Source organism: Streptomyces sp. NPDC001222 (genome assembly GCF_042896945.1).
Lineage (GTDB): Bacteria > Actinomycetota > Actinomycetes > Streptomycetales > Streptomycetaceae > Streptomyces > Streptomyces gibsoniae.
This window is the reverse complement of record NZ_JBIAXT010000002.1, coordinates 568,671-614,092: the sequence shown is the minus strand read 5'-3', so window position 1 is coordinate 614,092 and position 45,422 is coordinate 568,671. Positions and strand designations below refer to the sequence as shown.

34 protein-coding genes, 1 tRNA gene, 2 rRNA genes and 1 pseudogene (1 of these 38 only partly in view) are annotated in these 45,422 nt (G+C 71.1%); 22 read left to right on the top strand and 16 right to left on the bottom strand.

From position 1 onward, the window contains the following. From ACFY2Z_RS05750 to ACFY2Z_RS05735, 4 genes are all read left to right on the top strand, one after another. Positions 1–74, top strand: a 23S ribosomal RNA gene (locus tag ACFY2Z_RS05750); the annotation flags it as partial. Between the two features lie 89 nt (positions 75–163). Continuing rightward, positions 164–280, top strand: a 5S ribosomal RNA gene (rrf, locus tag ACFY2Z_RS05745). A gap of 112 nt (positions 281–392) precedes the next feature. After that, complete coding sequence (locus ACFY2Z_RS05740) at positions 393–1,055, top strand: DegT/DnrJ/EryC1/StrS family aminotransferase (RefSeq protein ID WP_390742917.1); 663 nt, start codon at positions 393–395, stop codon at positions 1,053–1,055. An 86-nt stretch (positions 1,056–1,141) separates the two neighbouring features. Continuing rightward, a tRNA-Thr gene (locus ACFY2Z_RS05735) sits at positions 1,142–1,214 on the top strand. A 104-nt stretch (positions 1,215–1,318) separates the two neighbouring features. On the opposite strand, the gene ACFY2Z_RS05730 is transcribed toward ACFY2Z_RS05735, so the two are convergent. Further along, complete coding sequence (locus ACFY2Z_RS05730; protein ID WP_390742899.1) at positions 1,319–4,066, bottom strand: SpoIIE family protein phosphatase; 2,748 nt, start codon at positions 4,064–4,066, stop codon at positions 1,319–1,321. 374 nt (positions 4,067–4,440) lie between these two features. On the opposite strand from ACFY2Z_RS05730, the gene ACFY2Z_RS05725 reads away from it, so the two are divergent. The 9 genes from ACFY2Z_RS05725 to ACFY2Z_RS05685 all read left to right on the top strand — a co-directional run bounded on the left by ACFY2Z_RS05725 (position 4,441) and on the right by ACFY2Z_RS05685 (position 19,247). Further along, positions 4,441–9,909, top strand: coding sequence for a HAMP domain-containing protein (locus ACFY2Z_RS05725; protein ID WP_390742898.1), 5,469 nt, complete (start codon positions 4,441–4,443; stop codon positions 9,907–9,909). A 296-nt stretch (positions 9,910–10,205) separates the two neighbouring features. Further along, the gene (locus tag ACFY2Z_RS05720) at positions 10,206–10,892 is read left to right on the top strand and encodes a two-component system response regulator (protein ID WP_390742897.1); all 687 of its coding nucleotides are present in this window, start codon (positions 10,206–10,208) and stop codon (positions 10,890–10,892) included. A 238-nt stretch (positions 10,893–11,130) separates the two neighbouring features. Continuing rightward, complete coding sequence (locus tag ACFY2Z_RS05715) at positions 11,131–13,842, top strand: DNA translocase FtsK (RefSeq protein WP_390742896.1); 2,712 nt, start codon at positions 11,131–11,133, stop codon at positions 13,840–13,842. A 291-nt stretch (positions 13,843–14,133) separates the two neighbouring features. Then, the gene (locus ACFY2Z_RS05710) at positions 14,134–15,000 is read left to right on the top strand and encodes a helix-turn-helix domain-containing protein (protein WP_390742895.1); all 867 of its coding nucleotides are present in this window, start codon (positions 14,134–14,136) and stop codon (positions 14,998–15,000) included. Between the two features lie 124 nt (positions 15,001–15,124). Further along, positions 15,125–16,597: a 30S ribosomal protein S12 methylthiotransferase RimO gene (rimO, locus tag ACFY2Z_RS05705; protein ID WP_390742894.1), complete on the top strand. Its 1,473-nt coding sequence runs from the start codon at positions 15,125–15,127 to the stop codon at positions 16,595–16,597. Beyond that, positions 16,594–17,412, top strand: a complete 819-nt coding sequence (gene pgsA / locus ACFY2Z_RS05700) for a CDP-diacylglycerol--glycerol-3-phosphate 3-phosphatidyltransferase (RefSeq protein ID WP_390742893.1) — start codon at positions 16,594–16,596, stop codon at positions 17,410–17,412. The genes rimO and pgsA overlap by 4 nt, the downstream gene beginning before the upstream one ends. Then, complete coding sequence (locus ACFY2Z_RS05695; protein ID WP_390742892.1) at positions 17,409–17,954, top strand: CinA family protein; 546 nt, start codon at positions 17,409–17,411, stop codon at positions 17,952–17,954. The genes pgsA and ACFY2Z_RS05695 overlap by 4 nt, the downstream gene beginning before the upstream one ends. A 109-nt stretch (positions 17,955–18,063) precedes the next feature. Then, complete coding sequence (locus tag ACFY2Z_RS05690) at positions 18,064–18,441, top strand: helix-turn-helix transcriptional regulator (RefSeq protein WP_311691687.1); 378 nt, start codon at positions 18,064–18,066, stop codon at positions 18,439–18,441. A 335-nt stretch (positions 18,442–18,776) separates the two neighbouring features. Next, a complete protein-coding gene (locus ACFY2Z_RS05685) occupies positions 18,777–19,247 on the top strand; it encodes a Dps family protein (RefSeq protein WP_390742891.1) in 471 nt (156 codons plus the stop codon). 619 nt (positions 19,248–19,866) lie between these two features. On the opposite strand, the gene ACFY2Z_RS05680 is transcribed toward ACFY2Z_RS05685, so the two are convergent. From ACFY2Z_RS05680 to ACFY2Z_RS05670, 3 genes are all read right to left on the bottom strand, one after another. After that, entirely contained in the window at positions 19,867–20,628 is a 762-nt protein-coding gene (locus tag ACFY2Z_RS05680; RefSeq protein WP_390742890.1) for an SDR family NAD(P)-dependent oxidoreductase, read from the bottom strand. A gap of 37 nt (positions 20,629–20,665) precedes the next feature. Further along, complete coding sequence (locus ACFY2Z_RS05675; protein WP_390742889.1) at positions 20,666–21,505, bottom strand: Fpg/Nei family DNA glycosylase; 840 nt, start codon at positions 21,503–21,505, stop codon at positions 20,666–20,668. Positions 21,506–21,657: 152 nt separating this feature from the next. After that, a complete protein-coding gene (locus ACFY2Z_RS05670; RefSeq protein WP_390742888.1) occupies positions 21,658–26,670 on the bottom strand; it encodes an ATP-dependent helicase in 5,013 nt (1,670 codons plus the stop codon). A 97-nt stretch (positions 26,671–26,767) separates the two neighbouring features. On the opposite strand from ACFY2Z_RS05670, the gene ACFY2Z_RS05665 reads away from it, so the two are divergent. The 3 genes from ACFY2Z_RS05665 to ACFY2Z_RS05655 are packed head-to-tail and all read left to right on the top strand — an operon-like array spanning position 26,768 to position 28,745. Beyond that, positions 26,768–27,640 carry an AraC family transcriptional regulator gene (locus ACFY2Z_RS05665; RefSeq protein ID WP_390742887.1) on the top strand — a complete coding sequence of 291 codons (873 nt, stop codon included), beginning with the start codon at positions 26,768–26,770 and terminating at the stop codon, positions 27,638–27,640. A gap of 20 nt (positions 27,641–27,660) precedes the next feature. Then, complete coding sequence (locus ACFY2Z_RS05660; RefSeq protein ID WP_390742886.1) at positions 27,661–28,440, top strand: AzlC family ABC transporter permease; 780 nt, start codon at positions 27,661–27,663, stop codon at positions 28,438–28,440. Further along, positions 28,437–28,745: an AzlD domain-containing protein gene (locus ACFY2Z_RS05655; RefSeq protein ID WP_390742885.1), complete on the top strand. Its 309-nt coding sequence runs from the start codon at positions 28,437–28,439 to the stop codon at positions 28,743–28,745. Before ACFY2Z_RS05660 ends, ACFY2Z_RS05655 begins: the two co-directional genes overlap by 4 nt. Before the next feature lie 38 nt (positions 28,746–28,783). Here ACFY2Z_RS05655 and ACFY2Z_RS05650 read toward each other — a convergent pair whose 3' ends face one another. After that, positions 28,784–29,728, bottom strand: a complete 945-nt coding sequence (locus ACFY2Z_RS05650) for a hypothetical protein (RefSeq protein WP_390742884.1) — start codon at positions 29,726–29,728, stop codon at positions 28,784–28,786. An 80-nt stretch (positions 29,729–29,808) separates the two neighbouring features. On the opposite strand from ACFY2Z_RS05650, the gene ACFY2Z_RS05645 reads away from it, so the two are divergent. Beyond that, entirely contained in the window at positions 29,809–30,003 is a 195-nt protein-coding gene (locus ACFY2Z_RS05645; protein ID WP_390742883.1) for a DUF3046 domain-containing protein, read from the top strand. Positions 30,004–30,063: 60 nt separating this feature from the next. After that, positions 30,064–31,281 carry an AI-2E family transporter gene (locus tag ACFY2Z_RS05640; protein ID WP_390742882.1) on the top strand — a complete coding sequence of 406 codons (1,218 nt, stop codon included), beginning with the start codon at positions 30,064–30,066 and terminating at the stop codon, positions 31,279–31,281. Between the two features lie 13 nt (positions 31,282–31,294). Here the strand turns inward: ACFY2Z_RS05640 and ACFY2Z_RS05635 are convergent, their stop codons facing one another. Together ACFY2Z_RS05635 and ACFY2Z_RS05630 are read right to left on the bottom strand one after the other, a co-directional pair. Beyond that, entirely contained in the window at positions 31,295–32,137 is an 843-nt protein-coding gene (locus tag ACFY2Z_RS05635) for a hypothetical protein (protein ID WP_390742881.1), read from the bottom strand. Positions 32,138–32,252: 115 nt separating this feature from the next. Further along, positions 32,253–33,166, bottom strand: a pseudogene (locus tag ACFY2Z_RS05630) (phosphotransferase); the annotation flags it as partial. Between the two features lie 281 nt (positions 33,167–33,447). On the opposite strand from ACFY2Z_RS05630, the gene recA reads away from it, so the two are divergent. Continuing rightward, the gene (recA, locus tag ACFY2Z_RS05625; RefSeq protein WP_390742880.1) at positions 33,448–34,581 is read left to right on the top strand and encodes a recombinase RecA; all 1,134 of its coding nucleotides are present in this window, start codon (positions 33,448–33,450) and stop codon (positions 34,579–34,581) included. Positions 34,582–34,584: 3 nt separating this feature from the next. Beyond that, a complete protein-coding gene (gene recX / locus ACFY2Z_RS05620) occupies positions 34,585–35,364 on the top strand; it encodes a recombination regulator RecX (protein WP_390742879.1) in 780 nt (259 codons plus the stop codon). A 141-nt stretch (positions 35,365–35,505) separates the two neighbouring features. Here recX and ACFY2Z_RS05615 read toward each other — a convergent pair whose 3' ends face one another. From ACFY2Z_RS05615 to ACFY2Z_RS05580, 8 genes are all read right to left on the bottom strand, one after another. Continuing rightward, complete coding sequence (locus ACFY2Z_RS05615) at positions 35,506–35,907, bottom strand: rhodanese-like domain-containing protein (protein ID WP_390742878.1); 402 nt, start codon at positions 35,905–35,907, stop codon at positions 35,506–35,508. Further along, entirely contained in the window at positions 35,904–36,473 is a 570-nt protein-coding gene (locus ACFY2Z_RS05610) for a cysteine dioxygenase (protein WP_390742877.1), read from the bottom strand. The genes ACFY2Z_RS05615 and ACFY2Z_RS05610 overlap by 4 nt, the downstream gene beginning before the upstream one ends. Before the next feature lie 74 nt (positions 36,474–36,547). Then, positions 36,548–36,595 carry a hypothetical protein gene (locus ACFY2Z_RS05605; protein WP_309506048.1) on the bottom strand — a complete coding sequence of 16 codons (48 nt, stop codon included), beginning with the start codon at positions 36,593–36,595 and terminating at the stop codon, positions 36,548–36,550. A gap of 214 nt (positions 36,596–36,809) precedes the next feature. Then, positions 36,810–38,489 (bottom strand): FAD-dependent monooxygenase, encoded by a 1,680-nt coding sequence (locus ACFY2Z_RS05600; protein ID WP_390742876.1) that lies wholly within the window; start codon positions 38,487–38,489, stop codon positions 36,810–36,812. 226 nt (positions 38,490–38,715) lie between these two features. Then, complete coding sequence (locus ACFY2Z_RS05595) at positions 38,716–39,600, bottom strand: amino acid ABC transporter permease (protein ID WP_390742875.1); 885 nt, start codon at positions 39,598–39,600, stop codon at positions 38,716–38,718. Next, the gene (locus tag ACFY2Z_RS05590) at positions 39,597–40,262 is read right to left on the bottom strand and encodes an amino acid ABC transporter permease (RefSeq protein ID WP_390742874.1); all 666 of its coding nucleotides are present in this window, start codon (positions 40,260–40,262) and stop codon (positions 39,597–39,599) included. The genes ACFY2Z_RS05595 and ACFY2Z_RS05590 overlap by 4 nt, the downstream gene beginning before the upstream one ends. 78 nt (positions 40,263–40,340) lie before the next feature. Further along, entirely contained in the window at positions 40,341–41,180 is an 840-nt protein-coding gene (locus ACFY2Z_RS05585) for a glutamate ABC transporter substrate-binding protein (protein WP_390742873.1), read from the bottom strand. 80 nt (positions 41,181–41,260) lie between these two features. Continuing rightward, entirely contained in the window at positions 41,261–42,037 is a 777-nt protein-coding gene (locus ACFY2Z_RS05580; RefSeq protein ID WP_390742872.1) for an amino acid ABC transporter ATP-binding protein, read from the bottom strand. 385 nt (positions 42,038–42,422) lie between these two features. On the opposite strand from ACFY2Z_RS05580, the gene ACFY2Z_RS05575 reads away from it, so the two are divergent. Continuing rightward, a complete protein-coding gene (locus tag ACFY2Z_RS05575; RefSeq protein WP_390742871.1) occupies positions 42,423–43,109 on the top strand; it encodes a response regulator transcription factor in 687 nt (228 codons plus the stop codon). A gap of 10 nt (positions 43,110–43,119) precedes the next feature. Continuing rightward, positions 43,120–44,544, top strand: coding sequence for an ATP-binding protein (locus ACFY2Z_RS05570; protein WP_390742870.1), 1,425 nt, complete (start codon positions 43,120–43,122; stop codon positions 44,542–44,544). Between the two features lie 39 nt (positions 44,545–44,583). Here ACFY2Z_RS05570 and ACFY2Z_RS05565 read toward each other — a convergent pair whose 3' ends face one another. Then, on the bottom strand, positions 44,584–45,422 hold the 3' portion of the coding sequence (locus tag ACFY2Z_RS05565; RefSeq protein WP_390742869.1) for a TAXI family TRAP transporter solute-binding subunit. It continues 160 nt past the right edge of the window; only the last 839 of its 999 coding nucleotides appear in the window; the start codon falls outside the window, past its right edge; its stop codon occupies positions 44,584–44,586.

Sequence of the window (45,422 nt, the reverse complement as noted above, 5' to 3'; positions counted from 1 at the left end):
GGTTGATAGGCCGGATCTGGAAGCACGGTAACGTGTGGAGGTGACCGGTACTAATAGGCCGAGGGCTTGTCCTCAGTTGCTCGCGTCCACTGTGTCGGTTCTGAAACCACGAACAATCCCGCCGTTTTGTGTGCGGTGTGCCGGGTTGTCAGTTTCATAGTGTTTCGGTGGTCATAGCGTGAGGGAAACGCCCGGTTACATTCCGAACCCGGAAGCTAAGCCTCACAGCGCCGATGGTACTGCAGGGGGGACCCTGTGGGAGAGTAGGACGCCGCCGAACAATTCTTCAGAGCGGGTCCCCGAACTTCGGTTCGGGGACCCGCTCTTTTGCGTTGCCCGTCACTTTGCGTTCACGTTGCCGGACGAGCATCCGAGCCATGAGTACTGCAGGAATGCTCAGGGCCGCGGGCATCGGCCACGGTGACGAGGTCATCGTGCCGGCCTTCGGGAACATCGAGGTTGCCGAGGCCGTGACCCAGGCGGGCGCGACCCCGGTGTTCGCTGACATAGACCCGCTGACGTACTGCCTCGACCCCTTCGCCGTCGAGGCCGCGGTGAGCCCGCAGACCTCCGCGGTCGTCGTCGTGCACCGCTTCGGCCGGCCCGCCGACGTGGCGCGGCTGCACGAGGTCGGGCAGCGGCACGGACTCCTGGTGCTGGAGCAGGGCGAGTCCGAGACGCCGTACGTCGAGGTGGCCCAGCGTCGTGAGCGGGCGGCGTACCTGGACCGGCGGCTGCGTGGCGTGCGGACGCCCGACGGCAGCGGCGGGCACACCTACCAGCAGTACGTGGTGCGGGTGCCGGGCAACGGCCGGCCGGACCGCGATGCCTTCGCACGAGCCGTACAGGCCAGGGGAGTCGAGTGCCGGGTCCCCGTGAAGACCCCCGTCCACCGTATGCCGGGATTCCGGCGGGACGTGTGTCTGCCCGAGACCGAGCGTGCCGCCGATGAGACGCTCTCGCTGCCCGTGGACGCCTCGCTGACGAAGCGTGAGATGAATCGGATCGTCTCGGCGTGCAACGCGCTGGGCGGGCTGCTGCAACCCGCTTTCTGAACCCGGCCTCTCCGGTTTGGGAACACACGCCAGTTCGGGGTATGATCTATTCCGTTGCCGCGAGGGAAACCTCGAAAAGGCGACAGGCCCCTATAGCTCAGTCGGCAGAGCGTCTCCATGGTAAGGAGAAGGTCAACGGTTCGATTCCGTTTGGGGGCTCGGAGAAAAGGCCTCGCCCATCAGGGCGGGGCCTCTTTCATGTCCCGGCTTCTCCCCGCCCGGCTCTCCCGACTGGGGCCGGGAGCCCGGGCGTTGCTCGGCACTCAGTCCTTCGGAAGGCCAGGGACCCGCATCGCCAGAATCGCCATGTCGTCCGACGGGGCGTCCGAGGCGAAGCGTTCGACGGCGCGCATGATGCGGGCCGCGACCGCGCCCGCGGTGAGGCCCGTACAGGCCGTGAGGACCTCCGCGAGGCCGTCGTCGCCCAACATGCGGGTGCCCTCGCGGCGTTCCGTGACGCCGTCCGTGACGCACAGCAGGACGTCTCCGGGGTCGAGCGTCACCGTCTGCTCGTACAGCTCCAGGTCCTCCATGACACCGAGGAGAGGCTGCGGTTCGGCGGCCGGCTCCACCGAGCCGTCCTGGCGCAGCCGCAGCGGGAGCGGGTGGCCGGCGCAGACCACCTTCAGGACGGCGCTGCCGTCCTCCTGGGGCCACAGCTCGCCGTAGAGCAGGGTCAGGAAGCGGCTGCGGGCGCCCTCGTCGAGGATCGCGGAGTTCAGGCGCTCCAGCACGGCCGGGCCGCCGAAGCCCTCCCGGGCCAGCAGGCGCAGCGCGTGGCGGGCCAGGCCGGTGACCGCGGCCGCCTCCGGGCCCGTACCGCACACGTCACCGATGGCGAAGCCGTAGGCGCCGTCGCGGATCGGGAAAAGGTCGTAGAAGTCGCCGCCCACCTCGTTGCCCTCGCCGGCCGCGCGGTAGATCACCTCGACCTCGACCCCGTCGATGTGCGGGAGCTCCGGCGGGAGCAGGCTGCGCTGGAGGGACTGGCTGATGGCCGTGCGCTCGGAGTACAGCCGGGCGTTGTCGAGGGCCAGGGCGGCCCGGCGGCTGAGGTCCTCGGCCAGTTCCAGGATCTCCTGGCGGAAGTGTTCGTCCGTCGGCTTGCCCAGCGTCAGCATGCCGATGACCCGGTTGCGGGCCACGAGAGGGAGGACGACCGTCTCGCCGCCGACCGTCGAGGCTGTCGCCAGCGTCGTGCCGATGCCCGAGCTGAGCGCGGGCGGCTCGCCGAGGCCGAGGCTGCGCATGGAGGTGCGCAGCGCCGCCTGGTGGGCCGCCTCGGCCGGGGCCGTCCAGACCCGGGCGCCCGGCGTGGGGATGGGTTCCGGCGGGGCGATCTTCGACAGGAGTGCCTTGAGGCCGTCGATGCGCTCCTCGTCCTCGTGCAGGACGTAGGACAGGTACGGCTCCGAGGCCTGGTCGGCGATCGTGTACACCGCGCACCAGGTGGCCAGCGTCGGGATCGTCATCTGGGCCATGAGGGCCAGTGTCTGGTCCCGGTCCAGGGTGCCCGCGAGGAGGTCGGAGGCCTCGACGAGGAAGCTCAGCGAGCCGCGGCGCAGCCGCTCCAGCTCACCGAGGCGGGCCGACTCCACGGCCAGGGCGATGCGGTCGGCCGCGAACTGGAGACGCAGCGCCTCCTCGTTGGAGTACCGGGAGGGCGACTCGGCCGCGACGCCGAGGGAGCCGGTCAGCCGGCCCTCCACCTTCAGCGGGACCGTGACCACGGAGCGCATGCCCGTGCCGCCCAGCAGGGGTACCGTGCCCGGCACGGCGGCCAGGTCGTCGTGGACGGCGGGCATACGCGCCGAGCCGTAGCGGCCGGGGCCCGCGTCGACCGGGACGCGGGCGAAGCGCTGGCGGGCTGAGGGCAGGCCGGTCGAGGCGCGCACCTCCAGCTCCGTCTCGTCGTCGGTGGCCAGCAGGAGGAAGGCGGCGTCGCCGTCGAGCATGTCGCGGGCGCGCTCCACCGTGCGCTGCAGGAGGCCGTCGAGATCGTCGGGGGCCGGGGAGCCGATGAAGACCTCGAAGGGGTCCGGGACCTGGCCGTCCTGGGCGGTCCCGGTGTCGGCGGCGGTCCCGCGCAGGGGGGTCTGCAGCACGGCCCGCTCGTGGTCGCGCACCAGCAGACAGACCGTGGAGGGTTCGCCTGCCGCGTCGCGTACGCGCAGGTGAGAGGCGTATACGGGGATCACTCGGCCATCGGCGCCGCGGACGCCGTAGCTCCCCTCCCAGCGGGAGAGCCGGAGGGCCTCGGCGATCCCGGTGCCGGTGCCGGGGGTGTGCGGCCAGGCGGCGAGGTCGGTGAGCGGCTTGCCGGTGACCTGCTCGGCCGCGTATCCGAAGAGGTCCTCCGAGTCCTCGTTCCAGGCGGTGATGGTGCCGGTGCGGTCGATCTGGACGACCGCGACCCGCACCCGGCCGTCGGCGAGCGGCAGGAGGTTCGCGGGGAGCGAGGGCCCCGCCGCGCGCGTGCCGACCGGGCGTTCGGGGAGTTCGAGTTGGAACCAGACGTGTTTGTGCGTGGGGCTGTACTCGACGCCCCAGCGGCCCGCGAGGGCGGCGCAGAGCTGGAGGCCGCGGCCGCCCTCCCGGTCGGGGCTGCCCATGTTCACGGCGCTCGACTGGAGCGGGATCTCACGTTCCGGATACCGGTCGGCGACCTCGATGCGTACGCCGTCGTCGCTGCGCAGGCACAGGACCTCCGCGGCGGTGCCCGCGTGCACGACGGCGTTCGTGACCAGCTCGCTGGTGAGGACCACGGCGTCGTCGACGACGTCCGCGAAGCCCCAGCCCTGGAGGGTGTCGCGGACGAAGGACCGGGCGGTCGCCACCGATCGTCCGACGGGCTCGAAGCTTGCGGCCGCGCGCGCGGTGATCACAGATCTCCCTGTCCTGTTCTCGACGTGCGGGGTGTCCGGGCCGGCCCCCTCCTGCCGGGGCAGCGGCTGGCTCCCCCTCTGCCGGGGATCCTGGGGGTGTCCCCCGGGACGCAGTCCGGTGGTCATGGTGCGGTGCCCCTCCGATGCCTGCCCGCTCGTGCTCGTGCCACCGCCCAGACCGGTTGCGCCGGCACGGCTGGACAGCCGCATGCAAGGTTACTTACCTTCGCCGTCCATGCGGATGCCGGTTGCCGGTGTTTACGTCCGGAGGTGTGCGGAGCGTGTGCGAAGCTGCCGAACTGTTATGGCCTGGTTCGGGCATGGTGAAACACTGGGCAAGCTTCCTATGGAGGTTCGGGCAGGCCGAGTGTCTCCTGCCAGGCCGGGCAGGAGCACCGCGCGTACCCGGTGGAACGGGCACGCTTACGCACGAGTAATCGGTACGTCGAGCAGTACCCCTGAGTACAGCAGTGAAGGTCGACCCCTGCGGGAGGGACACAGTGGAGTCTGGCGCAGCGACGCGGGGCACTAAGGCGCGCGCGAAAGGCGGACAGTCCCTGAGCAACCAGCGCTCGGCGCGCAAGGGAACCACCGCGGTGGACACGGCGGCCCTGAACCGGTTGCTGGCGGCTCTCGCGTCGATGAGGGACGGCAATTTCCGGAAGCGGCTGACGGTCTCCGGCGACGGGGTGATGGCCGAGATCGCCGCCGTCTTCAACGAGGTGGCGGACCGGAATCTGCATCTGACCGGGGAGCTGGCCCGGGTGCGCCGTGTGGTCGGGCGTGAGGGCAAGCTCACGGAGCGGCTGGAGACGGGTGCCTGCGAGGGTTCCTGGGCGAGTGCGATCGACGCGTCCAACGCTCTCGTGGACGATCTCGTACGCCCCGTCTCCGAGGTGAGCCGGGTGCTGTCGGCGGTCGCCGAGGGTGATCTGTCGCCACGCATGGAACTGCGGACGCCGGAGCCGGAGGGCACCGGGCATCCGCTGCGCGGTGAGTTCCTGAAGGTCGGCCGTACGGTCAACAACCTGGTCGACCAGCTGTCGACGTTCACCGACGAGGTCACGCGGGTGGCCAGTGAGGTGGGCACCGAGGGCAAGCTGGGCGGTCAGGCCCGGGTGCGCGGTATGTCCGGTTCGTGGAAGGATCTCACGGATTCGGTCAACACGATGGCGTACCGGCTGACCGCGCAGGTGCGGGACATCGCCCTGGTGACGACGGCGGTCGCGAAGGGTGATCTGTCGCGGAAGGTCACGGTGCACGTGGCCGGCGAGATGCTGGAGCTGAAGAACACCGTCAACACGATGGTGGACCAGCTCGCGTCCTTCTCCTCCGAGGTCACCCGGGTCGCCCGGGAGGTCGGCACCGAGGGCGAGCTGGGCGGTCAGGCCCAGGTGCCGGGTGTGTCGGGTGTGTGGAAGGACCTCACCGATTCGGTGAACCTGATGGCCGGCAATCTGACGGCCCAGGTGCGCGGGATCGCGCAGGTGACGACCGCGGTCGCCAACGGTGACCTGTCGCAGAAGGTGACCGTGTCGGCGCGCGGCGAGATGGCGCAGCTCGCCGAGACGATCAACCAGATGACCGAGACGCTGCGCACCTTCGCGGACGAGGTCACCCGGGTGGCCAACGAGGTGGGTGCCGAGGGCCGGCTCGGCGGGCAGGCGAATGTGCCCGGCGCGGCGGGTACGTGGAAGGACCTCACCGATTCGGTGAACACGGTCTTCCGGAACCTGACCACTCAGGTGCGGGACATCGCCGCCGTGACGACGGCGGTGGCGAGCGGTGATCTGTCGCAGAAGGTCACCGTGGACGTGGCCGGCGAGATGCTGGAGCTGAAGAACACCGTCAACGGGATGGTGGACCAGCTCTCCGGGTTCGGTGCCGAGGTCACCCGGGTGGCGCGGGAGATCGGCGTCGAGGGTGAGCTGGGCGGTCAGGCGCAGGTGACGGGCGCGGCGGGCGCTTGGAAGGACCTCACGGACTCCGTCAACACGGCGTTCCGCAACCTCACCGGCCAGGTCCGCAACATCGCCCAGGTGACGACGGCGGTGGCCAACGGTGATCTGTCGCAGAAGGTCACCGTGGACGTCTCCGGTGAGATGCTCCAGCTGAAGAACACCGTGAACACGATGGTGGACCAGCTGTCCGCGTTCGCCGACCAGGTCACGCGCATGGCCCGGGACGTGGGCACGGAGGGCCGGCTGGGCGGTCAGGCCGTGGTGCCGGGAGTGTCGGGCACCTGGAAGGAACTCACCGACTCCGTCAACTTCATGGCGGGCAATCTCACCTCGCAGGTGAGGCAGATCGCCCAGGTGACGACGGCGGTGGCGCGGGGTGATCTGTCGCAGAAGATCGACGTGGACGCGCGCGGCGAGATCCTGGAGCTGAAGAACACCATCAACAACCTGGTGGACCAGCTCTCCGCGTTCGCCGAGCAGGTGACGCGCGTTGCCCGTGAGGTGGGCACGGACGGCCGGCTCGGCGGTCAGGCGCAGGTGCCGGGCGTGGCCGGCGTGTGGCGCGATCTGACCGACTCCGTCAACTTCATGGCCGGCAACCTCACCACCCAGGTACGCAACATCGCGCAGGTCGCGACGGCGGTGGCGCGGGGCGATCTGTCGCAGAAGATCGACGTGGACGCGCGCGGCGAGATCCTGGAGCTGAAGAACACGCTCAACACGATGGTGGACCAGCTCTCCAACTTCGCGGAGCAGGTGACGCGGGTTGCCCGCGAGGTGGGTACCGAGGGCATCCTCGGCGGGCAGGCCGAGGTCCAGGGCGTTTCCGGCACCTGGAAGGACCTCACACAGTCCGTGAACTTCATGGCGAACAACCTGACCATCCAGGTGCGCAACATCGCCGAGGTCACGACCGCGGTCGCCAAGGGCGACCTGTCCAAGAAGATCACCGTCGATGCCAAGGGTGAGATCCTCGAACTGGTCACCACCGTGAACACGATGGTCGACCAGCTGTCGTCCTTCGCGGAGCAGGTGACCCGGGTGGCCCGTGAGGTGGGCACCGAGGGCATCCTCGGCGGCCAGGCGCACGTACCAGGCGTCACCGGCATCTGGAAGGACCTCAACGACAACGTCAACCTGATGGCCAACAACCTGACCACGCAGGTGCGCAACATCTCCCAGGTCGCGGCGGCCGTCGCCAACGGCGACCTGACACGGACGGTGACGATCGAGGCGCGCGGCGAGGTCCAGCAGCTCGCCGACACCTTCAACACGATGGTGAAGACGCTGAGCTCGTTCGCCGACCAGGTCACCAAGGTGGCCCGCGAGGTGGGCACGGACGGCATCCTGGGCGGCCAGGCGCACGTACCGGGTGTGGCCGGCACGTGGAAGGACCTCACCGAGTCCGTGAACCGGATGGCGTCCAACCTGACCGGTCAGGTGCGCAACATCGCGATGGTGACCACGGCCATCGCCAAGGGTGACCTGACCAAGAAGATCGACATCGACGCCCGGGGCGAGATCCTGGAGCTGAAGACCACCATCAACACGATGGTCGACCAGCTCTCCTCCTTCGCCGAGGAGGTCACCCGGGTGGCCCGTGAGGTGGGTACGGAGGGGCAGCTCGGCGGCCAGGCGCGGGTCCGGGACGTCGACGGCACCTGGCGCGACCTGACCGAGTCGGTGAACGAGATGGCCGGGAACCTGACCCGGCAGGTGCGTGCCATCGCGCGCGTGGCGACCGCGGTGACCCGCGGCGATCTCAATCTGAAGATCGATGTGGATGCCTCGGGCGAGATCCAGGAGCTCCAGGACTACATCAACAAGATGATCGCCAACCTGCGCGACACCACGATCGCGAACAAGGAGCAGGACTGGCTCAAGGGCAACCTGGCCCGTATCTCCGCCCTGATGCAGGGCCGCCGCGATCTGGAGGACGTGGCCTCGCTGATCATGAGCGAGCTGACGCCGGTGGTCTCCGCGCAGCACGGCGCGTTCTTCCTCGCGGTGCAGCTGGTGGACGGTCAGGACCGGGGCGCCGACGCGGACGACCAGTACGAACTGCGGATGCATGGGTCGTACGGCTACTCCATGGGCTCCATGCCGACGTCGTTCCGGCCGGGTGAGGCGCTCATCGGGACGGCCGCGAAGGAGAAGCGCACGATCCTCGTGGAGAACGCGCCGAGCGGCTATCTGAAGATCTCCTCCGGGCTCGGCGACGCGCCGCCCGCGCAGGTGATCGTCCTGCCGGTGCTGTTCGAGGGGAAGGTGCTCGGCGTCATCGAGCTGGCGTCCTTCACCCCGTTCACGCAGATCCAGCGGGACTTCCTCAACCAGATCGCCGAGATGATCGCGACGAGCGTCAACACCATCTCCGTCAACACCAAGACCGAGTTGCTGCTCAAGCAGTCGCAAGGGCTGACCGAGGAACTGAGGCTGCGGTCGGAGGAGTTGGAGCAGCGGCAGAAGGCCCTCCAGGCGTCCAACGCGGAACTGGAGGAGAAGGCCGAGCTGCTGGCCCAGCAGAACCGGGACATCGAGGTCAAGAACACCGAGATCGAGGAGGCGCGGCAGGTCCTGGAGGAGCGCGCCGAGCAGCTCGCGGTCTCCATGCGCTACAAGAGCGAGTTCCTGGCCAACATGTCGCACGAGCTGCGTACGCCGCTCAACTCCCTGCTGATCCTGGCCAAGCTGCTCGCCGACAACGCCGAGGGCAACCTCTCGCCGAAGCAGGTGGAGTTCGCGGAGACCATCCACGGCGCAGGCTCCGACCTGCTCCAGCTGATCAACGACATCCTGGACCTGTCGAAGGTCGAGGCGGGCAAGATGGACGTCTCCCCGACGCGTATCGCGCTCGTGCAGCTCGTCGACTACGTGGAGGCCACGTTCCGGCCGCTGACCGCGGAGAAGGGCCTCGACTTCTCCGTACGGGTGTCGCCGGAGCTGCCCGCCACGCTGCACACCGACGAGCAGCGTCTGTTGCAGGTGCTGCGCAACCTGCTGTCGAACGCGGTGAAGTTCACCGACACCGGGGCCGTCGAGCTGGTCATCCGTCCGGCGGGTGGCGATGTGCCGATGGCGATCCGGGAGCAGTTGCTGGAGGCCGGCTCGCTGCGGGAACCGGACGCTGAACTGATCGCGTTCTCGGTGGCCGACACCGGCATCGGTATCGCGGCCAGCAAGATGCGGGTGATCTTCGAGGCGTTCAAGCAGGCGGACGGCACGACGAGCCGCAAGTACGGCGGTACGGGGCTCGGGTTGTCCATCTCGCGTGAGATCGCGCGGCTGCTCGGCGGTGAGATCCACGCGCAGAGCGAGCCCGGGCGCGGCTCGACGTTCACCCTGTATCTGCCGCTGCACCCGAGCGAACTGCCGCCCCAGGGCTACTCGCAGCTCGCGCCCGCCATGGAGGCCGACGAACTGCTGGCGTCCGAGGCGGAGCTGTCCGCGCCGGACATCGAGACCCCGGCCGAGGTGAAGTCGTACCAGGAGACCCAGAACGGTCCGGCGGCGCTCTTCCGGCGCCGCCGCAGGGCGGTCTCCGCGGGCGTGCAGCGCGGCGTCGGCGGGGGACAGGAGCAGTGGGCCGGGGAGTCGCACGAGGGGCCGCGATCGCGGCAGGGTGTGCGGTTCGACAGCGAGAAGGTGCTGATCGTCGACGACGACATCCGCAACGTCTTCGCGCTCACCAGCGTCCTGGAGCAGCACGGACTTTCGGTGCTGTACGCCGAGAACGGCCGGGAGGGCATCGAGGTGCTGGAACAGCACGACGATGTCGCGGTCGTCCTGATGGACATCATGATGCCGGAGATGGACGGGTACGCCACGACCACGGCGATCCGGCGGATGCCTCAGTTCGCGGGGCTGCCGATCATCGCGTTGACGGCGAAGGCGATGAAGGGCGACCGTGAGAAGGCCATCGAGTCGGGGGCCTCGGACTATGTGACCAAGCCGGTCGACCCCGATCACCTACTGTCCGTGATGGAACAGTGGATGCGTGTGCAGTGATGTGAATGCGGATGCGGTGAAGGGGCCCTGAATGTTCACGCGGAGTTGCCGACGGAGCGCGGCCGGCGCCGTGTAGAAGTGGGGTGTGCGGGGAACCTTCTGGTCTCCTGCTGCGTTTCTGCTACGTGCACAGTGACATCGCGGTGACAGGGTGTGGCGACAGGCGGGGTGCGGCTACGATGACCGGCACAAGGACGGGCGGCGCAAGGGAGTCGTCCCCTGGGGTGGCGTCGGGCGGCGTCACCCCGAGTCCTGAGGACAGGGGAGGCCCCAAGCCGGGGCGAGGAGGGCGGGCCATGGTGCAGAAGGCCAAGATCCTCCTGGTCGATGACCGGCCGGAGAATCTGCTGGCGCTGGAGGCCATCCTCTCCGCGCTCGATCAGACGCTGGTCAGGGCATCGTCCGGGGAGGAAGCGCTCAAGGCACTGCTGACGGACGATTTTGCGGTCATTCTGCTGGACGTCCAGATGCCGGGTATGGACGGGTTCGAGACCGCGGCGCACATCAAGCGGCGGGAACGGACGCGTGACATCCCGATCATCTTCCTGACCGCCATCAACCACGGCCCGCATCACACCTTCCGTGGGTACGCGGCGGGCGCGGTGGACTACATCTCCAAGCCGTTCGACCCGTGGGTGCTGCGGGCGAAGGTCTCGGTGTTCGTCGAGCTGTACATGAAGAACTGCCAGCTGCGCGAGCAGGCAGCCCTGTTGCGGCTGCAGCTGGAGGGCGGCGGCAGGTCGTCCGTGACCGGGGAGAGCAAGGAGCCGGCCGGGCTGCTCGCCGAGCTGTCCGCGCGGCTCGCGGCGGTGGAGGAGCAGGCCGAGGCGCTGTCCAAGCAGCTCGACGACGAGTCGGCGGACGCGGCGGCGGTGGCGACGGCGGCTCATCTGGAGCGCAAGCTCACCGGGCTGCGCCGTGCCCTGGACGCGCTGGAACCGGGCACGGGCAGCGGCACCCCGCCGGTTCCGTCCCAGAGCTGACGTCCTGTTCCGGCCGGGGCGGAGACGCGCCGGCCGGACGGACCGGTGGCCGCATCGCGTGCCGGGCGGCGCCGGTCCCGGGCTGCTTCCGCGGGCCGGCCGGTGCGGTGTGCCTCTCGGCCAAGCGGCGCAGTCCGGTTGAGCCCGCGTCAGTTCGACGCCTCTCCCGAAGCGACACGAACGGGTGAAGCAGTGGCCACGCGTGTCCCCTGCCGTCTCCACCGGTAATCTCACACTCATGGCCTCACGTCCCGCAGCCAAGAAGTCGCCCGCGAAGAAGGCGGCTACTCCGAGGCAGGCTCCGGCGAAGAAGGCACCCGCGAAGAAAGCCGCCGCCAGGAAGGCGCCCGCCAGGAAGGCCGCGGTGAAGAAGCCGGTTCCCGCTCCGGCGCCCAGCCCGACCGCGGGCGTGTACCGGCTCGTACGTGCCCTCTGGCTCGGCCTCGCGCACGCCGTCGGAGCGATGTTCCGGGGTCTGGGGCGGGGCGCGAAGGGGCTCGACCCGGCGCACCGCAAGGACGGCCTCGCGCTCCTGCTGCTCGGTCTGTCGCTGGTCGTCGCCGCAGGCACCTGGGCCAGTCTGCGCGGCCCCGTGGGCGGCCTCGTCGAGATGCTGGTCACCGGCGCCTTCGGGCGGCTCGATCTGCTCGTGCCGATACTGCTCGGCGTGATCGCCGTGCGGCTGATCCTGCATCCGGAGCGGCCGGAGGCCAACGGCCGTATCGTCATCGGCCTGTCCGCGCTCGTCATCGGCGTGCTCGGTCAGGTCCACATCGCCTGCGGCGGCCCCGCGCGCAGCGACGGCATGCAGGCGATAAGGGACGCCGGCGGGCTCATCGGCTGGGCCGCGGCCACTCCGCTCACGTACACCATGGGCGATGCCCTCGCGGTGGCGTTGCTCGTCCTGCTCACCTTCTTCGGGCTGCTCGTCGTCACCGCCACGCCCGTCACCGCCATTCCGCAGCGGCTGCGGCAGGTGGGCGTGAAGCTGGGCCTTCTGCACGCCCCGGACGACGACCGCGACGGCTTCGGCAGCGAGGACGACGAGCGGTACGACGAGCAGTGGCGCGAGGCGCTGCCCCGTTCCCGCCGGCGGGGATCCGCGGAGGGGCCCTACGACCCCGACGGGGCCGAGGAGGAGGCGATCGCCCGGCGGCGCGGCCGCGCCCGGCGCCCAGCCGTGCAGCAGCCCGCCATGGGCCGGGAGATGGACGCCGTGGACGTCGCGGCGGCCGCCGCTGCCGCCCTGGACGGCGCCGTCCTGCACGGGATGCCGCCGTCGCCGCTCGTCGCCGACCTCACCCAGGGGGTCGGCACCCAGGACCGCGAGCCGACGACGCCGACCCCCGTGCCGGCCGCACGGCCCCAGCAGGACCGGCTCCCGGCCGACAAGGGGGTGCCCGACCTCACCAAGGCGGCACCGCAGGAGGTCCGTGATCTGCCGCCGCGTGCCGAGCAGCTCCAGCTCTCCGGCGACATCACCTACTCCCTGCCCTCCCTGGACCTGCTGGAGCGCGGTGGCCCCGGCAAGGCGCGCAGCGCCGCCAACGACGCGGTCGTCGCCTCGCTCACGAACGTCTTCACCGAGTTCAAGGTCGACGCGGCCGTCACCGGCTTCACCCGCGGCCCGACGGTCACCCGCTACGAGGTGGAGCTGGGTCCCGCCGTGAAGGTCGAGCGGATCACCGCGCTCACGAAGAACATCGCGTACGCCGTCGCCAGCCCCGACGTCCGGATCATCAGCCCGATCCCCGGCAAGTCCGCGGTGGGCATCGAGATCCCCAACACCGACCGCGAGATGGTCAACCTCGGTGACGTACTGCGGCTCGCGGCGGCCGCCGAGGACGACCACCCCATGCTGGTCGCGCTCGGCAAGGACGTCGAGGGCGGCTATGTGATGGCCAACATCGCGAAGATGCCGCACATCCTCGTCGCCGGTGCCACCGGCTCCGGCAAGTCGTCCTGCATCAACTGCCTGATCACCTCGGTCATGATGAGGGCGACCCCGGAGGACGTGCGCATGGTCCTCGTCGACCCCAAGCGCGTCGAGCTGACCGCGTACGAGGGCATCCCGCACCTGATCACGCCGATCATCACCAACCCCAAGCGGGCCGCCGAGGCGCTCCAGTGGGTCGTACGGGAGATGGACCTGCGCTACGACGACCTCGCGGCGTACGGCTTCCGGCACATCGACGACTTCAACGAGGCGATCCGCAACGGCAAGATCAAAGCGCCCGAGGGCAGCGAGCGCGAACTGCATCCGTACCCGTATCTGCTGGTGATCGTCGACGAGCTGGCCGACCTGATGATGGTCGCGCCGCGCGACGTCGAGGACGCGATCGTGCGCATCACGCAGCTCGCGCGCGCGGCGGGCATCCATCTGGTGCTCGCCACCCAGCGGCCGTCCGTGGACGTCGTCACCGGTCTGATCAAGGCGAACGTGCCCTCCCGGCTGGCCTTCGCCACCTCCTCCCTGGCCGACTCGCGCGTCATCCTCGACCAGCCCGGCGCCGAGAAGCTGATCGGCAAGGGCGACGGGCTCTTCCTGCCGATGGGCGCGAACAAGCCGACCCGTATGCAGGGCGCGTTCGTGACCGAGGAGGAGGTCGCGGCGATCGTCCGGCACTGCAAGGACCAGATGGCGCCCGTCTTCCGGGAGGACGTCACGGTCGGCGGCAAGCAGAAGAAGGAGATCGACGAGGACATCGGCGACGATCTCGATCTGCTGTGCCAGGCGGCCGAGCTGGTCGTCTCCACGCAGTTCGGCTCCACCTCGATGCTCCAGCGCAAGCTGCGCGTCGGTTTCGCCAAGGCCGGGCGGCTGATGGACCTCATGGAGTCGCGGAACATCGTCGGTCCCAGCGAGGGATCCAAGGCCCGCGACGTCCTGGTGAAACCCGACGAACTGGACGGAGTGCTCGCCCTCATTCGCGGGGAGTCTCAACCGTAGGGATCGGACGTTCCCGGAAGCGCCGTACGAGCGGGCCGGCCGGGCGTGGCACCGGCACCCCCGGCGACGCGCCCGGCATCCGACCGTGACCCACTCGTAAGGGATCCGTGAGCAACCGTTCCACTGCCGCGCACGTCAACTTGAGCAAGACGACAGCAATATGTCCCACCATCAGGATGACCGGCCATTCAGATGGCGTACAAAGTCGTACCGCCCGGTTGCCCCACCCTTTCGTACCCCCCCTAGACTGAACTTCCAGCACAGGTGGCTACACGCTCGAAAGGCGCCCCCGTGTCCATCGGCAACTCCCCAGACGGAAACTCCCCTGAGGACGTACCTCCCTTCAACGACGCCCGTGACGACGAAGCGTCGGAACGCCCGTCGATCGGTCGAACCCTGCAGCAGGCGCGTATCGCCGCCGGGCTGACCGTCGACGACGTCAGCAGTGCCACCCGGGTCCGCACCACGATCGTCCACGCGATCGAACAGGACGACTTCGCGCCGTGCGGCGGCGACGTCTACGCCCGCGGTCACCTTCGCACGCTTGCGCGAGCTGTGGGTCTCGACCCCGCCCCCCTGCTGGAGCAGTACGCCGCCGAGCACGGCGGACGCCCCGCTCCGACCCCGGCGGCCCCGCTGTTCGAGGCGGAACGCATCCGCCCCGAGCGCCGGGGGCCCAACTGGACCGCGGCCATGGTCGCGGCGATCGTCGCGGTGATCGGCTTCGTCGGCTTCACCCTGGTCAAGGGAGGCGACAGCGGGCAGAGCGCCAAGACGCCGGTCGCCAAGGGCCCCCAGGCGAGCACCGGCAAGACCGCCTCGGCGGTGCCCAAGAGCAGCAAGCCCGCCGCCCCGAAGCCCGAGCCGTCCGACAGCGCGATCGCCGCCGCACCCCGTGACAAGGTGACCGTGCAGGTCAGCGCCGCCGACGGCCGCAGCTGGATCTCCGCCAAGGACCACAACGGCCGCACCCTCTTCGACGGGCTGCTCAAGCAGGGCGACTCGCAGACCTTCCAGGACAAGGAGAAGATCGACCTCGTCCTCGGCGACGCGGGGGCCATCCAGCTCTACGTCAACGGCAAGAAGATCCAGGACGATTTCCAGCCCGGCCAGGTCGAGCGCCTGACCTACACGAAGGGCGACCCCGTCACCGGATGACGGACGGCCGCGGCGCCCGAGTGGTGACCGAGCGGTACGCAAGGGGCACGGACACACGGGGTTGGCCAAGATCGGCCAACCCCGTCGACGTGGGCTGTCAGCGGGACGAAGTAGTCTTGAGCCCATGTCTGAACGCCGTACCGTCGCACTCGTCACTCTTGGCTGCGCCCGCAACGAGGTGGACTCGGAGGAGCTCGCAGGCCGTTTGGAGGCGGACGGCTGGGAACTCGTGGAGGACGCCGAGCAGGCGGACGTCGCCGTCGTGAACACGTGCGGCTTCGTCGAGGCCGCGAAGAAGGACTCCGTCGACGCCCTGCTGGAGGCCAACGACCTCAAGGGACACGGCAGAACGCAGGCCGTCGTGGCGGTGGGCTGCATGGCCGAGCGGTACGGCAAGGAGCTCGCCGAGGCCCTCCCCGAGGCCGACGGCGTGCTCGGTTTCGACGACTACGCGAACATCTCGGACCGCCTCCAGACCATTCTGAACGGCGGCATCCACGCCTCCCACACCCCGCGCGACCGGCGCAAGCTGCTGCCGATCACTCCGGCGGAGCGGCAGGAGTCCGCCGCGGCCGTCGCGCTGCCGGGTCACGGTCCGGCAGACCTCCCGGAGGGCGTCGCCCCGGCCTCGGGCCCCCGCGCGCCGCTGCGCCGCCGGCTGGACGGCTCCCCGGTCGCCTCGGTCAAGCTGGCCTCGGGCTGCGACCGGCGCTGCTCCTTCTGTGCCATCCCGTCCTTCCGCGGCTCGTTCATCTCGCGCCGCCCCAGCGATGTGCTGAACGAGACGCGCTGGCTGGCCGAGCAGGGCGTCAAGGAGATCATGCTGGTCTCCGAGAACAACACCTCCTACGGCAAGGACCTCGGTGACATCCGTCTCCTGGAGTCCCTGCTGCCCGAGCTCGCCGAGGTGGACGGCATCGAGCGGGTCCGCGTCAGCTACCTCCAGCCGGCCGAGATGCGCCCCGGCCTGATCGACGTGCTGACCTCGACCCCGAACGTCGTGCCCTACTTCGATCTGTCCTTCCAGCACTCCGCGCCAGGTGTGCTGCGCGCGATGCGGCGCTTCGGCGACACCGACCGCTTCCTGGAGCTGCTGGACACCATCAGAAGCAAGGCGCCGGAAGCCGGTGTGCGCTCCAACTTCATCGTGGGCTTCCCCGGCGAGACCGAGTCGGACCTGGCCGAACTGGAGCGCTTCCTGAACGGCGCCCGGCTGGACGCGATCGGTGTCTTCGGCTACTCCGACGAGGAGGGCACGGAGGCCGCGACGTACGAGAACAAGCTCGACGAGGACGTCGTCGCCGAGCGGCTGGCCCATATCTCCCGGCTCGCCGAGGAACTGGTGTCGCAGCGCGCCGAGGAGCGGGTCGGCCAGACCGTCCACGTGCTCGTGGAGTCGGTGGACGCGGAGGAGGGGGCCTACGGCCGCGCCGCGCACCAGGCGCCCGAGACGGACGGCCAGGTGCTGTTCACCGGGAGCGAAGGCCTGAGCGTGGGCCGTATGGTCGAGGCGAAGGTGGTCGGTACGGAAGGTGTCGACCTGGTGGCCGAGCCGCTCGCGGGCTCGCTCGGGTGTCCTGAGGAGGCGGGCAGATGACCGGAATCCCGGCATCCGCGGCGGGCGGCTCCTCCCGCTCGCGGGGCGCGGCGTCCGCGCCGGGCAGCCCCGGCCTCGCGGCCATGTCCGGCTCCAGGGCGGGCAAGGGATCCTCCGGCACCCCGGCCGCCCGGTCGGCCCAGAACTCGGACGCGCCCGGTTCCTCCGGCGCCCCGGACGAGGCACGGGCGCCGCGCGGCGGCAAGCTGACGGCCGCCGCGGTCAACCAGGCCAGCATCTGGAACGTCGCCAATCTGCTGACGATGCTGCGCCTGGTCCTGGTGCCGGGCTTCGTCGCGCTGATGCTGGCGGGCGGCGGATACGACCCGGCGTGGCGCGCCCTCGCCTGGGCGGCCTTCGCCATCGCCATGATCACCGATCTGTTCGACGGCCATCTGGCGCGCACGTACAACCTCGTCACCGACTTCGGGAAGATCGCCGACCCCATCGCCGACAAGGCGATCATGGGCGCGGCCCTCATCTGTCTGTCCTGGCTCGGCGACCTGCCGTGGTGGGTGACGGGTGTGATCCTCGGGCGTGAGCTGGGCATCACCCTGCTGCGCTTCCTGGTCATCCGCTACGGCGTGATACCGGCCAGCCGGGGCGGCAAGCTGAAGACGCTGACCCAGGGTGTCGCCGTCGGGATGTATGTCCTGGCGCTCACGGGGTGGCTGGCGACCCTGAGGTTCTGGGCGATGGCCGCGGCGCTCGTCCTGACCGTCGTCACCGGGCTCGACTACGTACGACAGGCCATGGTGCTGCGCAGGCGCGGCATCGCCGAGAGCCGTGCCGCGGCCGAGGAGGCCGAGCGTTGACATCCCCGGCCGCCGAAGTGCTGCGACTACTGAACGTGAGAGGCGAGACGCTCGCCGTCGCCGAGTCGCTGACCGGTGGCCTGGTGGCCGCGGAGATCACTGCCGTGGCCGGTGCCTCCCAGGCCTTCCGCGGCTCGGTGACCGCCTACGCCACCGATCTGAAGCGGGACGTCCTGGGCGTGGACGGCACCCTGCTGGCCGAGCGGGGAGCGGTGGATCCGCAGGTCGCGGCCCAGATGGCGGCCGGCGTACGCAAGGCGCTCGGTGCGGACTGGGGGCTCGCGACGACCGGTGTGGCCGGGCCCGATCCCCAGGACGGCCGCCCGGTGGGCACGGTGTTCGTGGCCGTGGACGGGCCGCTCGAAAGCGTTTCCGCCGAACTCGGTGGCGGGAAAGTGGCCGCGCTGCGGTTGAACGGCAGCCGTGCGGAAATCCGTATGGAGAGTGTACGGAGCGTACTCGCTCTGCTTCTCGAGGAGCTTGCGGGCGAACAGACCGGGAATGAGCGGGCACAGGATACGGAACAGAACGGGGGGACTTGATGTTTGCAGCCCTGAGTGAACACAACAGCGCTCCCCGCACGGCCGCGGCGCAAGGCGGTACGGTGGGGCGTGAAGGATGCGGTTACGCGGTCCGAGGAGGGAGCCACCGATGATTCTGCTCCGTCGCCTGCTGGGTGACGTGCTGCGTCGGCAGCGCCAGCGCCAGGGCCGTACTCTGCGCGAAGTCTCCTCGTCCGCCCGAGTTTCGCTCGGCTATCTCTCCGAGGTGGAGCGGGGGCAGAAGGAGGCGTCCTCCGAACTGCTCTCCGCGATCTGCGACGCGCTGGACGTACGGATGTCCGAGCTCATGCGGGAAGTGAGCGACGAGCTCGCGCTCGCCGAGCTGGCACAGTCGGCAGCGGCCACCGAGCCGGTGCCCGCGCCGGTGCGTCGCCCGATGCTCAATTCCGTGTCCGTCACCGGTGTCCCACCGGAACGGGTCACGATCAAGGCGCCCAGCGAGGCAGTGGACGTGGTCGCCGCCTGACACCCCGCAGCGGGGTGCGCACGGCGTCGATCTGTACGAGGGCCCCGGCCGGGGCCTCTCCGGGGAGACCTGGAGGGGGCGGCCGGGGCTTTCGTGTGTCCGGGGGGCGTGATGCTTTGTATGTGGGGGCCGGGATCCGTGTGTACGGCGCTGTGATCCGCGCCGCCTTCGGTTTACCGGGCCCGGCGGGCGTGCGGTCCCGTTTGCCGGGCCCGGCGGGCGTGCGGTCCCGTTTGCCGGGCCCGGCGGGCGTGCGGTCCCGTTTGCCGGGCCCGTGGGGTGCGGTCATCGTGGAAGGGCGCTCGGGGCCGTACGCACGCTTGCGGAGGATGTCGATGTACGTCGTTAAGAGCCCGCTGTCCGACCCGGACGTCAAGATCGTCTCCGAGGCCCTGCAGGGAGCCCTGGTCGATCTGTTGGACCTTTCCCTCGTGGCCAAGCAGGTCCACTGGAACGTGATCGGGCCGCGCTTCCGCTCCATCCACCTCCAGCTCGACGAGGTGGTCGACAGTGCGCGCCTCCACTCCGACACCGTGGCGGAACGCTCCTCGGCACTCGGTGTCCCGCCGGACGGCCGCGCCGCGACCGTCGCCCAGGGCAGCGGCATCGGTGCGGTGCCCCAGGGCTGGGTCAAGGACACGGACGCGGTGGGCACGCTCGTCTCCGCGCTCGGCGCGGTGATCGCGCGTATGCGGGAGCGGGTGCAGGCGACCGCCGCGCCGGACCCCGTGAGCCAGGACATCTTCATCGGCATCACCGCGGACCTGGAGAAGCACCACTGGATGTTCCAGGCGGAGAACGGGTGAGGCGAACGGGGGAGCGGGCCGGGTCCCGAGGGGCATCGGACTCCCGTGGTGGGGCCGGGCGCGGGGGAGGGCGCGCGCGGGGTGCGCCGTGTGCGACAGATGCCCGGGGCATGCGCTGGGTCCAGTGCGCCTGTGTGCCGCTGGTGCGCCCTCCCTGGTGGTGACAGGGCGGTCTAGGGTCTGGTTCCTCGGGTTGGAGGTGACGGCCATGGCGGGGCGCACGGCGCGCTGGGGGGCGACGCTGGCGCTGGGTGCGCTGTGGTGGTGGGGGGTACTCCGACTCGTGCTGGCACCCGATGCGGGGGTGCTGGAGGGGGCGGTCGCGACCGGGGGGTGGGGGCTGAGCCTGCTACCGGTGCACTGTGTGCCGAAGACCCGTGCCGTGGGGGCGGCCGGGTCGGACCAGCAGGCTGGGTCCTGGCGCCGGTGGTGGACCGCGAGGGGGCGCGGGAGGGGCGCGCAACCGGGGTGAGGGGGGTGAAGGGGGGCGAGCGGGGTCGGCTGGAGACGGTGTCCGGGGGCGTTCAGGGGGCTCCTGGGTGCGGTTTGCGGCCGGCCCGGCCGCCGAGGCCGACAGGTGCCCGGGTGCGGGCGGTGCGGCCGTCCTTGACGGGGCCGCTCACCAAGGCATCGCTACGCCGCCGTTCGGGCGCAGGATCTGGCCCGTGGTGAACGAGGCGGCGTCGGAGGCGAGGTGCAGCACCGCGTGGGCGACTTCCTCCGGTTCGCCGACCCGGCCGAGCGGTGACAGTCGCGCCATGGACGCCTCGGTCCGTGCCCGGGTCTCCCCGTGCCGGTCGGTCATCGGTGTACGGGTCCATCCGGGCGCCACCGCGTTGACCCGGATCCCGTGCCGCCCGACCTCGGCCGCCAGGGTCTTCGTCAGCTGCACCACGGCCGCCTTCGCCACGCCGTAGCAGAGCAGTCCCGGGCCGCCGGTGTCGACGGCGCCGGAAGCCATCGTGACGATGCTGCCGCGGGTACCGTCCGCGATCATGCGACGGGCCGCCTCCTGGCAGGCGTAGAGCACGCCCTTGAAGTTGACGGCCAGCACCCGGTCCAGGTCCTCGTCCCGGGTCTGAAGGACGGGGCTGCTGTGCATGATCCCGGCGACGGCGGCCATCGCGTCGAGGCGCGTGCAGGAGGCGACCGCCTGTTGCAGTCGTGCCCGGTCCGTCACATCGAGCGGGTGCGGATGCGCCGTGCCGCCGCGGTCCTTGATCAGGGCCGCCGTCTCGTCCAGACCGTGAGCGTCCCGGTCCGCGCAGTGGACGGTCGCCCCGGCCTCGGCGAACAGCACGGCCGTGGCGCGGCCGATGCCGCTCGCGGCGCCGGTGACGAATGCGGTGCGTCCGCTGAGGTCGTACGCCGTGACGGGCATGGTTCCGACGGTACGAGCATTTCTGACGGGTCGTCAATCAGCGGTACGTGGAGGGCTGTCGCGGGGGTCTGCCGGGGCGCGGCGGCGGAGTCGGCCCCCACTGACAGGCGGGGCACCAGTAGGTGGGGCGCTCCCGGGAGCCGTCGCCCTGGTCGGCCACCTGGATCGGGGTGCGGCAGTACAGACAGGGGCGGGGCGCACGGCCGTACACGAACAGGTTCTGCTCGCGCCGTCCCGTGGTGTTGCGCGCCGGGCGGTCGCGGTTCGCCTCCAGAAGCCGCTGGGCGAGGGCGGGCAGCTGCGCGGCGTGCTCGGCCGGGAGGTCGCCGACGGGCAGCCATGGGGTCACCCGGAGCAGAAAGCACAGCTCGCTCTTGTAGACATTGCCGATACCGGCAAGATTGCGCTGGTCCAGAAGGGCCTCGCCGAGAGGGCGGGCGGGGTCACGCAGCAGGTTCTCCCGTGCCAGAGCGGGATCCCAGTCCGGACCGAGGAGGTCGGGGCCGAGATGGCCAACGGCGCGGTCCTCGTCGGCGGTGCGGAGCAGTTCCAGGACGGGCAGGCGATAGCCGACGGCGGTGCGGTCGTTGGTGCCGAGGATCGCCCGGATCTGGTGGGCGGGGCCGCCGTGCCAGCGCTGTCCCGCCGCGAAGATCTTCCAGGCGCCGTCCATCTTCAGATGGGAGTGCAGGGTGAGTCCGCCCTCGATCCGGGTCAGCAGGTGTTTGCCGCGCGGGGTGACGTCGAGGACGGTACGGCCGGTGAGGTCGGCCGTGGCGTACTTGGGCACCCGGAGGTCGGAGCGCGTCAGCACCCTCCCTGCGAGCGCCCCGTGCAGACGCTTCGCGGCCAGGTACACGGTGTCGCCTTCGGGCATGCGTCAAGGGTGACACGTCGGGAGGGCGCGGTGGCGAGCCCCGGGCCGGGGTGCGCTCCGCCGGCCGGAGAGCGGGTCGCAGGCTGGGGGAGCCGGCGGTACTGCTTTGCCGGGGGAGCCGGTCGCGCTGTCGACGGGGTGCCGGCGGGGGCTCACGCGCGGATGCGCAGTCCCCGTGGGGTCGCGATGAAACCCGCTCCTTCCAGGAGGATGCCGAAAGGGGACGACAGGGCGGATGCGCCGTTGACGCGCTCCACCGTGACCGTGCCCAGGGAGCCTGCGCGTGCGGCTGCCCCGAGGGCCTCGGCGGCGGCGCGCAGGCGTGCGTCCTGCGTCGGCTCGGCCTCCGGGTCCGCGGGCCAGGCCAGCAGGGTCTTGCCGCCGCGCTCCATGTAGAGCGCCAGCTCGCCGTCGACCAGGACCACCAGCGAACCCGCCTTGCGCCCCGGTTTGTGCCCCGCGCCTGTGGGCGGCTCGGGCCAGGCGAGCGCGGCGCCGTACGCATTGGCCGGGTCGGCGGCCGCGAGGACCACCGTGCGGGCGGGGCCGGTGGATCGGGTTCGGTTCGGCGGAAGCCCTGGCCCGCGCTGCCCGTACGGCGGACGGGGGTCGGACCCCACGCCGGTCCCGGAACCGGAGCGCGGTCCTCCGAACCCCGGTGCGGACAGCGGGTCAGGGAGCGCCGGGCCCGAGTCGAAGGGGTCGCCGAAGCCGGCGGCCGACGGATCGCCGAAGGCCGGGGCAGGCGGGCCGTCGAAGCCGTCGTGGTGTCCGGTGGTGCCGAAGGGGCCTTCCGGGGTGTCGTCGTAGCCGGTGCCGAAGGGGCTCTGCGGCGACTGCCCGTGGCTCCCGGGGAACCCGTTCGGGAAACCGTGGGCGAAGCCGTTCCCCGCGCCGGATCCCGCGCCCGGCAGCGGTTCGCCCCGCTCACGCGCGTTCGCCACCGCGCGCAGCCGGTCCACCGCGCCGTCCATCGCGAACTGCGCCGCGCCCAGCCCCTCGACCACATAGCCGCGCCGGGCCTGCCCGCTCTCCTCGAAGACGGACAGGACGCGGTAGACGGCGGAGAAGCCGCCCTCCACGCCCTCCGCCGCCACCGCGCCCCGGGTCACGACGCCGTGCCGGTCCAGCAGCGTCCGGGCCAGGGCGTGGGCGCGGACGGTGGGGTCCCCCTCACGGGAGGGGAGCAGCGACCAGCGGCCCGCGACGGTCGGCGGCCCCGTACGCGACTGGGGGCGGGCCGCGGCCGTGAGTGAGCCGTACCGCCCGCGCGGGACCGCGCGCTTGGCGCGGTGGGCGGTGGACCCCGCGGTGCGGCCCGAGCCGAGCAGCGACCGCATCGGCGCCAGTGTGTCGTTCGTCAGCCGGCCCGACCAGGCCAGATCCCAGATCGCGTCGGCCAGTTGGGGATCCGTGACGTCCGGGTGCGTCGTGGCCCGGACCTGGTCGCCGATCTGCCGGAAGAACAGGCCGTAGCCCCCCGAGAGGGCGGCCAGGACCGACTGGTGGAGCGCCGTCAGCTCCAGGGGGTGCGGGTCGGGCAGCAGCAAGGGGGCCGCGTCCGCGAGGTAGAGGGAGACCCAGCCGTCCTTGCCGGGCAGCGCGCCCGCGCCCGCCCAGACCACCTCGCCGGCGGCTGTGAGTTCGTCCAGCATCGCGGGCGTGTAGGCGGCGACCCGGGACGGCAGGACGAGTTTCTCCAGGGCGGATGCCGGCACGGACGCGCCCTGCAACTGTTCGATCGCGCGCACCAGACCGTCCACGCCCCGCAGACCGTGCCCGCTGCCCACGTGCTGCCACTGCGGCAGGAACTGTGCCAGCGCGGCCGGAGGCACCGGCTCCAGCTCGTGCCGCAGCGCCGCCAGCGAACGCCGCCGCAGCCTGCGCAGCACGGCCGCGTCACACCACTCCTGACCGATCCCCGCCGGATGGAACTCCCCCTGGACGATCCGGCCGGATGCCGCGAGCCGCTGCAACGCGCCGTCGGTGACGGCCGCACCGAGACCGAACCGCGCCGCGGCGGTGGCCGATGTGAAGGGGCCGTGCGTGCGCGCGTATCGCGCGAGAAGGTCTCCGAGCGGGTCCTTGACCGGCTCGGTGAAGGCCTCCGGGACGCCCACCGGCAGCGCCGTGCCCAGGGCGTCCCGCAACCGGCCGGCGTCCTCGATCGCCGCCCAGTGGTCGATGCCCGCGATACGGACCTTGATCGCACGGCGGGCGGCGGCCAGCTCAGGCGCCCAGTGCGGCTCCGCCCCCCGCTCGACCAGCTCGGCGTCGGTGAGCGGGCCCAGCAGCCGCAGTACGTCCGCGACCCCTTCGACGTCCTTGACCCGCCGGTCCTCCGTGAGCCACTGCAGCTCCCGCTCCAGCTCGGCCAGTACCTCGGCGTCGAGCAGCTCCCGCAGCTCCGCCTGGCCCAGCAGTTCCGCCAGCAGCCGGGAGTCCAGCGAGAGTGCTGCGGCGCGCCGCTCGGCGAGGGGGGAGTCCCCCTCGTAGAGGAACTGGGCGACGTACCCGAACAGCAGCGAGCGGGCGAACGGGGACGGTTCGGGGGTGGTGATCTCGACGAGCCGCACCTTGCGTGACTCGATGTCGCCCATCAGCTCGGTGAGACCCGGGACGTCGAAGACGTCCTGCAGGCACTCGCGGACCGCTTCGAGGACGATCGGGAACGAGCCGAACTCGCTCGCGACCTGGAGCAGCTGGGCCGCCCGCTGACGCTGCTGCCACAGCGGGGTGCGGCGGCCGGGGTTGCGCTTCGGCAGCAGCAGCGCACGGGCCGCGCATTCGCGGAAGCGGGACGCGAACAGCGCCGAGCCGCCGACCTGGTCGGTGACGATCTGGTCGACATCGCCCTTGTCGAAGACGACGTCTGTCGCGCCGACCGGGGCCTGCTCGGCGTCGAACTCCGCGCCCGCCTTCATCGCCTCCTGGTCGAGCAGGTCCAGGCCCATCAGATCGGCGTCCGGCAGCCGCAGCACGATGCCGTCGTCGGCGTGCATCACCTGGGCGTCCATGCCGTAGCGCTCGGCCAGCCGGGCGCCCAGCGCGAGCGCCCACGGGGCGTGGACCTGCGCGCCGAACGGGGAGTGCACCACGACCCGCCAGTCGCCCAGCTCGTCACGGAAGCGCTCCACGACGATCGTGCGGTCGTCCGGGACATGGCCGCAGGCCTCGCGCTGCTCGGCCAGATACGACAGCACGTTGTCCGCGGCCCAGGCGTCGAGACCGGCTGTCAGCAGCCTCAGCCGCGCGTCCTCCTTCGACAGCGAGCCCACCTCGCGCAGGAACGCGCCCACCGCGCGGCCCAGTTCGAGCGGCCGGCCCAGCTGGTCGCCCTTCCAGAAGGGCAGCCGGCCCGGGACGCCGGGGGCGGGGGAGACCAGCACCCGGTCGCGCGTGATGTCCTCGATCCGCCAGGAGCTGGTGCCCAGGGTGAACACGTCCCCGACCCGGGACTCGTACACCATCTCCTCGTCCAGTTCGCCGACCCGGCCGCCGCCCTTCTTCGGGTCGGCCCCGGCCAGGAAGACCCCGAAGAGCCCGCGGTCCGGGATCGTGCCCCCGGAGGTGACGGCGAGTCGCTGGGCGCCCGGCCGGCCGGTGATCGTGCCCGCCACCCGGTCCCACACCACGCGCGGGCGCAGCTCCGCGAAGGCGTCGGAGGGGTAGCGGCCCGCCAGCATGTCCAGCACCGCCGTGAACGCCGACTCGGGGAGGGAGGCGAAGGGGGCCGCCCGGCGGACCATGGCGAGCAGGTCGTCGAACTGCCAGGTGTCGAGGGCCGTCATGGCGACGAGCTGCTGCGCGAGCACGTCCAGCGGGTTCCCCGGGACCCTCAGCGACTCGATGGAGCCGGACCGCATCCGCTCGGTGACCACGGCCGCCTGGACCAGGTCGCCCCGGTACTTGGGGAAGACCACGCCCGTGGAGACCGCGCCGACCTGGTGCCCCGCGCGGCCCACGCGCTGGAGCCCGGAGGCCACGGACGGCGGGGACTCCACCTGGACGACGAGGTCCACCGCACCCATGTCGATGCCCAGCTCAAGGCTGGAGGTGGCGACCACGGCCGGCAGCCGGCCCGCCTTCAGGTCCTCCTCGACGAGGGCACGCTGCTCCTTGGAGACCGAGCCGTGGTGGGCGCGCGCGAGCACCGGCGGCGCCCCCTGCGCGGCACCCGAACCGCCCATCAGCTGGGCGGGGGAGTGGTGTTCTTCCAGGGACTCGCCGGTGGCCCGCTCGTAGGCGATCTCGTTCAGCCGGTTGCACAGCCGCTCTGCGAGACGGCGCGAGTTGGCGAACACGATCGTGGAGCGGTGCGCCTGGACCAGATCGGCGATCCGCTCCTCGACATGCGGCCAGATGGACGGGCGCTCCGCGCCCTCGGACCCGTCACTGACCGGGGAGCCGCCCAGCTCGCCGAGATCCTCGACCGGGACCACGACGGACAGGTCGAACTCCTTGCCGGACTCCGGCTGGACGATCTCCACCTTGCGGCGCGGGGAGAGGAAGCGCGCGACCTCGTCCACGGGGCGGACGGTGGCCGACAGGCCGATGCGGCGCGCGGGCTTCGGCAGCAGCTCGTCGAGGCGCTCCAGGGACAGTGCGAGATGGGCGCCCCGCTTGGTGCCCGCCACCGCGTGCACCTCGTCCAGGATCACGGTCTCCACGCCCGTCAGCGCATCGCGCGTGGCGGACGTCAGCATCAGGAACAGCGACTCCGGTGTCGTGATCAGGATGTCCGGCGGGCGGGTGGCCAGGGCGCGGCGCTCCGCCGCCGGGGTGTCGCCGGAACGGATGCCGACCCTGATCTCCGGCTCGGGCAGCCCGAGCCGGACCGACTCCTGCCGGATGCCCGTCAGCGGACTGCGCAGGTTCCGCTCGACGTCCACCGCGAGGGCCTTCAGCGGGGACACGTACAGCACCCGGCAGCGCTTCTTGGGATCGGCAGGCGGTGGGGTGGACGCCAGCTGGTCGAGCGCGGCGAGGAACGCGGCCAGCGTCTTGCCGGAGCCGGTCGGGGCGACCACGAGCACGTCCGAACCCTCGCCGATGGCGCGCCACGCCCCGGCCTGGGCCGCGGTGGGCGCGGAGAACGCCCCCGTGAACCAGCCGCGGGTCGCGGGGGAGAAGCCGTCCAGGGCTCGGTGTGCAGGACTGGGCATGCGTCCATCCTGCACCCAGCCACTGACAAACCACCTGACCTGCGCAAACACCGCACGAGTGGGGCTGGGAGGTGGGGCCGTGCCGCAGAATGGAGCCATGGCAGGTTCCAGGGAACGGGCACGGCACTGGCGGTACGAGGAACTGCCGGGCGTCGACCTGCTGCGAGCCCGCTACATCCACAAGACGTTCGTGCGGCACACCCACGAGAACTTCGTGATCGCGGCCATCGCCGACGGCGTCGAGATCTTCCACCACGGCGGTGCGGACCAGTACGCGGGTCCGGGAGCGCTGGCGCTGGTCAACCCGGACACCTCGCACACGGGCCGGGCCGGGGTACCGGAGGGCTGGCGGTACGGGGCCGTCTACCCCTCGCCTCAGCTGGTGGCCGAGATCGCCGCCGAGACCACGGGCATCCGCGGCACGCCCGGCTTCACCAGTCCGGTGCTGGAGGATCCGTATGCGGCCGGCCTGGTCCATGAGGTGCTCCGGGCCGTGGACGAGGACAACCCGCTCGCCGCCGACACCCTGCTGCGGGTCGCCGTGACGCGGCTGCTGCGGCGGGTCGGCGGGCCCCTGCCGCAACGGGCCGTGCGCACCGCGGGAGGCCGGGCCGCCGCACGCGCGCGTGCCGTGCTCGAGGAGCGGATGGCACAGCCCCCGAGCCTGGAACGGCTGGCAGCCGACCTCGGCACCAGTCCCTTCTCACTGCTGCGCGCCTTCCGCACCGCCTACGGGATGCCGCCGCACACCTGGCTGACCGACGCCCGGGTCCGCCGGGCGCGGCGTCTGCTTGACGCCGGGACCACGCCCGCCGAGGCGGCCGTCGCGGTCGGTTTCACCGACCAGCCCCACCTCAACCGCCACTTCACGCGGATCGTGGGCGTCCCTCCGGGGGCGTACCAGCGCGAGCGCAAGGAGGACGGATCCCGCACCACCGGGCGCAAGAACGTACAAGACCCGAATGCGTGACCGCTCGTAGCCTCCGGGGCGTGGCAGAACAGAGCGCTCTCGCGGACCGCCGTAGAGGAGACAGCGAAAAGCCGGACGCCGCCGTCGTCCGGGACGCCCTCGGGGTCGGGGTGGCCGTCGGCCTGTCCGGCTTCGCCTTCGGGGTCACCTCGGCCGGCAGTGGGCTCACCCTGCCGCAGACCTGCGCGCTCAGCCTCCTGGTGTTCACCGGCGCCTCGCAGTTCGCGCTCGTGGGCGCGCTCGCGGCGGGCGGCAACCCGCTCACGGCGGCCGCGGGCGCCTTCTTCCTGGGCGTGCGGAACGCGTTCTACGGGCTGCGGCTCTCGCAGTTGCTGGCCCTCCCGCGCGCGGTGCGGCCGTTCGCCGCGCAGTGGGTCATCGACGAGACCACCGCCGTGGCGCTCGCCCAGCCGACCCGGCGGAGCGCCCGCATCGGCTTCACCGTGACCGGGCTCACCTTGTACGTGCTGTGGAACCTGACCACGCTGCTGGGGGCCCTCGGCGCGCAGGCGATCGGCGACACCAAGGCGTGGGGGCTGGACGCCGCCGGGCCCGCGGTCTTCCTGGCGCTGCTCGCGCCGATGCTGAGGACGACCGCGGAGCGTGCCGTGGCGGGCGCGGCCGTGGTGCTGGGGCTCGCGCTGCTGCCGGTCCTGCCCGCCGGTGTGCCGGTCCTGGCGGCGGCGCTGGCGGCTCCGGCCGTCCTCATCCTGGAGGGACGTCGGGCGACGGCGAACGTGCGGGGCGCACGGACCGAGACGGTGCGAAAGGCCGACGAGACCCGAGGGGGAGACCGTTGAACGTCTGGATCGCGATCGGCGTCACCGCCGTCGGCTGCTACGCCGTCAAGCTCCTCGGTCTGCTCGTTCCCGCCGGGATCCTGGAGCGGCCGCTCGTCCAGCGGCTCGCGGCCCTGCTGCCCGTCGCCCTGCTGGCCGCCCTCACGGCCCAGCAGACCTTCGCCGACGGCCGTGTCCTGGTACTGGACGCCAGGGCGGCGGGGCTCACCGCGGCCGCCGTCGCCCTGCTCCTGCGCGCCCCGTTCCTGATCGTGGTCGGTGTCGCGGTCGTGGTGACGGCGGGGCTGCGCGCGCTGACGGGCTGAACCGGGTGCCCCGCCCGCCCGAGGAGCAGCGGCCGACGTCAGCCGATGGCCCGCCCGTACGCCCGGAGGGTGAGCAGCGCCTCGATGGTCACCACGGGGCGGCATTCCAGGGCCGTGCCCGGAGCCCACTGCCGCCACCGGACGGGCCAGCCGCCGTCCTCCTGCTGCTCGTCCGTGAGGTGGTCCAGGGCGCGCTCCATCTCCTCGTCGGTGAACCACGCACACGCGAGGGAGTCCGGCGTACGCGCGAAGTCGTACGGGAAGTGGTGCTCGCCCGGCGCGTACCCGCGGGCGACCGGGTACTCCTCCGGACGGCCCGGGTCCAGGCACACGAGCCGCTCCTCCCGTACCAGGCGGCCCAGCCGGTCGGCGGCGGCCTGCGCGCGCGGCCGGTCCGGCGCCGAGTCCAGGAACGCCACCGCGGCCTCCACCTCGTAGGGATGCGACTTCCGCAGGGAGTCGATCGCCTGCCAGCAGAAGTCGGTGGCCCGGAACAGCCACGCGTGCCAGACCTCGTTGCGGTGCAGCAGACCCACCACCGGGCCCGTGGCGAGGAGGTCGCCCGGCGGGTCGTCGACGATGGGCACGAAGGGGGCCGCCGGGTAGCCGCGCTGGCTGGGATGGATCGCCGGGAGGGCACCGTCCGGGGTCGACACGGCCGTCAGATAACGGCACACGCGCTCGACCCGCTGTCCGCCGCAGCGCCCGATCGAGTCCAGGACGCGCAGCGCGTGCGCGGTGTGCAGGGGCTGGCTGACCGGACCCCGCAGATCGGGCTCGAGGGCATGCCCGTACCCCTCGTCCTCGTTGCGGTAGGCGGCCAGCGCGGTCTCCACCGGGTCGGCGCCGCCGCCCAGGAAGTGGTAGGCGAAGCGGCGCTGCTCCAGCACGCGCGCGGTGAGCCAGAGGAACTGCGCGGCGCGGGAGAGCGGGGTGTGCGCCGGGGGTGCGGCGGGGAGTGGGGATGCTCCGGTTTCGGCCATGGCTCAGACCGTAGGACGGAAAGCGGTCCTGGCAAGCGGTCCCGGGCAGGGCCCACTCTCAGGGGCTGGATACTGGAGTCATGCGGTTGACGGTTTTCTGGCAGCGGATGGCGGATCACTTCGGTGAGGCGTACGCCGAGACCTTCGCACGCGATCATGTGATGTCGGCGCTGGGCGGCCGTACGGTGCACGAGGCGCTGGACGCCGGCTGGGAGGCCAAGGACGTGTGGCGGGTGGTGTGCGGGACCATGAACGTTCCGCACGAGAAGCGCTGAACGGGCACGAAGATCCGCAGGCGGTCTCCGGTTGTCGGTGGCGTCGGGGACACTTGCTCCGTGGCCCCGACAGACGAGACCGCACAGGTCCCCCAGCAGGAAGCGCAGCTCGGCACGCCCCAGCCCGACCGGCCCCCGGCGGGTGACGGCGCCGTGCCGGCCGCCCGCATGCCGCGCTGGCTGCCGCGTGCCATGGTGCTGGCGCTCGCCCTCATCGCCGTGTTCCAGCTGGGCAGCTGGGCGTTCCACCAGCTCACCGGCCTGTTGATCAACATCCTCATCGCGTTCTTCCTGGCGCTCGCCATCGAGCCCGCGGTGAGCTGGATGGCCTCCCGTGGCATGCGCCGCGGACTGGCGACCTTCCTGGTCTTCCTCGGTCTCACGATCGCCGTGGCCGGGTTCGTCACCCTGCTCGGCTCGATGCTCGCGGGTCAGATCGTCAGGATGGTCGAGGGCTTCCCGGCCTATCTGGACTCCGTGATCAACTGGATCAACATGACGTTCCACACCAAGCTCAGACGCGTGGACGTCCAGGACAGCCTGATCCACTCCGACTGGCTCAGGAAGTACGTCCAGAACAGCGCGACCGGTGTGCTGGACGTCTCCGCGCAGGTGCTCGGCGGCCTCTTCAGGCTGCTGACGGTCGGGCTGTTCTCGTTCTACTTCGCCGCCGACGGGCCGAGGCTGCGGCGCGGGCTGTGCTCGGTGCTGCCGCCCGCCCGGCAGGCCGAGGTGCTGCGTGCCTGGGAGATCGCGGTCGACAAGACGGGCGGCTATCTGTACTCGCGCGGCCTGATGGCGCTCATCTCGGGCATAGCGCACTACGTCCTGCTGGCGGCGCTCGACATTCCGTACGCGCCCGTGCTCGCCGTCTGGGTCGGGCTGGTCTCGCAGTTCATCCCCACCATCGGCACTTATCTCGCGGGTGCTCTTCCGATGCTGATCGCGTTCACCGTGGCCCCCTGGTACGCGGTGTGGGTGCTGGTCTTCGTCGTGATCTACCAGCAGTTCGAGAACTACATGCTCCAGCCCAAGCTGACCGCGCGGTCCGTGGACATCCACCCTGCGGTCGCCTTCGGGTCGGTCATAGCCGGTACCGCCCTGCTCGGCGCGGTCGGCGCACTGATCGCCATCCCCGCGGTCGCGACGCTCCAGGCGTTCCTGGGCGCGTATGTGAAGCGATACGCCGTCATGGACGACCCCCGGGTCCATGGGCACCGGACGCCGCGGGGCTCCGGAAGCCTGGCCGTGCGGCTGCGGCGGCTCCTGTCCCGCTGAGCGCCGCCGGGATTCACCAGGTGAGCGCCGCCCAGACGCCCGCGCCGAGCACGGCGACCGTGTAGGCGCCGACCGCCGCGCGCAGGACGCGCCGCTTCGCGGTGCCGCTCCAGGCAGTACGGGACAGCAGCCACGTCAGCGCGGGCAGCACCAGCACGGCGTGCAGGCTGACGCCGTGCAGGGGCTTGAGCGGCGCCGTGGAGTGGTACGCCGCCTGTTGGTGACCGGTGCGGGACAGCACGACTCCCCGCGCGATCATCACCGCCCCCGACAACAGTCCCACCATCAGGATCGCGAAGCCGGAGCGCAGCGCGAGCGGCATGCCCGCGGGGCCGTCGGGCCGGTGCCGGAACGCTGCCGCGGCGAACACCGAGAGCACGACGACCAGGACCCCGCCGCCCACCGCGAGCATCATCGCGACCGCGGTGTCGAAGGGCGTGGTGGTGTTGAGGTGCGAGGGCACATGACGCCACGCCTGGAGGGTGATCCCGGCGACCTCCACGACGCAGTCGACGGCGAAGACGACGAGCAGCACGGTGCGCGACCGCGCGCCGATGCGCACATACGAGGTCACCCAGGTGACCGCGATCAACGTCAGCCCGAACGAGAGCCCGAACGTGAAGGGTTTGCGCCAGGAGACAGGGCCGTCCCAGGGGCCGCCGTCGACGGCGAACACCAGCAGATGAACCAGCCCCGACAGCACGAGGGCGGCACCGGTCGCGAGACAGAGCCGCTCGACGGGACGGGCGGCGCGGCACACGGCGCCCGTCCCGTCGACGGGGACGGCGGCCGGGGCGGTGCCGGCGGTCCGGTCCGGGGCGGTGGCGGCGGGGATGCGGATTCCGTGTCGATCCATGGGGACAGCGTCGAGGCGGCGGGCCTGCCGGGTCGTCGTACGACAGGAGACTCCTGCGGTACGCCCCGGGGAGCAGTCTTGGGGTGCGCCGGCGTCCGGGTCGCCCTTTCTGCCGGCGGCGGCCCGCTGCGACGAGGCCTCTCAGCGCAGTGTGTGCAGGCGGGCCCCGGGTGGGCTTGCCGCCGAGGCGGCCGTGGAGGCCGGTCTCTCCGATGACGATGCCGCCGAGGGCTCGCAGCACCGCCCAACCGCGGGTGCGGCGCAGGGTGGCGGCGTCCGGGGCCGGCCGGTAGGCACTGTGGAAGCGTTCGGCGGCGCCGTCCGGCAGCAGTACCCACGAGGCGGCGGGATCACAGGCCGGGTCGCCCGCGCAGAGTCGCCGAAGTCGATCATGCGCAGAAGGTGCCGTCGGCTGTGAGGACGGCGGCCGGATGCAGGTCGCCGTGAAGCCACAGCGCCGGACCTGTCCAGACGGGCGCGGCGGCGGCGTCCTCCTAGACGGCGCGGACGGCGTCCGGGTCGGGGATCATCCCCGGCACGGTGGCCTCGGCCGGCTGCTGGGCGAACGGCTCGGCACGGTCGGTCAGCGGCCCTCCGCGGCCGCGGCCGGTCGGCGCTGAGTCGGGGGCACGCCGATGAAGGGCCCCTCAGGAAGGCGGCCAAGGCGTCGGCCGCCTCCGCAGTGCGCATGGCGGGGGCTCGGTCGGCAGGTGGGCCCGGCACCAGGTGGTGACGATCCAGGGCCGCGGAAACCGCTCCGAGGGTTCGCCGAGTCGCTGCGGGACGGGGACCGGCAGAGGAAGGTGCGGGGCGAGGGAGGGCAGCCAGGTGTGCTCCTTGCGCGGCAGGGCGTCCGCGGACCGCGTCGCCCAGGGCAACCCGGACGGCGAGGTCGTCGCCGAGCCGCCACTGCTGGTTGTCCCAGCCGCGCGCGCCGAGCCGCAACGGGCGATCGGCCAGGTCGGGGTGCCGGCCGTGCAGCAGATCCCGGACCAGCTCCGCGGTGATCTCGATCTCGGTGTGGGTCATGCGGAGCCACGGTGGTCCGACGGTGACTCACCGTTTGGGGCGATCCGCGCTCCGTGCCGAGGAACGTAGGCTCGGAGATGCGTGCGGTGCGCTTGACATGAAAATCGAACATCCATTCTTATGGAGCTTCCGGCTCAGTTCTCCGCGGGGCTTCGACAGGGTTTTCATGGAGAAGTGCCCGAGTTATCCACAGGCCGGACGAGCGTCGGGGCGCATTGTCAGTGGCAGGCGTTAGCGTCTTTGACGTGAAGCGATCGACTCAAGCAAACCGGGTGGAACCCATGGCAGGTACGGACCGCGAGAAGGCCCTGGACGCCGCGCTCGCACAGATTGAACGGCAATTCGGCAAGGGCGCGGTCATGCGCATGGGTGAGCGCTCCAGGGAGCCCATCGAGGTCATCCCGACCGGGTCGACCGCGCTCGACGTGGCCCTCGGCGTCGGCGGCCTTCCCCGCGGCCGAGTGGTGGAGATCTACGGACCGGAGTCCTCCGGTAAGACGACCCTGACCCTGCACGCGGTGGCGAACGCACAGAAGGCGGGCGGCCAGGTCGCCTTCGTGGACGCCGAGCACGCCCTCGACCCCGAGTACGCGCGCAAGCTGGGCGTCGACATCGACAACCTGATCCTCTCCCAGCCGGACAACGGCGAGCAGGCGCTGGAGATCGTGGACATGCTGGTCCGCTCCGGTGCTCTCGACCTCATCGTCATCGACTCCGTCGCCGCGCTCGTCCCGCGTGCGGAGATCGAGGGCGAGATGGGCGACAGCCACGTGGGTCTGCAGGCCCGTCTGATGAGCCAGGCCCTGCGGAAGATCACCAGCGCGCTCAACCAGTCGAAGACCACCGCGATCTTCATCAACCAGCTCCGCGAGAAGATCGGCGTGATGTTCGGCTCCCCGGAGACCACGACCGGTGGCCGGGCGCTGAAGTTCTACGCGTCGGTGCGTATCGACATCCGCCGCATCGAGACCCTGAAGGACGGCACGGAAGCGGTCGGCAACCGCACCCGCTGCAAGGTCGTCAAGAACAAGGTCGCCCCGCCCTTCAAGCAGGCCGAGTTCGACATCCTCTACGGACAGGGCATCAGCCGTGAGGGCGGCCTGATCGACATGGGCGTCGAGCACGGCTTCGTCCGCAAGGCCGGCGCCTGGTACACGTACGAGGGCGACCAGCTCGGCCAGGGCAAGGAGAACGCGCGCAACTTCCTGAAGGACAACCCCGACCTGGCCAACGAGATCGAGAAGAAGATCAAGGAGAAGCTGGGCGTCGGCGTGCGTCCCGAGGAGCCCGCCGCCGAGCCGGGCGCGGACGCGGCGAGCGGCACGACCGCGGCCACGGCCGAGGACACCGCCAAGGCGGCGCCCGCGGCGACGGCCAAGACGACCAAGGCCAAGGCTCCGGCGGCCAAGAGCTGACCCGTGACACGACGAACCGACTGGGCCGAAGTCGCCTTCCCGGTGGCCCCGCAGGGGCGGGGGAGCCGGGGCGAGGGAGGATCGGCCGAGGACGGCGACGGGGCGCACGACGACATGTGGGGTGACGCGCATGCCCAGGGGGCGGGCGCTCCGCGTGACGACGGCCGTGCGCGCGGGGGGCGCGGACGAGGGCGGCGGCGCGGTTTCGGGGAACCGGCCGACGGCCCACAGGACGGAGGGCTGTCTTTCTCGTCGAGGGCCGAGAAGGGGGAGCCCCCGGCGGCGGACCCGGTGGAGCAGGCACGGGCGATCTGTCTGCGCCTGCTCACCGGGAGCCCGCGCACGCGCAGGCAGCTCGCGGACGCCCTGCGCAAGCGGGAGATCCCCGAGGAGGTGGCGGAGGAGGTGCTGTCGAGGTTCGAGGAGGTCGGCCTCATCGACGACGGTGCCTTCGCGGAGGCCTGGGTGGAGTCCCGGCACCACGGCCGGGGCCTGGCCCGCCGGGCGCTCGCGCGGGAGCTGCGTACCAAGGGCGTGGACTCCACGCTGATCGACGAAGCGGTGGGACAGCTCGACAGCGAGCAGGAGGAGGCCACCGCGCGGGAACTCGTCGCCCGCAAACTGCGCGCGACACGGGGGCTGGAGCGCGACAAGCGCCTGCGCCGCCTCGCGGGCATGCTCGCTCGCAAGGGCTACCCCGAGGGCATGGCCCTACGGGTGGTCCGCCAGGCGCTGGAGGACGAGGGGGAGGACATGGAAGAGCTGGGGGACGGGGAGTTCTGAGCCCACGAGCCGCTCGGCGGCACGATGGGCCCTGTACGGTCCGGTGGGACCGGGCACGGGACGAGAGCCCTGGACACGGTGGACGCGCGGGGGCGCCGATCGCGTCCAGGGCTCGAAGGCCCGTGGGCCGGCCGGCAGGCCCTACGGCGTCACCGGCAACCCCGCCGCCTTCCAGGACTGGAAGCCGCCCACGAGGTCCGTAGCGCGATGCAGGCCCAGTTGGCGCAGGGAGACGGCGGCGAGGCTCGAGGCGTAGCCCTCGTTGCAGACGATCACCACGCGCAGGTCGTGGCTCGTGGCTTCGGGGACGCGATGGCTGCCCTGGGGATCCAGGCGCCACTCCAGTTCGTTGCGCTCGATGACGAGGGCGCCCGGGATCAGCCCGTCACGGTCGCGCAGGGCCGCGTACCGGATGTCCACGAGCAGAGCGTCCCCGGCGTGTGCGGCGTCGTAGGCCTGCTTGGCCTCCACGCGGTCCAGGCCCTCACGGACCCGCTCCAGCAACGCATCGATACCTAGGGGGCTTTCGGGTAGGGACGTCACTGCCAGTCCTCCGGACGCTCGATCTGTTCCAGACGCAGTACCTGCCTTGTGCGACTGTAGCGGCGGATCTGCGGCAGGGGCGGGTAGTAGGCGTGGACCGAGATCGCATGCCGGTCGGTGGACTCGTTGAGCACCTCATGCACGTGGTGCCGTCCGAAGGAGCGGCCGTTGCCCGCCGACAGCCGCCGCTCGCGGTCCACCCCCTCGGTGAGTTCCAGGGTCCGCCAGCCGTCGGACGGCAGCCGGGCCGCGAGGGAGTTCTCCTTCAGTTCGCCCGAGGCGGTGACGAAGGCGCCCACCGAGTCGGCGTGGTCGTGCCAGCCGGTGCCCGTGCCGGGGGGCCAGCCGATCAGCCACGCCTCGCTGCCTCCGGGGCCCTCCAGGCGTACCCAGGTACGGCCCTCGGGGTCGAGCGGGAGCGAGGAGACCAGTTCCGCGTTCGCGGCCGTCCGGCGTACGAAGTCGAGCAACTCGGCCTGGCCGGGCGCCTGAGGGGGAGCGGAGACCGACGAGGCGGGGGGAGACGAGACAAGGGAGACCGATGAGACAGAAGGGTGCACAGACACGGGGACCGTCCTGAGGTTCGCGTGAGGGCGCGCGGTGGTGCCAGACGGCGCGCGCGGGTGAAAAGGGTGCGAGATCAGCAGGACGGGCGACACACGCAGCCCGCATAGCGGACGAGGTCCATATGGACCCTCCGCCACAGGCGCACACAGGTGTCGGTCACGATCCGGAGTAGACCATGGAGGTGGCGACCGGTCAACTCACCGTCACTATGTGGACGCCACGGTGACCGTGTGTTCGACGGAGAGCATTCCCCGGCCCCTCAGCCGTGCCCGGAACGTCCCTGAGTCGTGTCCGGTATGCCCCTGAGCCGCCTTCAACCGTGCCCGGAACACCCCTCAGCCCGCGTTCGCCGCCGCCTGTTCCTTCGCCGGGCCGCCCAGTGTCGCCTCCGCCGCCTGGTACAGGTCCGCCGGCCGCACCCCGCTCAGTGCCGTCACCAAGTGGCCGTCCGGGCGGACCAGAAGGACCGTGTGGGCGGCCGCCCCCGGATAGCTCTCGGCGACCAGCAGTTCGGCGGGATGCGGCAGGGCCGTCACCGCCGCCGCCAGCCGGGGCATGATCCCGGCCGACACCCAGTGCCTGCGCTCCCACACCCCGGTGCCCGGCGCCACCAGCACCACCAGCAGCGATCCCCGCCCCAGCCGATCTCGCAGCCGTACGGACGAACCGTCCTCGGCCGTCACCCGCACATCCGCGACCGCCGCCCCGGGCTCGGTGTCCACCGGTGCCTCCGACTCGCCGGCCGCGGGCTGGAGCGGTGAGCCGGCGTAGGCGCCCGGCGCGCCCAGCGCCCCGCGCCCCAGATGGCCGTCCGCGAGCAGCGCGTCCTGGCCGCGCGCGGTCCCGGGAACGTAGGACCGCAGGGGGCCGCCGCCGCGCAGCAACGGCAGTGCCTGGTCGGCGGCGCGCAGCCGGGCCGCGACCACGGCGCGGCGCTCGGTCTGATAGCTGTCGAGCAGGGTCTCGTGCGAGCCGTGGTGCCAGGCCAGCGCCAGCTTCCAGGCGAGGTTGTCCACGTCCCTGAGCCCCTCGTCCAGACCGTGGGTGCCGAGCGCGCCCAGCAGATGGGCGGCGTCCCCGGCGAGAAAGACCCGGCCGACGCGCCAGCGGCGGGCGAGCCGGTGGTGGACGGTGTGGACGCCCGTGTCCAGCAGGTCGTAGGCGGGGGTGGAGCCCCCGTGCCAGCCCTCGAGCGTCTCCCGGACGAGGGTCACCAGCAGCTCTGGCGTGACCAGGTCCTTGCCCGGCGGCAGCAGCCAGTCCAGGCGCCATACGCCGTCGGGCAGCGGGCGCGCACTGATCTCGCCGATCGCCGTACCCGGTGCCCGCCATGGCGGCGTCCGGTGCAGCAACGCCTCGCCGGGCCAGGGCAGTTCGGTGCGCAACGCCGCCACGGCATGGCGTTCCACGGCCGTACGCCCCGGGAAGCGGATGTCCAGGAGCTTGCGCACCGTCGAGCGTGGTCCGTCGCAGCCGACCAGATGACTGCCGCGCCACCAGGTGCCCCGGGGGCCCCGGGTGTGCGCCGTGACCCCGAAGGGCTCCTGCTCGACGCAGTCCAGCCGGCTCTCCACCGCGACCTCGATCAGGGGTTCGCGGGCGATGGCCGCGCGCAGGGCGCCGGTGAGGACATGCTGGGCGATGTGCAGGGGGGCCGGCCGGTCGGCGACCTCGGCCTCCTCCGCCGTACCGTTCCGGCTCTCGGCGCCGCCGTATCCGCCCCCGTGCCGCTCCGGTGCGCCACCGGCCGGTGGGAACACGACCTCACGGGTCGTCTGCCTGCGCCGCATCGACCGCCAACCGGTCCAGCGCAGCCCGGCTCCCGTGAGCGGCATCCCGGCCAATCGTTCCGTCAGCGCGGTGGTGTCCTCACGCAGCACGACCGTGCGCGCGGCGCGCTGCTCGTCCTTGCCGGGGCCCTCGTCGAGGACGACGGACGGCACTTCCTGACGCGCCAGTGCGAGTGCGAGCGCGAGCCCCACGGGCCCCGCTCCCACGATGATCACCGGGTCCACGGCGCGGCGCCCCCTGCCCTGAGCGGTGCCCTGAGGGACGTACGGGAACAGGCAGTTGGAGCAGGGTGCACGATCACAGAACGTATGCAACCCACTGCCGCTGCGCCCGTCAAGCGAGCAGGGCAGTGGCGTGACGCCACTGCCCTGCGGGACGGACGGTTCGAGGAACCGGTCGCTCCGGCGGTCAGGTCGACGGAGGATCGGTCCACGACCGCCTGAGGAACCGTCAGGCGTTGATGCCCGTCGACTCCGCGCCATTGACGGCCGCCGGTGCCAGCACCGCTCCGGTCGACTTCTTGGCCCGCCGCAGTCGCTTCTCCAGCCAGGCCGCGAACATCGACAGAGCGAAGTTGACCACGAGGAACAAGAGGGCCACGATCGTGAAGCTGGCGATGGTGTTGGCGCCGTAGTAGGAGCTCATCGGCGAGACCGAGGACAGCAGTTCGGGGAACGTGAGAACCGCGCCGCCGAGCGCCGTGTCCTTCACGGTCACCACCAACTGGCTGACGATGGCCGGCAGCATCGCGGTGACCGCCTGCGGCAGCAGGATCAGCCGCATGACCTGGTTCTTGCGCAGACCGATCGCCAGCGCGGCCTCGGACTGGCCCTTCGGCTGGGCCAGGATGCCCGCGCGGACGATCTCCGCGAGGACGGAGGCGTTGTAGAGGACCAGGCCGGTGACCACCGCGTACAGCGGGCGGTCGTCCGCGGCGACGTTCGTGTACTGGGCGAACAGGGCGTTGCTGAAGATCATGAGAACGAGCACCGGAATGGCGCGGAAGAATTCCACCACGATCGCGACGGGAACCCTGATCCAGGCGTGATCGGAGAGCCGGGCGATGCCCAGGACCGCGCCCAGTGGCAGTGCTATGAGCACCGCCAGGGCCGCCGCCTCGAGCGTGTTCTGCAGACCCGGCAACAGATACGTCGTCCAGGCCTCCGTCCCGCTGAAGAACGGCTGCCACTGCGCCCAGTCCAGTTGGCCCTTGGCGTCGAGGCTGGTGTACACCCACCATGCCAGGGCGGCCAGGACGGCGGCGAACAGCACGGTCCAGACGACGTTGCGCCGTTTGGCCCGGGGCCCCGGGGCGTCGTAGAGGACGGAACTCATCGCTTCACCGCCAGCTTCTTGCCCACCCAGCCGAAGATCAGGCCGGTCGGCAGCACCAGGCACACGAACCCGAAACCGATCACCGCGGAGATCAGCAGGAACTGAGCCTCGTTCTCGATCATCTTCTTCATCAGCAGAGCCGCCTCGGCGACACCGATCGCGGCGGCCACGGTGGTGTTCTTGGTCAGCGCGATCAGCACGTTCGCCAGCGGGATCACGACCGCACGGAACGCCTGCGGCAGGATCACCAGCGTGAGGACCTGAGTGAACGTCAGCCCCAGAGCGCGAGCCGCCTCCGCCTGCCCGACAGGCACGGTGTTGATGCCGGCCCGCAGCGCCTCGCACACGAACGTCGCGGTGTAGGCGCTCAGACCGAGCACCGCCAGCCGGAAGTTGATGGTGACGAAGTCCGAGGCGCCCAGATTGACCCCCAGGGTCTGGTTGAGTCCCAGGGAGGTGAAGAGGATGATCACGGTCAGCGGGATGTTCCGCACGATGTTCACGTAGGCGGTCCCGAAACCGCGCATCACCGGCACCGGGCTGACCCGCATCGCGGCCAGCACAGTGCCCCAGATCAGGGAGCCGACCGCGGAGAGGACGGTGAGCTGAACCGTCCCCCAGAACGCTCCCAGCAGGTCGTAGCGATCAAGAAAGTCGAACATGAGGTCCCGCGCTTCCGCGTGTCGGACAGGCCGGGGTGCGCCGCCCACCGGGGGCGGCGCACGGTCGTCAGGCCCTGCTTACTGGACGATGTTGCCGATCTTCGGCGCGGGCTCGTTCTTGTAGTCGGCGGGGCCGAAGTTCTTCTCCACGGCGGTCTTCCACGAGCCGTCCGAGACCATCTTCTCCAGGGCGGTGTTGATCTTCGCCTTGAGGTCGCTGCCCTTCTTGACGCCGATGCCGTAGTTCTCGTTGGTCATCTTGAAGCCGCCGAGCTTGAACTTGCCCTTGAAGGCGGCCTGCGAGGCGTAGCCGGCGAGGATCGAGTCGTCGGTGGTCAGCGCGTCGACGGCGCCGTTCTGCAGACCCGTCAGACATGCCGAGTAGGTCGGGTACTGCTGCAGCTGGGCCTTCGGCGCGAGCTTGTCATGGACGTTCTGCGCCGAGGTCGAGCCCGTCACCGAGCACAGCTTCTTCGAGTTCAGGTCCGAGGGCGCCTTGATCTTGTTGTCGTCGGCGCGGAGCAGCACGTCCTGGTGGGCGAGCAGGTAGGGGCCCGCGAAGTCGACCTTCTGCTGGCGCGCCGGGGTGATCGAGTACGAGGCGGCGATGAAGTCGACGTCACCGCGCTGCAGCATGGTCTCGCGGTCGGCGCTCTTCGACTCCTTCCACTCGATCTGGTCCGCGCTGTAGCCGAGCTGCTTGGCGACGTACGTGGCGACGTCCACGTCGAAGCCGGTGTAACCCTGCGGCGTCTTCTGGCCGATGCCGGGCTGGTCGAACTTGATGCCGATCTTGATGGTCTTGCCGCCGCCCGAGGACGACCCGCCGTCCTTCTTGTCGCCGGATCCGCAGGCCGTGGCGGCGGTGGCGAGGGCGAGCACGGCGACCGTGGCGGCGGTGACCTTGCGGAACTTCATGTGAACATCCTTTGAGTGGTGAGGAACGAGGTCCGTCAGGGAGGGCGCCCCGGCTGGTGAGAACGCCGGGGCCCGCGCCGTCAGTGGTGCAGGATCTTGGAGAGGAAGTCCTTGGCCCGGTCGCTGCGCGGGTTGCTGAAGAACTGGTCGGGGGCGGCCTGTTCGACGATCCGGCCGTCAGCCATGAAGACCACGCGGTTCGCAGCCGATCGTGCGAACCCCATCTCGTGGGTGACGACGATCATCGTCATGCCGTCCTGGGCGAGCTGCTGCATGACCTCCAGGACCTCGTTGATCATCTCGGGGTCGAGGGCGGAGGTGGGCTCGTCGAAGAGCATGACCTTCGGGTCCATCGCCAGGGCGCGCGCGATGGCGACGCGCTGCTGCTGGCCGCCGGACAGCTGGGCGGGGTACTTGTCGGCCTGGGTGGCCACGCCGACCCGGTCGAGCAGGGCGCGGGCCTTCTCCTCGGCCTGCTTCTTGTCCGTCTTGCGGACCTTGATCTGGCCCAGCATGACGTTCTCGAGCACGGTCTTGTGCGCGAAGAGGTTGAAGGACTGGAAGACCATGCCGACGTCGGAGCGCAGCCGGGCCAGTTCCCTGCCTTCCTGGGGCAGCGGCTTGCCGTCGATCGCGATGGTGCCCGAATCGATCGTCTCCAGGCGGTTGATGGTGCGGCACAGGGTGGACTTTCCCGACCCCGAGGGGCCGATGACCACGACGACCTCACCACGGGTGATGGTCAGGTCGATGTCCTGGAGCACGTGCAACGCGCCGAAGTGCTTGTTGACGCTCTTCAGGACGACCAGTTCGTCGGTCGCGGCCACCGAGTCCTTGGCCACCGATGCTGCGGTCATTACTGGTTGGCTCCGTCCTCACTCGGTTTCGGAGGACAGTAGTGAGGCCGCGCGACCAGCGTCATTACATCTGAGGGAGATCTGAGCATCACGATCCGATAGCGATCGTTCACCTGTCGTAGTCACCGTATGCCGCCCGCGTACCGGCTGAATAACGGAAGGCGCCCGCAACCGGATCCCTCTTGACGCCGTCCTTGTTCATCGGCGTGACTGCCTTGGTGCACGCGCCCGCGTGCATTCGTTCGCACGGATGACGCTTTCCGCCTTCGGGCGGATGACGTCTTTCGGGTACAGACGGCCCCTTCCCGGGAGAGGATGCGGGCCGGCTCTTGTACAGGGTGAAGGCGAACAGGACCGTGGACCGAGAGATCCGGAGGGGGCCGGCATGAAACTGCTTCTCGTCGAGGACGACAACCACGTCGCGGCCGCCCTGTCCGCCGTGCTCGCGCGACACGGCTTCGACGTGACCCACGCCCGCAACGGTGAGGAGGCCCTGCGGGCGCTGGTCCCCGAGGGTGCCGGATTCGGTGTCGTCCTGCTCGACCTGGGCCTGCCCGACCAGGACGGCTACGAGGTCTGCGGGAAGATCCGCAAGCGCGCCAACATCCCGGTGATCATGGTGACCGCGCGCTCCGACGTGCGTTCCCGGATCCACGGCCTGAACCTCGGCGCCGACGACTACGTGGTCAAGCCGTACGACACCGGGGAGCTGCTCGCGCGCATCCACGCCGTCAGCAGGCGCATCCCGCACCTGGACGACACCGGCGCCACCGAGACCGTGCTGCGCCTCGGCCAGATGCAGATCGAACTGCCCACCCGCCGGGTCAGCGTGGACGGTTCGGTGGTCCAGCTCACCCGCAAGGAGTTCGATCTGCTCGCCCTGCTGGCCCAGCGCCCCGGCGTGGTCTTCCGTCGCGAGCAGATCATCAGCGAGGTCTGGCAGACCAGCTGGGAGGGGACCGGACGCACCCTGGAGGTGCATGTCGCCTCCCTTCGCTCCAAGCTGCGGATGCCCGCGCTGATCGAGACCGTGCGAGGCGTCGGGTACCGGCTCGTCGCCCCGGTCGCCTAGCGGGGGACGGGTGGGCGCACGACTGCTTCCGCTGCTCATCGTCCTGATGGCGGCCGTGCTGCTCGCGCTCGGTGTCCCGCTCGCGGTGAGCCTCGCCGCCGCGCAGCAGCAACGGGTCGTCGTCGACCGGATCGACGACACGGCGCGCTTCGCGGCCCTCGCGCAGTTCGTCACCGACCGGCCCGCGGCAGGCTCCCTGGTGGGGACCGAGGACGAACGTGGTGAGACCCTGCGCAAGGAACTCGCCATGTACTACGGCGTCTACGGCATCCGCGCGGGTGTCTTCTACCGCGACGACGTACCGATGGCCAACGCGCCGGAGGACTGGTACCTGCCGCAGGAGGGCGACGGCCGCGACGCCTTCAACGAGGCCCTGCTCGGCCGCCGCAGCCATGACCCGGAGCAGGTGTGGCCCTGGCAGCGGACCCGGCTCGTGGTCGCCTCCCCGGTCATCCGCGACGGCGACGTCATCGCCGTCGTCGTCACCGAGTCGCCCACCGGGCAGATGCGGTCGCGCATCCTGCACGGCTGGCTGTTCATCGGCGCCGGGGAGATCGCCGCGATGCTGCTGGCGGTGGGCGCGGCGCTGCGTCTGACGGGCTGGGTCCTCCGGCCCGTACGGGTCCTGGACGCGACGACCCACGACATCGCGACCGGGCGCCTCAAGTCCCGGGTCGCCGCCGCCGGCGGGCCGCCGGAACTCCGACGGCTGGCCCGGTCGTTCAACGAGATGGCGGACAACGTCGAGGAAGTCCTGGAGCAGCAGCGCGCGTTCGTCGCCGACGCCTCCCACCAGTTGCGCAATCCGCTCTCCGCGCTGCTGCTCCGCATCGAGCTGCTCGCCCTCGAACTGCCGGAGGGCAACGAGGAGATCGCCTCGGTGCAGACCGAGGGCAAGCGCCTCGCGCAGGTCCTCGACGACCTGCTCGACCTGGCGCTCGCCGAGCATGCCGAGGCCGACCTGAGGGTCACCGACGTGGGCGCGCTGGCCGCCGAGCGGGTCGCGGCGTGGAATCCGACGGCCGAGGCCAGGGGCGTACGGCTGATCGGGAACTGCCCGGCCACCACCGCCTGGGCCGACCCCGTCACGTTGTCCAGCGCCCTGGACGCCGTCATCGACAACGCGGTGAAGTTCACCCCGGAGGGGGAGTGCGTCAAGGTCGAGGTCGCGGCGGACGGCGCGTGGGCCACGGTGGTGGTCACCGACTGCGGCCCCGGACTCGGCGACGAGGAACTGGCCCGCATCGGGGACCGCTTCTGGCGCAGCGCGGCACATCAGAACATCAAGGGCTCGGGGCTCGGGCTGTCGATCTCACGGACGCTGCTCGCGGCGGGCGGGGGATCGATCGCGTACGCGCACCACGAGCCGCACGGGCTGAAGGTGACGGTCACGGTGCCGCGGACGGTGAGCGCGGGCGGATCGTCCGGTTCGTGAGGACGAGGTCGAGGGAATGCGAGATACGGCCCGCCCCGGCTACGGCTTCACCGACTCGTAGTACCGCCGCGCGCCCTCGTGCAGTTCCAGCGGATCCGTGTAGATCGCCGTCCGGAGGTCCACCAGTTGGGCCGCGTGCACCTGGGCGCCGATCCGGTCCCGGCTGTCGATCACGGTGCGGGTGAGCTTCTCGGTCAGGTCCGCGTTCATGTCCTCCCGGGTGATCAGGAGGTTCGCGACGGCCACGGTCTGCACGGCCGAGCCCTGCTCGATGTCCGGGTAGGCGTCGGCGGGCATCACGGCGGCCCGGTAGTAGCGGGACGCGCCGCCCTGCGCGTGCAGCTTCGCCACCAGATCGCTGCCGATGGGCACCAGCCGGATCCCGAACCGGCTCGACAGCTGGCTGATCGCACTGGTGGGCAGTCCGCCCGACCAGAAGAACGCGTCGATCTTGTGCTGCTTGAGCAGGCCGGGCATGGTCCCGATGCCGTCGGACAGGGCGGTGATGTCCTTCTTCGGATCCAGCCCGGCCGCGGCGAGCACATGGTCCGCGATCAGCCGCACCCCCGAGCCGGCCGGCCCGACGGCGACGGTGCGCCCCTTGAGGTCCGCCACGGACCGCACGGGGGACGAGCGCGGCACCACCAGGTGGACATAGTCGTCGTACAGCCGTGCGCAGCCGCGCAGCCGGTCGGCGCCCGGCTGCTTCTCCAGTCGGTAGGTCTCCACCGCGTCGGCCGCGGCGATAGTGAAGTCCGCCTTGCCCGTGGCCACCCGTCGCACGTTCTGCTGCGAGCCGTCGCTGTCCAGCAGCCGGACGTCCAGCCGCGGCAGGTCCTTGGCGATGGCGCCCCGCAGCAGCATGCCGTACTTCTGGT

Bases quoted from the DNA above. Each gene is read 5' to 3' on its own strand.
- ACFY2Z_RS05740 (WP_390742917.1), top strand. From the start codon at position 393: ATGCTCAGGGCCGCGGGCATCGGCCACGGTGACGAGGTCATCGTGCCG.
- ACFY2Z_RS05730 (WP_390742899.1), bottom strand. From the start codon at position 4,066: ATGACCACCGGACTGCGTCCCGGGGGACACCCCCAGGATCCCCGGCAG.
- ACFY2Z_RS05720 (WP_390742897.1), top strand. From the start codon at position 10,206: ATGGTGCAGAAGGCCAAGATCCTCCTGGTCGATGACCGGCCGGAGAAT.
- ACFY2Z_RS05715 (WP_390742896.1), top strand. From the start codon at position 11,131: ATGGCCTCACGTCCCGCAGCCAAGAAGTCGCCCGCGAAGAAGGCGGCT.
- rimO (WP_390742894.1), top strand. From the start codon at position 15,125: ATGTCTGAACGCCGTACCGTCGCACTCGTCACTCTTGGCTGCGCCCGC.
- pgsA (WP_390742893.1), top strand. From the start codon at position 16,594: ATGACCGGAATCCCGGCATCCGCGGCGGGCGGCTCCTCCCGCTCGCGG.
- ACFY2Z_RS05690 (WP_311691687.1), top strand. From the start codon at position 18,064: ATGATTCTGCTCCGTCGCCTGCTGGGTGACGTGCTGCGTCGGCAGCGC.
- ACFY2Z_RS05685 (WP_390742891.1), top strand. From the start codon at position 18,777: ATGTACGTCGTTAAGAGCCCGCTGTCCGACCCGGACGTCAAGATCGTC.
- ACFY2Z_RS05680 (WP_390742890.1), bottom strand. From the start codon at position 20,628: ATGCCCGTCACGGCGTACGACCTCAGCGGACGCACCGCATTCGTCACC.
- ACFY2Z_RS05675 (WP_390742889.1), bottom strand. From the start codon at position 21,505: ATGCCCGAAGGCGACACCGTGTACCTGGCCGCGAAGCGTCTGCACGGG.
- ACFY2Z_RS05670 (WP_390742888.1), bottom strand. From the start codon at position 26,670: ATGCCCAGTCCTGCACACCGAGCCCTGGACGGCTTCTCCCCCGCGACC.
- ACFY2Z_RS05665 (WP_390742887.1), top strand. From the start codon at position 26,768: ATGGCAGGTTCCAGGGAACGGGCACGGCACTGGCGGTACGAGGAACTG.
- ACFY2Z_RS05650 (WP_390742884.1), bottom strand. From the start codon at position 29,728: ATGGCCGAAACCGGAGCATCCCCACTCCCCGCCGCACCCCCGGCGCAC.
- ACFY2Z_RS05645 (WP_390742883.1), top strand. From the start codon at position 29,809: ATGCGGTTGACGGTTTTCTGGCAGCGGATGGCGGATCACTTCGGTGAG.
- ACFY2Z_RS05635 (WP_390742881.1), bottom strand. From the start codon at position 32,137: ATGGATCGACACGGAATCCGCATCCCCGCCGCCACCGCCCCGGACCGG.
- recA (WP_390742880.1), top strand. From the start codon at position 33,448: ATGGCAGGTACGGACCGCGAGAAGGCCCTGGACGCCGCGCTCGCACAG.
- ACFY2Z_RS05595 (WP_390742875.1), bottom strand. From the start codon at position 39,600: ATGAGTTCCGTCCTCTACGACGCCCCGGGGCCCCGGGCCAAACGGCGC.
- ACFY2Z_RS05590 (WP_390742874.1), bottom strand. From the start codon at position 40,262: ATGTTCGACTTTCTTGATCGCTACGACCTGCTGGGAGCGTTCTGGGGG.
- ACFY2Z_RS05585 (WP_390742873.1), bottom strand. From the start codon at position 41,180: ATGAAGTTCCGCAAGGTCACCGCCGCCACGGTCGCCGTGCTCGCCCTC.
- ACFY2Z_RS05580 (WP_390742872.1), bottom strand. From the start codon at position 42,037: ATGACCGCAGCATCGGTGGCCAAGGACTCGGTGGCCGCGACCGACGAA.
- ACFY2Z_RS05575 (WP_390742871.1), top strand. From the start codon at position 42,423: ATGAAACTGCTTCTCGTCGAGGACGACAACCACGTCGCGGCCGCCCTG.